The organism is Pannonibacter sp. (genome assembly GCF_051860505.1).
Lineage (GTDB): Bacteria > Pseudomonadota > Alphaproteobacteria > Rhizobiales > Stappiaceae > Pannonibacter.
In genome coordinates this window covers 113175-170845 of record NZ_JBHYDX010000006.1, presented here as the reverse complement: position 1 = coordinate 170845, position 57671 = coordinate 113175, and the positions used below count along the sequence as shown (strand labels likewise).

Here is a 57671-nt window from a genome sequence, read left to right as displayed (position 1 = left end):
AGGTTGGTCAGGCTCTCGGCCCAGGCTTCGGCATACCGCTCCCAGCCCGGCGCGGCGGTCTTGATGTCCTCATGCACCGGGATGCTCTCGACCACGGCCCAGGTCAGGCCGGCAGCCTCGATCTTGGCCTTGCGCTCGAGGATCCGCTCCACCGGCCAGACCACGCCATTGGGCAGGTCATGCAGCGCGGTGACGATACCGGTCGCGCCGGCCTGCCGGATATCGGCGAGGGAAACGGGATCGGCAGGGCCGAACCAGCGCCAGGTCTGTTGCATCTTGGTCTGTCCTCAGTTGGAGGCGGTCTTGTTGTTCAGGTGGTGATGGGGCACCGGTCAGGACACGGCAGCGGCAACAAGGCCGCTGTCGAACAGGTAGCCGTCGAATTCCGGATCATCGACATCAGACAGTTCCATCAGGGTCTGGCGCACGTTTTCCAGGTGCTGCCACATGGCCTGACGCGCCGCGCGTGGATCCTTGCACTGCAGCGCCGTCAGGATCGCCTGATGGTCCTCCAACCAGCGGCCGCGGTAGCTGACATCGAAGATGCGGGCATGCAGGCGCGCCCACATCGGGCTCTGCTCGCGCTTGCCCCACAGCTCGTCGATCATGTCGACCAGCACGCTGTTTTGCGTCGCCTCGGCGATGAGATGATGGAACAGTTCGTCGCCGGAATAGTCGCCGCTGCCCTCCTCGATGGCGCGGCGCTCCATGTCCAGCGCCTCGCGCATGCGCAGGATGTCGGCCTTGGTCACGGTCGTGGCGGCAAAGGCAGCGATGGAGCTTTCCAGCACCTGCCGCGCCTGCAGCAGTTCAAACGGGCCGATGTCGCCGCGCGGATCTTCCGTATCGCCGGCCGGCAGGCGCACCACATAGGTGCCCGAGCCCTTGCGCACGTCGACAAGGCCCTCGATTTCCAGCCGGATGATCGCTTCGCGCACCAGCGAGCGCGACACGCCCATCTCGTCTGAGATCTGGCGTTCCGGCTTCATCCGGTCGCCGACCTTGTAGTGGCCCTCGGCCAGTTCCTTGCGAAGCGCCTCGGCCACCTCTTCGTAGCGCCGCTTGCCCGCCGCTTCGATCATGCTTCTCCCCCGCCGCCGCGCGCCTGGTCCTCGTCCCGGCGCTCGGCGTAATAGGCCGAGAGCACCGCGAAGGCCTCCTTCTTGGTCGCCTTGTCGCCGGCGATCAGGCCCTTCTTGTTGAAGCCCTTCTGGAACACATTCTGCCGCCGCTCGACCCGGAAGTCATAGAGGATCCAGGGCGACATCCCCTTCACGTAGTCAAGCGGACGCAGCGTCGCAATCTGCTTTTCATAGACCTCGGTCTGGTAGGCCTCGCTGAACAGGGCCCGGCGCGGGCCGGTGGCGCTGATGTCGGCATCGGCCCCGGTCTCGGAGATCACCACCGGCTTCCCCGGGTTGGAATTCCGGCCGATGGCGGCGAGATCCTCGAAATTCTCCTCGTACCAGCCGTAATACTCGTTGATGCCGATGACATCGATGTGGTCGGCCAGCCGATCCTCGATGCAGGTCTTGGCGTGATTGACGAGACAGGCCGCCGAGGTCAGCCGGGTCGGGTCATAGGCCTTCGCCGTCTCGGCAAGCCCGCGCATGAAGGCAAGCCGCGCATCGGTGTCCGGGTTCTCGTTGCCGACCGACCAGATGATGACGGAGGCGCGGTTGCGGTCGCGCTTGATCAGCTCGATCAGTTGGTTCTCCGCATCGCGATAGGTGGCCGGATTGGCAAAGTCGATCGCCCAGTAGACCGGGATCTCTTCCCAGAGCAGGAACCCGAGCTCATCCGCCATCTCGGCGGCGCGCTCGTGGTGCGGATAATGGGCCAGGCGCAGGTAGTTGCAGTTCAGCTCCCGCGCATGGGCAAAGCGGCGGGCGAGGTCTTCCTCGCGCATCACCTTGCCGAGCGTCCGGTCATCCTCATGCACGGAAATGCCGCGCAGGAACAGCGGCTTGCCGTTGAGGTGGATCTCGTCGCCGACCGTGCGGATCTCGCGGAAGCCGACCCGGTCGCGCACGCTGTCCTCGCCCGCCGTCAGGCGCACGTCATAGAGCACGGGGCTCTCCGGCGACCACAGCGCCGGCTGCGCCGCAATCTCGATGACGCCGCGCCCGGCGGCGTCCAGCGCAAGGACCGTGTCGATGCCGAGCGCCGGGATTTCCAGCCGCGCCGTGTCCGCGCCCTCGACCTCCACCTCCGCGCGGATCGTGCCGAAGCGGCCGTCGGGCACCAGATGCACGAAGAGATCGCGGATCAGGGTCTTCGGCGTCTCGAACAACTCCACCTCGCGGTAGACGCCGCCGTAGTTGAACCAGTCGGTGTTGCGCATCGGCACGCGGTCCAGCGTGCGGGTGTTGTTGACCATCAGCATCAGCCAGTTGCGGCCGGGCTTCAGGTGCTCGGTCAGTTCCACCATGAAGGGCGTCGAGCCGCCGTAGTGGTTGCCGAGAAATTCGCCGTTGAGGAAGACCTTGCAGTCATATTGCGCTGCGCCCACGCGCAGGAACTTGCGCGTCTCCGGGTTGATCGCGGCCATGTCGAGCGGCCGGGTGTACCAGGCGCTGCCTTCAAAGAAGTACCATTTCTCTTTCAGCATCTGCCAGTTGGACGGCACCGGCACGGTCTCGCCCTCATAGGGGTCGTAGTCCCAGGGCTCCGGCCGCTCCTCGGCCGCCATCGGCAGCATCGCGAACCATTTCTGCCGCAGCCCCGTGTCGAGCAGGTCAACGCAGAAATTCCAGTCGCCATTGAGGCTGACGCGCGGACGGCCACGGGTGAAGACCAGCGTCGAATGGTTCAGCGCCTGGGTATTGAACGGGCGGTCATAGTCCTCGTCATGCAGTGCCTGCAGGGCGTTTTCGGCGAGGGCGGAACGTTCGAGCACGGCAGGTCTCCGGATGGCACAAGCAACAGGACGTCGAAGCAGAAGACGCAGACCCCGGGCCGCCACCGGCCCGGGGTCTGACTTGGGTCTTAGTTGGCAGCAGCCTGGATGCGCTTGATCAGGTCGGCAACGCGCGGCGACTTGGCAGCGGCTTCGTCATACATCGGCTTCACGGCTTCGACGAACGGGGCCTTCTCGACGGCCACGAACTTCACGCCCATTTCCTTCTCAGCCTGTTCCTTGCCGGCGGCAACCTGCTTGTTCCAGCCATCGCGGTGGAAGTCCATGGATTCGCGCGCGGCCTGCTTCAGCGCCTTCTGCTGGTCTTCGGTCAGGCCGTCCCAGGTCTGGGTCGAGATCATGACCACGGAGGGGATCATGGTGTGCTCGTTCTCGGAATAGACCTTGGCGATCTCGCCATGCCGGTTGACGGTCAGCGCCAACGGGTTGTTCTCCGCACCGTCGACCACGCCCTGCTGCAGGGCGCTGTAGAGTTCACCGAAGGCAATCGGCGTCGGAGCCGCACCCAGCAGTTCGACCATGCGGATGGCCGACGGGCTCGGCTGCACGCGGATCTTCATGCCCTTCAGGTCGGCCGGGGTCTTGATTTCCTTGTTGGAATAGAAGGAGCGCGCGCCTTCGACGTAATAGGCAAGGCCCATGAAGCCCTTGTCCTTCGAGGCGGCCAGGATGTCATCACCGACTTCCCCGGTCAGGACCTTGTAGTAGTGGTCGTCATTGGCAAAAATGAACGGCAGGTTCAGAGCCGAATAGGACTCCTCAAAGGCTTCCAGTTCGCTGGCATTGGAGCGGGCCATGTCAAGCGTGCCGTTCTGCATCAGCTCCATGGACTCGCGCTGGTTGCCCAGCTGCGCATTGGCATAGACGCGGATCTTGATGTCGCCGTTGGTCAGTTCATCGACGCGCTTGCCCATGAATTCCATCGACTTGTGCAGCGGATGGTCTTCCGGGTTGTTGTGGTTCAGCTTCAGCGTCTTGGCGTCGGCAGCAGTGGCAAAGGCCATGAGGGCAACACCCGCCAGAACGGCGAGACGGTTCATCATACGCATGTCAAAATTCCTCCCGATGATCCCGTCCGGTTCGTCGGGCGCCTGCCCTCCCCGCGCATGCTCTGGCGGGTCGGCGGATCACCGGTCCGGACGACTTGGCCGATCAGTCAAGGCTCGGCTCGCGATCAGAGACTTGGCCAATCCCGCGCCAGTGTCAACCAGTTTTGAAAATTGGTTGACCAATTTCTGAAAATGCGCATTCTCTGGGGAGCTGGCGGGAAAGCTCTTCGCCGGCGATGTACGCGTTGCGCGCCCAAGGGTCGCCCTGCTTCACCAGCAAGCGCCTCATGTCGCGCCTCTTGCATGCGATCAAGGTCAGACCTCATGTTTCGGGGAGGCTGACCAGCCAACAGACGGACTGGCCGCGGAAGCGGCGGATCTGGTCGACCAATCCGAAGCGGGACCGGACCAGTTGGTCCGGGGAGGAAACAGGGGCCGTCGTCCAGACGAAGGGCCCCGAAAAGGAGGACATGCAGCCATGCATGCACTGAAAACCCGCGTCGACCACGCGCTGGGTGTTTTCATCGCCGCCGTGTTTGCGGTGCTCGTTGCCTGCGTGGTCTGGCAGGTCTTCTCCCGCTATGTTCTCGGCGCTCCCAGCACCGTCACCGACGAGATGGCGCGGTTCCTCTTCATGTGGGTCGGCCTCATCGGCGCGGCCTATACGCTCGGCCAGCGCAAGCATCTGGCCATCGACCTGCTGATGCAGATGGCCGGCCCGTCGAACGGACGCTGGCTCGCATTGCTGGCCACTGTCATCGTCGGGGCCTTTGCTGCCGTCGTCATGGTCTATGGCGGCTACAACCTGGTGCAGAAGACCTTGGCCAGCGGCCAGCTCTCCCCGGCCCTGCGCCTGCCGATGGGCTATGTCTACGGCGCCATTCCCTTCGCCGGCATCATGATGGTGCTCTACTGCCTCGAATTCGCTGCAGGGGTCATTTCCGGCCGCATCCAGCCGATCGAAAGCGACGCCGACATTCCGGCAAACGGCCCGCAGACCTGAAGGACAGGCCCATGGAACTCATCAGCGCGTTCATTTTGTTCGGCAGCTTCGGCCTGCTCATGGTCCTTGGCGTGCCGATTGCCTTTGCCATCGGCATCGCTTCGGTTGTCACCTTCGCCCTGTTCATGACGGTCGACCAGTCGATCTTCATCACGGCGCAGCAGATCGCCTCCGGGCTCGACAGCTTCACCCTGCTCGCCATCCCGTTCTTCATCCTGGCCGGCAACATCATGAACCGAGGCGGCATTGCCCTGCGGCTCATCGAATTTGCCAAGGTGCTCGGCGGCCGCCTGCCGGGCTCGCTGGCTCACTGCAACGTGCTTGCCAACATGATGTTCGGTGCGATCTCGGGCTCGGCTGTTGCTGCCGCCGCCGCGGTTGGCGGCGTCATGGCCCCCTTGCAGAAGAAGGAAGGCTATGACCCGGCCTATTCCGCCGCCGTCAACATCGCCTCCTGTCCCACTGGCCTGCTGATCCCGCCGTCCACCACCTTCATCGTCTATTCGCTGATCTCCGGCGGCACCTCCATCGCCGCCCTGTTTGTTGCCGGCTATGTCCCGGGCATCCTCATGGGTCTCAGCATCATGATCGTCGCCGGCATCATCGCCAAGAAGCGCGGCTATCCGATTGCTCCCCGCCCGAGCATCAGCACGGTCGTGGCCAAGACGGCCGATGCCCTGCTGCCTCTCAGCCTCATTTTCGTGATCATGGGTGGCATCATCGGCGGCGTCTTCACGGCCACAGAAGCTTCGGCCGTTGCAGTCGTCTATACCCTGTTCCTGGCTTTGGTGGTGTACCGCGAGATCCGGGTCCGTGACCTGCCGGGCATTTTCCTGGATTCGGCCGTTACCACCTCCATCGTGCTGCTGATGATCGGCTGTTCCATCGCCATGTCCAAGGCGATGGCCTTTGCCGACATCCCCTATGCGGTTTCGGACGCCCTGCTGGCCCTGTCGGACAATCCGCTGGTGCTGCTGCTCATCATCAACATCGCTCTGCTTGTCGTCGGCATGTTCATGGACATGACCCCGGCGCTTTTGATCTTCACCCCGATCTTCCTGCCAGTGGTGAAGGATCTCGGCATGGATCCGGTGCATTTCGGCGTGATGATGACTTTCAACCTGTGCATCGGCATCTGTACGCCACCGGTCGGCTCGGCCCTCTTCGTTGGCTGCTCGGTCGGCAAGGTGTCGATTGCCAAGGTCATCAAGCCGCTCCTGCCGATGATCGCGATGCAATACGCGGTGCTGATGCTCATCACCTATGTTCCGGACCTCAGCCTCGCCCTGCCGCGCTGGCTGCTCGGCTACGGCGGCTGACCTCAATGACAGCAGGCGCGCTGCTGCGCAGCCTGCTGTCATCCGCCTCCTGACCCTTTCCGATCCTGCAACGCCACAAGCCTGGCGCTGCCACGCTTCGCGGAGTTCCCATGAAGACGCTGCACTCCTTCCGCCTCGCCCGCACCTTCGACACCGGCATCGAACTCCTGGTCGAGAACCGTCACCTCCTGACCGTCTTTGTGCTGGAGCCGCAGCTTTTCCGCGTCGTCCTGCGCAAGGATGGAAAGTTCCGTCTTGGCCGCTCCTGGTCCGTGGCGCCCAAGCCTGAAGGCACCGCCGCCCCCGCAGACGTTGCCTGGGAAGGTCGCTCGCGTCTGGACCTGTCGGGCTTTTCCTGCCCGTCCTTTACCGTGGACGACCACGGCGACGCTGGCCTGACCCTCTCGACCTCCGACCTGCGACTGACCATTACGCAGCCGCTGACCTTTGTCTGGGAAGCCCGGCAAGCCGATGGCCGGTTCCTGGTCTTCGCCGAGGACCGCCCGACGGGTGCCTACATGCTGGACGTCAAGTCGCATGCCCACGCCCATTACCTCAACCGCCGCAAGGGCGAGAAGGTCTATGGCCTCGGCGAGAAATCCGGCGATCTGGAACGCTCCGGCCGCCGCTACGAGATGCGCAATCTCGATGCCATGGGCTATGACGCGCGCTCGACCGATCCGCTTTACAAGCATATCCCGGTCACCATCACCCGCACGCCCGATGCCGGGACCTTCTCGGTCTTCTACGACAATTTGGCCGGCTGCTGGTTCGATCTCGGCAACGAGCTGGACAACTACCACAAGCCTTACCGCACCTATCGCGCCGAGGATGGTGATCTCGACTATTACATGCGCTGGTCGCCCACGGTTTTGGACGCGGTCAAACATCATGTCCGTCTGACCGGCGGCACCGCCTTCCCGCCGCTGTGGAGCCTCGGCTACTCCGGCTCGACCATGCATTACACCGATGCACCCAATGCCCAGGAGCAGCTCGAAGGCTTCGTCCGGCTGGTCGAAGAACACGACATCCCTTGCGACAGTTTCCAGCTGTCCTCCGGCTATTCGTCCATCGGTGCCAAGCGCTACGTGTTCACCTGGAACAGCGCCAAGGTGCCCGATCCGGCGGGCCTTGCCGCCACCTTCACCAATGCTGGCCTGCATCTGGCTGCCAACATCAAGCCCTGCCTGCTGCAGGACCATCCGATGTACCAGGATGTCGCTGCGCGTGACCTGTTCATCAAGGACAGCGAGAGCGATGCCCCGTCCCGCTCCGTCTTCTGGGATGACGAAGGCTCGAACCTCGATTTCACCAATCCGGCGACCATCGCCTGGTGGCAGGGCAACATCGCCGACAAGCTGCTGCGCTACGGCATCAACTCCACCTGGAACGACAACAACGAGTTCGAGGTCTGGGACAATTATGCCCGCTGCCACGGCTTCGGCGAGGAGATCGACGTCGGCCTGATCCGGCCGCTGTTGCCGGTGCTGATGACCCGCGCCAGCCATGAGGTGCAGGTGGCGCACCAGCCCGACACCCGCCCTTATCTCATTTCGCGCTCCGGCGCGCCCGGCCTGCAGCGCTACGCCCAGACCTGGACCGGCGACAACTACACCGCCTGGGAAACGATCCGCTACAACATCCGGATGGGCCTCGGCATGTCCCTGTCAGGCCTCTACAACGTCGGCCACGACGTTGGCGGTTTTGCCGGCCCCAAACCGGATCCGGAACTGTTCGTCCGCTGGGTGCAGAACGGCATCTTCCATCCGCGCTTCACCATCCATTCCTGGAACGACGATCACACGGTCAACGAGCCCTGGATGTATTCGAACATGACGCCGCTCATCCGCGAGGCGATCAAGTTCCGCTACCGGCTGCTGCCCTATCTCTACACCGCGCTGCATCAGGCCGTGACCGCCGACGAGCCGATGCTGCGGCCGACCTTCCTCGACCATGAACACGACCCGCGCACCTTCGAGGAATGCGATGAGTTCCTCATCGGCCGCGATCTTCTGGTCGCCAACGTGGTCGATCCGGGCGTCACCGAGCGTACCGTCTATCTGCCGCAGAACGACACCGGCTGGTGGGACTTCTGGGCCGGCAGCTGGCATGCGGGCGGCACCACCGTTACCCTGCCGGTGACGCTGGCCTCCATGCCGCTCTTCGTTCGTGGAGGCACGGTGCTGCCGCTGGCCCAGGATCTCACCCGCGCTCAGGCCGCACGGGACACCTCCCGCACCTACGCCCTCTTCCCGGCTCCCGGGGCCGCCGCCGGCATCAGCCTCGAATATGCCGATGACGGCTTTGCCGTCGATGCGCTCGACGGCAACCATGCCCTCATTCGCCTGGCGCTATCTTCGACATCGGCCAGCATCAGCCTCGACGTTTCGCGCAGCGGCCGTCATGATCCGGCCTGGAGTGAAGCACGCTTCGTTCTGCCGGCCAGCGAGCAGCGTCCGCTGACCGTCAATGGCAATCCGGCGAGTTCCGGTGCTGTCCACCCTGTTCCCCGTGCCTGAGGCAAAGGAAAGCCAATGAACGCCCCTTCTCCCTCCGCCCCGGACACCACACAGGTCGTTCAGGTCAAGACCGCAGCCTATGACCGGCGGATGCTGAAACCGCGCATCCTGCATTTCGGCTTCGGCGCTTTCGCACGCGCCTTCCTCTGCTCGATCCTCGACGAGACGCTTGATCAAGCCGGCCCTGGCGAGGCCGCCGACTGGGGCCTCGTCGCCGTCCGCCTCAATTCCGGAGCGGACGAACTCTCTGCTCTCGACGCCACCGACCGCCGCTTCTGGGTCGCGGCCGCCGACGATGGCGGGATTGCCGCCCGCCGCATCGATTGCCTCGTTGCCACCTGCCATCCGGCCCGTGACGGACTGCCGGCCCTCTTCAGCCACTTCGTTCATCCGGACCTGTCGATCATCAGCCTGACCATCACCGAGAAGGGCTATTGCTCGCGCGGCGGCGATCTCGACACAGCCCACCCCGGCATCATCGCCGACCTCGCATCGCCCCGGCAGCCTGGTACCGCCATCGGCGTCATCGTCGAAGGTCTCCGGCTGCGCCGCGACAGCGGCCTGGCCGGCGTCACGGTGCTGCCGCTCGACAACCTGCCGCACAACGGCGCCGTGACCCGGGCGACGATCATCGGCTATGCGAAGGCGCTGGACGAAGATCTGGCCGAGTGGATTGCCGGACACTGTTCCTTCCCCTCGACCATGGTCGACCGGATCGTTCCAGCTCTCGACGAGCCGTCGAAACAGCTGCTGCGCGAGATCGGATCGGACGACATCAATGGCATCGTCTGCGAGCCCTTCCGCCAGTGGGTGATCGAGGATGATTTTGTCGCACAAAGACCTGACTTTGTCCGCGCAGGGGCGCAATTTGTCGCAAATGTCGCCCCCTTCGAAGCGATGAAATTGCGCATGCTGAATGGCGCCCATTCCTTCCTCGCCTATCTCGGCGCGCTGGCCGGAAAGGAGACGATCTCGGACTGCATGGCCGATCCGTTGTTCGCCAAGGCCGCAGGCCAGTTGATGATGAGAGAACAGGCCCCGACGCTGGAAGGCCTGCAAGGCCTTGATCTAAAAGCCTATTCTGACGATCTTCTGACACGCTTCGGCAACAGTCGCCTCAAGCATCGCACCACCCAGATTGCGATGGACGGCTCGCAGAAGCTGCCGCAGCGCCTGCTGGCCTCGATCCGCCAGCACCGAACCGCCGGCACGCCCTTTCCGCTGCTCGCCCTCGCTGTCGCCGGCTGGATGGCTTATGTCAGGGGCACGGACGAGGCCGGCAATCCGGTTCCGGTCAAGGACCCGATGGCAGATCGCTTTAGCGAGATCGTGGCGACCGTTCCGGACGGTCCTGGCTATGTTGCTGCAATGCTTGAGCTTTCGGAGATTTTCCCGGACGATCTCGCCCATGATGCGCTGGTCCGCGCGGCCATCACGGACAGCTATCGCAGCCTGCGTGAGAACGGTGCCCGCACCGCCCTGACCGCCCTCCTCTCCTGACAGTTTTCCGGAAGCCTCCTGACATGCAGCCCTTCCTCGGCCCAGACTTCCTGCTCGCCACCGCCACCGCCCGCCGCCTCTTCCACGAGGTCGCGAGCGATCTGCCGATCATCGACTATCACAACCACCTGCCCCCGGATCAGATCGCCGCCGACACCACCTGGGACAGTCTCGGACGCATCTGGTTGGAAGGAGATCACTACAAGTGGCGCGCGATGCGGTGGGCGGGAATTGACGAAAGGCGCATCACCGGCGAGGCAGACTTCCGCGAGAAGTATGACGCCTTCGCCTCTATCATGCCGAAATTACTGGGGAATCCACTCTATCACTGGTCCCATCTGGAACTGGCCCGCTACTTCGGACTGTCAGGAGCCGTGCTCAATTCCGGGTCCGCTGCCGCGATCTGGGACGCCGCCAACGCCGAACTTGGCAAGCCCAGCCACTCCGCCCGCGGCCTCCTCAGGCAGATGAAGGTCGAGCTAGTCGGCACCACCGATGACCCCTGCGACAGCCTCGAGCATCACATCGCCCTCAAGGACGACCCGAGCCTCGGCTTCCGCATGGTTCCGAGTTTCCGGCCGGACAAGGCCTTCAAGATCGAGCTGGACGGTTTCCCGAGCTACATCAATCGCTTGGCATCCGTCGTCGGCCATCCGATCCGCAGCTTCGAGGACCTGACCGGCGCGCTTATCGCCCGCCTCGACCATTTCATAGACGCCGGCTGCATCGCCACCGATCATGGTATCGAGATCCTGCGTGCCGGCAGCGACTGCGGCGCGGCCCGGCTCGATGGCATCCTGGCAAAACGGCTTGCAAATCAGGGCCTTGACGAGGCCGAGATTGCCGATTTCCACGGCGCTGTGCTGGTCGCCCTCGGCCGTGCCTATGCCGCGCGTGGACTGGTCATGCAGCTTCATATTGGCGCCACGCGCAACAATCGCACCGCCTTGTTCCGCCAGCTCGGCCCCGATGCCGGCGGAGATTCCATCGCCGACCGCTCGATTGCCGCAGAGCTGAATGCGCTGCTCGACCGGCTCGACAAAACCGGCTCGTTGCCACGCACCATCCTCTATGCCCTTGATCCGACACGCAATGAAGTGGTCGTGACGACCGCCGGCAACTTCCAGGACGGCAGCATTCCGGGCAAGGTCCAGGCCGGGTCCGGCTGGTGGTTCAACGATCAGCTCGACGGCATGGAGCGCCAGATGACCCAGCTTGCCCAGATGGGTCTCATCTCCACCTTCGTCGGCATGCTGACCGACAGCCGCTCGTTCCTCTCCTTCCCCCGGCACGAGTATTTCCGCCGTCTTTTCTGCAACATGGTCGGCACTTGGGTTGAACAAGGACACATGCCGAACGACCGGGATCTCGCTGACGACCTCGTCAGGGACGTTTGCTACAACAATGCCCGGCGCTGGTTTCTCGGTTGAGGATCCTCGATACCTTGCTTGAACAAGGCTCGTTCCCTGCAGAAACTGACAGGGCCATACACCTGTCATTAACCATAAAAGTGGAAACTTTTCCCATCGGCAACTCAGGAGATTTGCCATGGTCGAATTGCAGAAGCGCATTGATACACTTGAGGGATTCTATCGTGCGACGGAAGGCTATGCGCATCTTCCGGCCCAAAGCCTCATCCGCTATCTGATCAGCAACTATGCCGTTGACCTGGATCTCATCCAGGAATTTGTCCGTGATCTGGCACGAGAAGCCGGCAAACCAAGCGAACCGCATCGTCCGTTCGCGGCCCTCGCAGCCTGACCTCAACAGGACGTTTAACCGATGGCAAGCGTTTCGCTCTCGTCGCCATTGTCCGCCGGGGGCGTCGAAGCGCCCGGTTTGCGCGGTTCCGGCGGGCGAACCCCGCCCTGCCAGATCTTCTGGCGATTGCGGATCTCGCGCGGCGCAGGGCCGAAGTAGCTGGGCGTCTTGACGAAATCACGAGGGTTCATGATCACGTTCGATACCCGCTGATACAGCGCCTTGGCGGAAATCGGCTTGGAAAGCAGTTCATGTACGCCCAGACGCCGCGCTTCGATGATGCGACTGCGCTCGGTATGGCCGGTCACCATGATGATCGGGATATAGGCGAACGGATTGTTCGAGGTGCGGATCATGCGCACCATGTCCGCACCATCCAGAATAGGCATGACCCAATCCAGAATAAGGACATCCGGGTTCGCCCGGTCCATGGCTTCCAGACCGGATGCCCCGTCTTCGGCCTCGACGATCCTGCGGGCGCCAAACCCCTGCAGCATCGTACGCAGGATCGTGCGCATGTACGCGCTATCCTCCACGAGCAAAAATGTCAGCGAAGCCAGATCTACGCTCACCAGGACCTCCAGTTCAGAGCCAGAGTCTTACCGGCAAACCGTGAAAAGAGGGTTAGTGCCTGGTTTCGCCCGGACCGCGTGTTTTCCCGCGGTTCTGATCAGCTTGTTCACGTTGCCACGAGGTCGATCAATGTCGTCCCGAACGTCGGCCCCAAGCATTTGCTGGCGAGGAAATCCAAGTGTTAACCCACAAGCCGGATCCATTAAGGGATGGACCGTTTGCCGGGGCTCAAACTCGCTCAAGAGCCCCCTCCGCGCTTCCAATTGCAATTCCGGCCGGATCCCGCGTCTTGTTGCCGGCATGACAAAATCCGATATAAGCTTTGAATCTCAATCAGATACAAAAGTCACCATCACTTGGCATTAATTTGCTTGGAAAGAATTTAACAGTCAGTAAAGTTTACGGGGATTAACACATTACAGCGATATGACTTAACTGCCCCTTCAAAAATCCGGCCTACAACGGTGCTCACACGAACAGCAAAAATACGGATGTTCAAGGTACCACCATGTCGGAGCAAGCCATGCGCACCATCGGCCGCCAGAGCAAGACGCAGGCAGCGAATTTCGGCACTCCCTTCGAGGTGCGCCCGTCGTCGTCCGCTCAGTTTCCCACGCGCGAGAACACGCTACTGCTGTCGGGCGTCGCTTTGATTGTCGTCTCGGCCAGCATGATGCTGTCCACTTTGATCGGCTGACACCAGGCCGCCAAGGGTCGACTGGCGGTGTTATGCGTCCGGCAATTTCACCGGTCGCTGGGCCTCCGGCAAATCATCATCCGACAAAACCCGCCACTTGGCCCCTTCCAGATCATCATACTGACCCGATTTCAAAGACCAGAGAAAGCCGAACAGGCCGAGCGCACCCAGGCTGACGGCGACGGGAATGAGATAGAGCAGCACTTCCACGGTTCTTACTCCACAGGCTCCAGGCCTTCAGCGTCTTGTCTCGCCCATATCCTGACTGCAGCCCCCTCTCCACGCGTTCCATTCTGCATCACAAGTGCTTGCTTCACCAGACAATCCTTGGCGGCGGAGCTTTCGCGGGGCTTGCGCATTCCGGATTTTACCCATCTATGCGGGCTCCGCTGTGCAGGAGGCGGAGCCGCAAGGCGTTTGCCGTCACGATCAGGGAAGACCCGGACATGGCGGCTGCCGCGACCAGCGGCGTGACAAAGCCTGCGACGGCAATCGGCACCGCAATCAGGTTGTAGATCACCGAGATCCAGAGGTTCTGCATCATGACCGCCTTGGCCCGCCGCGAAATCAACAGCGCGTCAGCGACCGGGGCTAGCGCATCGCCAAGGAAGACCGCATCTGCCGCCGCCTGGCTCAGGTGTACGGCTGTAACCGGCGAGAGCGACACATGTGCGCCAGCCAAGGCCGGGGCATCATTGAGACCGTCCCCCACCATCAGAACCGTGGCGCCCTCTGCCTGTAGTTGATCGAGGCGGGCAATCTTGTCCGCTGGTGTCATGCTGGCACGCCAGTGAACGACGCCCAATGCCGCAGCTGCCGCCTCGACGGCCCCCGAACGGTCACCGGAGAGGATTTCAATCCGGTAACCGCGCGACAGCAGCAGGGAGATCACCTGCCTCGCATCAGGACGCAGGCTCTGGCGCATCGGGATCAGACGAGCCGGGTCCGAGCCAACCCGAAGAGCCAGCAGAGACGCATCGCCATGGCGCTCCAGCACCTCAGCCACCCGGGTCTCCGGCACCCCACAAAATCCGGGACTGCCGAGGCGAACAATCTGTCCATCCTGCGACACCTCGACGCCCGCCCCGGTGGTTTCCAGGACACCGCTCAGCGGATGGGTCGCGCCGGTGGCCCGTGCCAGCGCCAACGCCAGCGGATGGCGACTGGAAAGAGCCAACCGGCCGGCCATGGCCAGGTCCTGATCGGCCTCGTCAACAGGCTCGAGCAACTCGGGCTGCGCCAGGGTCAAGGTGCCGGTCTTGTCAAAAACGATGGTATCGGCAGCGGCTAGCCGCTCGATGGCATCCCCGGAATGGATCAGCACACCAGCGCGGAACAAAAGCCCCGACGCCACGACCTGCACGGCTGGTATGGCAAGCCCGAGAGCACAAGGGCACGTGATGATCAGAACCGAAATCGCAATGATCAGCGAAGGTTGCCAGCCAAGACCGTAGAGCGTCCAGCCGAGAAAGGTCATCAGGGCCGCCGCATGGACAATCGGTGAATACATCGAGGCGGCGCGGTCGGCCAGCACGACATATCGGGACTTTGCCTGTCCGGCCGCTTCCAGGAGCCGGTTGACTTCATCGAGAAGCGTCGCGCCGGAGGCCACGGAGACCCTGACTTCCAGCACACCGTCCGCATTGAGCGTACCAGCATAGACGCGGGTGCCGGGACCAACGGCGGCCAGCGCCGTTTCGCCGGTCACAAGGCTCTGGTCAATTTCAGACTGGCCGGTCTCGATGACGCCATCCACCGGAATCCGTTCACCGGCGGTGACCAGAACCCGGTCACCGGGCTCGATCTTTGACAAGGGAACTTCGCGCACGCTGCCGTCCGGCCCGATCCGGGCGGCGACTTCCGCCTTCAAAGCGGCGATGTTCTCGGCCAGCGAGCGGGTCCGCCCGCGCATGTTGTGATCGAGATAGCGGCCAACCAGAAGGAAGAACAGCAGCATGGTCGCCGATTCAAAATAGGCGTGATGCTGGCTCTGCAGGGTCTGGATGACGGAGAGGCCGACCGCCAGCGACACGCCAATGCAGATCGGAACGTCCATGTTCAACCGGCGCCCCCTGATGGCAGCAAGGGCGCTGCGCAGGAACGGGCGAATGGAATAGGCAACGGCCGGCAGCGCAATCAGCGCCGAGACCCAATGGAACAGGTCGCGCGTCTCGTCCGTGATGTCGGTAACGTTGCCGGACCACACCGACACGGACATCAGCATGATGTTCATCGAGGCAAAGCCGGATACGCCGATGGCGCGCAACAACTCGCGGCCGGTACGATCTTCGCGTGCCTTCTGGGCGGCAGGGTCGAACGGATGGGCGCGGTAGCCCATGTGGTCGAGTGTGGAGACGATCAGATCGGCAGGCGTTTGTTCCGCGTCCCAATCGACAGCCAGCCGGTGGCTGGTCAGGTTTACGCGGGCGCGGGTAACGCCAGGCAATTGGGAAAGCCCGCGTTCGATCTCGCCCATGCAGGCGGCGCAGGTGATGCCCTCCACCGCCAGATCCATGTGGACGCCGCCATCCGCCGCTGGCGTAACAAAGGCATCCCAGTCTCGCATATGCACCGTCATAGCCGTCCTCTTGCCGTGCAAATTGAGCTCAGTCCCGGATCAACACGTCAGTCCTTGAGAAAGACGCGGTTCTCCGAGCGGAACATGCGTCCTTCAGCCCCCTCGGCTTCGATGACCATGTTCCAGTTGCCCGGCGCAAGCGGCTGGGCTGTTACTCCGGTGTAGCGGCCATCTTCCAGCGGAGCGAGCGCGACCATCTGGTCGAGACCGGCTGCAGTCGGATGTGCCAGCTTTGCCGTAAAGACAAGGCCACCCAGCGCGACACCCGCCGCATCACTGGCGTTCACTGTGATGCGTGCGGTCCCGCCGTTGCTGCGATCGAGATGCGCTCCCACCTGCCAGCCCCGGTCAGCCTGGGCCTTGGCCGCCGCCACTTCGCTGTTGAATGCAAGGCCGGCCTTGTAGGAACTATCGACCACCGTGCCCGGGAAGGTCCCGATGGCGTAGTAGAGAAAGACTGCATTGGCCGCGAAGATCACGCCGAAGAAGCCGAGTATCCAGAAGAGAATGGTCCGTCCGGTGAAGGGCTTGCCGCCTTTGCCGGAATTCGGTGCCGAGCCCAGTGCTGCGGCGGTACCTGTGCTGTTGATGGTCATTACTCCCTCCCTTCAGGGTGCCTTGAAGAAGTCTTTGGTGGTGACCACCTCACCCATGACCGTATCGGTCAGACGGAAGGTGATCGGGGTCGAAGATCCCAGTTTCACGTCTTTCGGCGAATAGACCAGAACGCGGATTTCGCGGGTCTGGTCCGGGCCGACCACGACATAGGGCCGCCCCTCGAAGTAGTGGTCGATGCCGACGGCCTCGATACGCGAACCGGCGGGCATGCCTTCGACATTGAGCAGGAAGCTGCGGTCATGGGTCCGCTTGTTCATCAGGCGCACGGTGAAGCCATTGCGGATGCTGCCGTCATTCTGGGTGACGAAGATCGGATTGCGGTCATGCAGGGTGCTGATCCCGGCGAAGTCGCGGGTCAGCAGCGCGTAGAGCATGATGGCGCCGGCAATGGCGATCACAGCCGCATAGATGACCGTGCGGGGACGGACGATCTCATAGATCGGATCCTTGCCGTCCAGGCGCCGCTGGATGTTTTCATCCGTGTCATAGCCGATCAGGCCCGTGGGCTTGCCAACCTTGGTCATGACATTGTCGCAGGCATCGATGCACAGACCGCACTGGATGCAGTCGAGTTGCAGGCCGCCGCGGATGTCAACGCCGGTCGGGCAGACATGGTAGCACTGTGCGCAATCGATGCAGTCACCGGCAGGAAGCCCCTGCTCCGCCAGTTCCTTGTTGCGCTTCAGCGGGCCACGCGGCTCGCCGCGATCCCAACGGTAGGTGACGTTGAGCGCCTTCTCGTCGGTCAGGGCGGCCTGGATGCGCGGCCAGGGGCACATGTAGATGCAGACCTGCTCCCGCATGAAACCCGCCAGCAGGTAAGTCGTGGCGGTCAGGATGGCAATCCAGATATAGGCTGCCCAGGGTGCCTGAAAGGTCGCAAGGTCATAGACGAGTGTCGGTGCGTCGGAAAAGTAGAGCACCCAGGCGCCGCCCGTCCACCAGGCAATCATCAGCCAGGACGTGTGCTTTGCGGCGCGCTTGGCCAGCTTGGACAGGCTCATGGGCGCCTTGTCGAGCGCAATCCGCTCGCGGCGATCACCCTCGATCTTGCGTTCGACCCACATGAACAGGTCCGTCCAGACCGTCTGCGGGCAAAGATAGCCACACCAGATACGTCCGGCGACGGCATTCATCAGGAACAATGCGAGCGCGGCAATGATCAGGAGACCCGTGAGGTAGTAGACCTCCTGCGGCCAGATCTCGATGAAGAAGAAATAGGCACGCCGACCCTCCAGATCGACAAGAATGGCCTGGTCGGGCGCATTGGGCCCGCGGTCCCAGCGGATGAATGGCAGGAAATAGTAAAGGCCGAGCGTTATGAAAAGCAGCGCCCACTTGATCCGCCGGAAGGTCCCATTGGTTGCCATGGGATAGATCTTCTTCGCGGAGGCAAACCACTCTTCTGGCTCGTTGCCGCCTGATGCGGCGTCTGGCTCGACACGCATTGTTCCGTCCTTTTCCTGTCCAGGGCCGGCCCCAACGAACCCCGGGTAGGTTCCCGGGTCGGCGGCAGGCCGACCCGGCTCTTGCTCGTAGCTGTCACTCTAGCCCGGTGCCGGTTGGCCGGCCTTGAGGCCGATCAACCTGCGACACCGTGTCAAGTGACAGGCTTTTCCTTACTCGCCGCCCCCGAAGGAATGGACATAGACGGCAAGGGACTTCACCGTGGCCGGATCAAGACGGCCTTCCCAGGCCGGCATGACCCCCACGCGCGGGTTGTTGATCTGCGCCTTGATGGCTGCCAGGGACTTCCCGTAAAGGTAGGTGGTGCCCACCAGGTTCGGCGCACCGAACTCACGCAAGCCCTTCAGGTCTTCACCATGGCAGGCAGCGCAGTTTTCCTGATAGACGACTTCGCCAGCTGCCAGATCAACGCCGGCTTCGGTTTCAAGACCAGCTTTCGAGGCAACGAAATTCGCCACCTGGGTGATCTGGTCCTTCTCGAGCAGTTCATCGCGGCCGTAAGCCGGCATTTCGCCGATACGGGCTTCGTCGTGACCCGAGCGAATGCCGTATTTCAGCGTCGTGTGGATATCATCCAGGGTTCCGCCCCAGATCCAGCCATCGTCCTGCAGGTTTGGATAGCCAACAAACCCGGTACCGCCCGAACCGTGACAAGCCGAACAGTTGTCGCCGAAGGCGGCCCTGCCGTTCGCCATGGCAAAGTCCAGGAGGGCCGGCGTGGAGGAAATATCCTCCAGCGTGGCGTCCACCAGCTTCGTGCCGAGTTCAGCTCGTGCTGCCCGCCCGGCCTCCACAGCCGCCAATGCATCAGCGCGCTGGCTGTTGCCCATGACGCCCGTGGTATAGCTGGATAGCAGCGGCCAGGACGGATAGACGATCCAGTAGCCAATCGCCCAGACAATGCAGGCGTAGAAGACGTTGAGCCACCATTTCGGCAGAGGATTGTTCAGTTCCCTCAGGCCATCCCATTCGTGGCCCGTCGTCTCCACGCCCGAGAGCGCGTCGACTTCCTTCTTGTGCGTGTCAGTCATGGATCAATCCTCCCGAAACGGGATTTGGGCGGCGTCTTCGAACTGTTTCCGGTTCTTCGGCCAGACCACATAGGCAACCACCAGTGCAAACATGAGCACGAAGTAGAGGAGCCCCCAGGTCTGGGCGAAGGCGGCCAGCGAGGTGTAAGTCTCGTTCATCGTCGTCTCCTCAGCGCAGGTCGGCCTTGTTGTCGTAGATCGAGAAGTCCACCAGCGTGCCGAGCATCTGCAGGTAGGCGACCAGCGCATCCATCTCGGTGACGGCCTTCGGATTGCCATCGAAATCACGCACCTGAGCATTGGGATAACGCTCGAGGAACCCATCAACGCCGTCGCTGTCCGGATTGGCCTGGGCCGCCAAGTCAGCTGCCGCGCTTTCAACCATCGCATCCGTGTAAGGAACGCCGACGATAACGTTGGCCTTGAGATGGTCCGCGATACCCCGCGTCTCGACCTTGGCCTCGAGCAGGAACGGATAGCCCGGCATGATGGATTCCGGCACGACCGAGCGCGGGTCGACCAGGTGATCGCGATGCCATTCGTCGGAGTATTTGCCACCGACGCGGGCCAGATCCGGGCCCGTGCGCTTGGAGCCCCACTGGAACGGATGGTCGTACATAGACTCCGCTGCCAGGGAGTAGTGGCCGTAGCGTTCAAGCTCGTCCCGCATCGGGCGGATCATCTGCGAATGGCAGAGGTAGCAGCCTTCGCGGATGTAGATGTTGCGCCCGGCAAGCTCGAGCGGGGTGTAGGGCCGCATGCCCGTCACCTTTTCAATGGTGCTCTTCAGATAGAAGAGCGGGACGATCTCGACCAGACCGCCGATGGCAACCATCACCAGGATGCCAACCAGCAGGATCATCGAGTTCTTCTCGAAGACTTCGTGTTTTTTCCAAGCAGACATGTCTCGCCTCCCCTTATTCGGCCGGGGCCAGGGCGCCGCCCGACTGGCGTTCGGCAACTTCTGCCTCGCCATGACGCACGGTCATCCAGAGATTGTAGGCCATGATGAGAGCGCCGAGCACGAACAGGGCACCGCCAAGAGCACGGATGACGTAGAAGGGGAACATCGCATCGACAGTCTCGATGAACGAGTATTCGAGGAAGCCCATCTTGTCGTAGGCACGCCACATCAGGCCCTGCATGATGCCGGACACCCACATGGCGCAGATGTAGAGCACGATGCCCATTGTGGAGAGCCAGAAATGCCAGTTCACCAGCTTCAGCGAATACAGACCCTTCTTTTGCCACAGCCACGGAATGAGGCAGTAGAGCGCACCGAAGGAAATGTAGCCCACCCAGCCGAGCGCACCCGAGTGCACATGGCCAATGGTCCAGTCGGTGTAGTGCGACAGCGAGTTGACCGAGCGCAGCGACATCAACGGACCTTCGAAGGTCGACATGCCGTAGAAGGCGATTGACACCACCATCATGCGCAGGACCGGGTCCGTACGCAGCTTGTCCCAGGCGCCCGAGAGCGTCATCAGACCGTTGATCATGCCACCCCAGGACGGCATCCAGAGGATGATGGAGAAGGTCGCACCCAAGGTCGAGGCCCACTGCGGCAGCGCCGTGTAATGCAGGTGGTGGGGACCAGCCCAGATGTAGATGAAGATCAGGGCCCAGAAGTGTACGATCGACAGACGGTAGGAGTAGACCGGCCGCTCGGCGCGCTTCGGGACGAAGTAGTACATGATGGCCAGGAAGCCGGCGGTCAGGAAGAAGCCCACCGCGTTATGGCCATACCACCACTGCACCATCGCATCCTGAACGCCAGCCCACACGATGTAGGACTTGGTCCCGAACACCGACACCGGAATGGTGGCGTTGTTGACCAGGTGCAGCATGGCAATGGTGACGATGAAGGCGAGGTAGAACCAGTTGGCGACGTAGATGTGCGGTTCCTTGCGCTTCCACAGCGTGCCGAGGAACAGCATCAGATACGCGACCCAGACGATGGTCAGCCAGAGATCGGCATACCATTCCGGCTCGGCGTATTCCTTGCTCTGCGTGACACCGAGCAGATAGCCCGTGCCGGCAATGACAATGAAGGCGTTGTAGCCAAGGATCACGAACCAGGGCAGGATCCGGCCAGGCATGCGCGCGCGTGACGTGCGCTGGACCACATACATCGAAGTGGCGATGAGCACGTTGCCGCCGAAGGCAAAGATCACGGCAGAGGTGTGCAGCGGGCGCAGGCGGCCAAAATTGGTCCACGGCAGGTCGAAGTTCAGCGCCGGCCAGGCCAGCTGAAGCGCGATGATCAGACCGACGGTGAAGCCAGCGATGCCCCAGAACATGGCAGCGATGGAGCCAAACTTGACCGGCCCCATGTTGTAGTTCGGCTTGCCGTCGATCTCTTGCGGGATCGGCTCACCACCGTCAGTGAAATAGTTCTTGAAGATGACGAACGCACCAACGGCCGCGCAGAGCGCACCGAAGGACGTGTGGAACGCCATCACCTGGTCATATGTCTTCCCCGCCACAATCAGGCAGGCGAAGGCCAGCAGCACGAGGAAAAGCGCAAAGCCGCCTTCCTCGAGCGTAATCAGCTTGGCTTTTGAATTTGCCATTCTTCCGCCCCAGTCTTCTGTGTCGCAGGCCGAGTGCCAGCGAACCAAGGTCGACCATGCGCATGGGGACGGGCAGTTTGCGTTGATTCAAATCAACCGCTGCGAGATGCCGCAGCCACTTGGGCGAAGGCCCTGTGAAGTGCGCCGGATATGTCGCACATTGGGCCACCGGCGCACCGGCTTCCGGTGTGTTTCGTCTGTGCGGACACCGGCTTTGCGTGAAGTCAGTTCCGGTCGGTGGGGCCGTCCTGCGACTCGCGGGCAGGCCGGCCCAAAACAACCAGCGTGACCAGAGGCAGAACCAGCACCAGCGCGATATAGCGCGCAAGCTGATGTGCCGCGACATAGGCAGGGTCGAGGTCCAGCAGGAAAGCAATCAGCATCATCACCTCAAGGCCACCGGGCGCATAGGCCAGGAGCACCTGGCCGAAGGGCAACCCAAGCGCCCAGGCCACCAGAAGAGCGCCGGACACCGACACGAAGAGCCCGACAAGAAAGGCACCAACCGATGCAACGAGCAACCGGAGCAAGGCCATTGGCGTGGTGTCAGCAAACCGGGTGCCAATCATCGCGCCAAGGGCAATGAAGCAGGGAATCATCAGGGGTTCCGGCACGTGCGTGTTGAGGAGGCCACTGCCATTCAGCGCCGCACTGACAAAAAAGGCACCGGTCAGCCAGCCACCCGGAAACCGGAGGCGAACGGCTGCAAGGCTGCCGAGGACGCAAAGGGCCAGCGCCAACGCGAACTGCGGCAGCGGCGCGATTGCCGGCTGCACCAGAGCCGGGATCTGGTCCGCCGGGGTCGCGCCGACAATCACCCCTGGAAGAATGGCAACCAGAAAGAACAGGCGGATCGTCTGCGAGGCGGCGACCCGGGCAACATCGGCCTCGCGATCCGACGCCAGGGCGATGACAAACGACAGGGCCCCCGGAATTGCCGCGAAGTAGGATGTTTCCCGCGACCAGCCGGCGAAACCGCGAAGAAAGGCAAAAGTCGAAACCATCACCGCCGTGACGACCACAAACAGGCCCAGCATCGACAACGGCCAATCGCCAACCCTGTCCACCACCTCCGGCGTGACCCCGCTGCCCATCGCGACGCCAAGGAGCATAAACAGACCATCCCGCAACCCGTTGGGCACGTGGCTCGGCATGCCGATGAGCACGGCGGCTGCAACCGCAATCATCGCCCCCGACAACCAGGCAGCAGGAAGACCCGCGAGCGCAAACAGCCCACCTCCGAGTGTTCCGACGAAAAGGGTGATCAACAACGTCCGCAAGCGGACGGCAAGACTGTCTGATTTTGGCATGAGTCCGGAAACACGGCGCGAGGGGAAGGCGAAGCTATAGCGACCCTATCGCCTTTTCGCACGGGCTAAAACAAGAGCAGACGCGTCTGCCGTTGAGACAGATCAAGGCGCGCCATGCTGCCTGCTGCCATCACAGTCGCATGAGCGACAGACTTGCCCCCTATGGCACGCGCAACGTGCCACGTTACACCAGCTACCCGACCGCACCGCATTTCAATGACGGGGTTGACGGGACACTCTATGCCGCCTGGCTGCGGGACCTGCCGGCGGACACGCCGTTGTCCCTCTATCTGCATGTCCCGTTCTGCCGCGAGATCTGTCACTATTGCGGATGCCACACCAAGGCCAGCCGCAAGGATGCGCCGCTTGACGCCTATGCACACACGCTGGCCAGCGAGATCGAACTGGTGGCCCGGCACCTGGGGGGGAACCGGCCGGTCAACCATATCCACTGGGGGGGCGGCACGCCGAGCCTCCTGCCGGCAAAGCGTCTCATCGATCTTGCCGGCCTCATGCGTGTCGTCTTCAATCTGGTTCCAGGCCTTGAACATGCGATGGAACTGGACCCGCGTCATGTGACCGCCGATCTCGCCGTCACGCTGGCGGCCATCGGCATCAACCGGACCAGTCTCGGCGTGCAGGACTTTGATCCCGGCGTGCAACTGGCCATCGGGCGCGTGCAGCCCCTCGAGGTGGTGCGGACAGCGGTGGAGAACCTGCGCCGGGCCGGGCTCGATGCGATCAATTTCGACCTGATGTATGGTCTGCCACATCAGAACCGCCAGACGATCCTCAACACGGTCGCCCATACACTGGACCTGCGACCGTCGCGCATCGCGCTGTTCGGCTATGCCCATGTGCCCTGGATGAAAAAGCACCAGCGGCTGATCGACGAAGCCGCGCTGCCGACGCCGCCGGAGCGGCTGGACATGGCCAACATCGCAAGGGAGGCGCTGCTGGCCGGCGGCTATGTGGCTGTTGGTCTTGATCATTTTGCCCTGCCTGACGACAGCATGGCCGTTGCACTCGCCGCCGGCACACTGAAACGCAACTTCCAGGGCTACACGACCGACACGGGCGAAGCCCTGATTGGTCTTGGCGTGTCGTCCATCGGCCGCCTGCCGCAGGGTTATGTCCAGAATGCGCCGGATGTTGGCGCCTGGGAAAGACTGCTCGGTGCCAACCGGCTTCCTGTCCAGCGCGGCTTTGCCATGAGCGCCGAGGACAGGGCACGCGGAGAAATCATCGAACGGCTGATGACCGACTACCAGGTGGACCTCGCCGACGTGCTGGCCAGGCACCGGGTGTGCAAGGCGCGGCTTAGCGAAAGCCTCTCGAAACTGCCGCCCCTGGTGGAGGATGGCCTGGCCCTCATCGAGGGAGACATCATCAAGGTGCCGGAAGAGGCGCAGCCCTATGTCCGCGTCGTCGCTGCTGTCTTCGACGCCTATTTGGGCAAGGCTGCTGCCTCGGTCGTGCCGCCGCGCCATTCCATGGCAGTCTGACTGGGGCAGTCTACTGGAGGCAAATGATCCAGTCCCTGAACGGTTGCGAGCCGCGCCCCTGCATGGAGGGCTTGCTCACCTGCCGGCTTGCGGCCGGATCCGAGCGATGCCAGATGGCTTCACCCGCTCCGGACGGCCACACAAAAAGCCAGCCCTCGTAAGGACTGGCTCTTCTCCTGACCGATGGGGCTTTGTGTTTTGGAGGTCAGTGTCTGCCGGTGAGTTGGCACACGGCACAGACTTTGTTGAGGCGGATCTCGTCGTTGCGTTCAACGTTGATCAGGCCACGACGCTTCATATCGGAAATGACACGGCTGACGGTCTCGATTGTCAGTCCGAGATAGTCGGCAATTTCCTGGCGTGTCATGTGCAGCTTGACCTGGCGGCTGTCATTGGCCTCATCAACAGGTCCGACGCAGGAATTGGTTCCACGCTCGGGGACGAGATGCATCAGGAAGCTCGCAACGCGCTCAGTTGCCGACTTGCGACCGAGCAGGACCGCATGCTCATGCAGCGACCGCATCTGCGCGATCAGGCATTTGGTCAGCTGCCGCTGCACGGCTGCCGAGGCCTCGACCTGGTTGAGATCAAGCGAGTTGACCTTGGCATCGGTCAAGGTCTCTGCGGTGCAATCCTGCTCGCTGCCATTGGGAATGCCGAAAATATCGCCCGTGCGCAGAATCTCGACCACCTGACGGCGGCCGTCCGGCAGGAGCTTGAACAGCATGATGGTTCCACGCGCGACCTCAAAGATCCGGTCGGCAGGATCACCTTCGAAATAAACCACTTCGTGCGGGCGAAACTGCACGGACTTGGCGCCAAAGCTGCACAGTGTTGCAGAGGCTTCTCCAGTGCGGTGAACGCTCAGCTGTCCACGATAGGACACGTCCATGTCGGGAGCGCGATCAAGATAAGCCATTTTTCCCTCCTATGGCTGCCAGTCGAGGCTCGGAACTGGCGCAGAGGGTCCGTCCACCCTTTTTCCTGCGTCCCGGCTCCCCACACCCCGTCCGGTGTCCGGAACCTTCCCGATTGCTGACCGTGCCACCCTAGACCGACGATCGAAGCCCGAAAATCCGGTCGAGTGCGTAAGGTATTTTACATAACGGGAAAGAAACGAAGCCCGGATTCATTGCTTCAGCGAGAAAAGAGAGGTAGAATTTTAGAGCCAAACTAAAGAATTTGGCATCACACCCTCAGAAAAATGCGGCAACTTATCACAGATGAGGAACAATAAGCTCCTCAGACAATGGCTTTCTCAAGAACACGACTGGGCGAAGCTCTGAGATTATATTTCTGATATTCGCATTTGACTGGCCGGAAATGACGATGACGCGCGGAGGATTTCTCATTTCATCCAGCCATCGCACCACCTGGACACCGCTCAATCCCGGCAAACCCAGATCGACGATAACGACATCTCCGGCAGCTGGCGGAGCTGCCTCAAAAAACGACTCTGCATCCGGATAGCAGACGGTGTCATGCCCCACGCCGCTCAACAACGTTGCGAGCGCATCTGCAACCCCATAATCATCTTCGATGATATGCACCGTCACGAGGATCTAACTCCAGGGCGCCCGCTTCGGGCTCGCTCTCTGAGTTATACGGCTTTCTTTGCCAGAGTAACCTACGCACTACTACGAAAGTCGCCGCGCCCCAGGGCCCGGCGAGTAGTTTCCGTGCGTTGCCGGTCGCCGGTCTCAGTGTCCCAGGACGATGCGGACGAGGTCGGCGGCGTTGCGCGCACCAAGCTTTTCCATGATGCGGGCCCGGTGCACTTCCACGGTGCGCGGGCTGATCCCAAGTTCACGACCGGCTTCCTTGTTCGACGCGCCGGCTGTAATCCGGCCCAGGACCTCGCGCTCGCGCTGCGTCAGGAGCTCGGCGCCCTGGAACCCGGAATGGGCCTCAGCGGCAGCGTTTCGGGTCGCCAAAGCCGCAATCCCTTCCCGCACCCGCTCGACAACCGTGTCAGCATTGAAGGGCTTCTCAATGAAATCGAACGCTCCGCTGCGGATTGCCTCGACAGCCATTGGAATATCGCCCTGCCCGGAGATGATGAAGACCGGGGCATCATAGTGGTCAGCGCTCAGTGTCTTCAGCACATCGATACCGGAACGCCCCGGCATATGTACATCGAGAATGACGCTGGCCGGAACCTGGGACTTGACCGCTTCAATGAAGGCATCGCCGTCTGCAAAGCTGCGGACCGTGAACCCCTCCATTTCGAAGACCACCGAGAGCGCGTCGCGGACTGCCGGATCATCATCGACCACATAGATGGTCTGGCTTGCGTCCGTGTTGACGTTGCTCATGGCCATTCAGTCCTTTCACTTACGAATCAGAATACTGCGCACTTACCCTTATTGATCCGGGGCCCGCGCACTATCAATGCCGCATTCAACAGGAAGCCGAAGCACGAAGGTCGCACCCTGCCCTGTACCTTGTCGAAGCACGAGGTCGCCCCCGTGATTCTGCGCAATGGTCCTGGAAATCGCGAGGCCGAGCCCCAGCCCCTTGCGCTTGTGGCTTGAAAACGCGCGAAACAATTCCGGCACGACTTCCTTCGGCACACCCGGGCCGCTGTCGGACACGCGGAACTCGACAAACCCGTCGTCAATCGTGACCTCAAGGCGGACCTGCTTGACCTCCGAAGCCGCTACAGCTTCGCGGGCATTGCGCAGCAGGTTCACCAGAACCTGCCGGATCTGCACCGGGTCCATCGATACCGGAGGCATCCGGGGATCGATTACGGTCTGGAAGAGTGTCTCGCTGTCGATGCTGCCCAGTTCGACAAGCTCGACACAGGATTGGGCAAACGGTCCGATGTCCGTCTCTGAGCGTTCCGGCTCGCGCTTTTCAACGAGTTGCCGCATCCGCTGGATAATCTCGCCGGCACGCTCGGCCTCGCGCATGGCCTTTTCGATCACGCCAAGCATCTGTGCGTCGAGCAACTCACGGTCACGGGCCTTGCGCACAACGGCCTGCAGATAAAGCAGGACCGCCGTCAGCGGCTGATTGAGTTCATGGGCGATGGCAGCGCCCATCTCGTCGATGGCACTGATGCGGGTCATGTGCAGGAGCTGTGCCTGCGCCTGGGCAAGACTGCGCTCGATCTGCTTGCGCGGACGCAGGTCGCGCAAGATGCCGATAAACTGACGCCCGTCCGGCGTCACGGTCTCGCCGACCGACAGTTCGACCGCAAATTCAGTGCCATCCTTGTGGCGTGCCGCCACCTCGCGGCCGATGCCGATGATGCGCTTTTCACCGGTTTCGAGATAGTGCTTTACATAGCCATCATGCGCTTCAGCATAGTGGCGCGGCATGATCATGGACACATTCTGCCCAAGTGTTTCCGATGCGGTATAGCCGAACAAACGTTCACAGGCCTTGTTATAGGCCAGTACCCGCATGTGATCATCGATCACCACGATGCCGTCGACGGCTGTGTCCAGCACACCTTCGAGCCGCGCCCCTGAAACCGTCCACACTGGCTCGTCCTCTACTGGTTCCTTGCGTGGAGTTGGTCCCTCAACCATGCCCCTCGCCGCCTGCGGTTGCAGCCAATACGCCACTTGTGACGCATGAATTATAAATCTTACGGGAAATTGCGTAACTTGCCAGTGCCGTTTTCATCAATCCGCAAGCCACCTGGACAGTCTCAGCGTGCCTTCGACCAGATGGTCCTGGCGCCGGGCATAGCACAAGCGCAGGAACCCTTCGCCCGCTGCCCCGAACGCCGACCCGGGCGCCAGACCAAGCCCCACCTCGCGCACGAGATCCATCGCGAGCCGCCGGCTGTCCGGATGCGCATCCAGCCCAAAGAACAGATAGAAAGCCCCCTCCGGCTCTGCAAAGCGGCACCCGGGCAAGCCGGAAATGGCATCGCAAACGATCCTGCGACCGGCCTCGGCCCGGGCAATCTGCTCGGCCAGGAAAGCATCGCCTTGCGGCGAGAGCGCGGCGAGAGCTGCACGCTGCATAAAGGCCGCGACACCGGAGGTGGAGTATTGCACCATGTTTTCAATCACCTGCCCCAGCTCTGCCGGGGCTGACATCCAGCCGATGCGCCATCCGGTCATGGCCCAGTTCTTGGAGAACGTGTTCACATAAAGAATGCGATCGCCATCATCGGCAATGTCGTGAAGCGATGGGGCACGCCCCCTTTCGCCATAGTAGAAGCGGCCATAGACCTCATCCGAGATGATCCACAGCCCGTGTTTGCGGGCAAGTGCCAGAATGGCCAAGAGGGTCGAATGGTCAGCAACCCAACCGGTCGGATTGCTGGGCGAATTCAGAAAGATCGCCCGGGTGTGCGGCGTCACGCTGGCGGCCAGAAGGTCAAGATCGAGGGTCCAGCCAAGGGTTCCGAAATGCATGGGCACGGACACCGGGTTCCCACCGCAGATGCCCACCGCAGCGGCGATGTTGGGCCAGGCCGGCGTCGGAACAAGCACCTCGTCGCCGGCGCCGACAATCATCTGGACGGCAATCTGGATCGACTGCATGCCGGACCCGGTCACAAAGAACCGTTCGGCATCAAAGGGACGCTCATAGACGCGGGCGTGGTAATCCGCCAGCGCCTGGCGCAGCTCCGGCAAGCCACGCTGATAGGTGTAAAAAGTCTCGCCTGCCTTCAGCGCGCCTGCCGCAGCTTCACAGATGAATTCCGGCGTCGGCAGGTCACCTTCGCCGACCCAGAGCGGGATCAGGTCGGCGCGCCCGCGGGCGGCATTGACGACCTCGACAATCCCGCTTTCCGGGGCTTGTCTGGCGGCGGCGCGCAATGCGTTCAAGAGCGACTGGGTCACGAAACTGCCTTCTGCAAATCTCTGAGATGAAACCGGAGCGAAAGCCGGGCCGGCAAAGACCGGCCCGGAAAGCGACATGCGACCCCTTTGCCCGCACCACCCGGGACCGCGTCAGGCAAACACACCGCCAGTCAAGAACCAGCGATGCCACCGACCCTCACTTCTTCAGCAGGTCGCGGATTTCACCGAGGAGGACTTCCTCGCGGCTTGGAGCCGCCGGGGCGGCAGGCTTGCCCTCGTCTTCGCGGCGCAGGCGGTTGACACCCTTGACCACGATAAAGAGCGCGAAGGCCACGATGGTGAACTTCACCACGGCGTTGATGAAGAGCCCCAGGTTCCAGGTCACCGCACCGGCAGACTTGGCCGCATCAACCGTTGCGTAAGGCCCCTGGACCGCGCCTTCCTTGAGCACAAGGAAAAGCTCGGAAAAATCCACATTTCCGAGGATCAGGCCAATCGGCGGCATGATGATGTCATCGACCATGGACGAGACAATCGCACTGAAGGCCGCGCCAATGACGATACCGATAGCCATGTCGAGCATGTTGCCCTTGATGGCGAATTCCTTGAATTCCTTCAGCATGTTTTGCTCCCCATGCAGTCCAGGCGCGGCAATGCGCTGTGTGCCGCAGCCCCTCAGGTGGAAGGCTTAACACATTCTGAATGCGATCCAGAAGAGGGCCCCGCCTGAAGGCGAATAGACAGTGCCCCCGAGCTGTGGTCCGATCACCCTGGGAGGCGGCATTCGATCGGTTTGCCGTATGTGAACAACCAAAAGCGGCACTACCGCGCCCGGATCTGGACGCCAGATCGGGACAGGACACCGGGCAGACCATGCTGGATGGCTGGATCGTCACACTGACGGCGCTGGGATACATTCTGCTGCTGTTCGCCATCGCTAGCTACGGCGACAGGGCTGCGCGGCTGTGGCGCGGCGGCAAGGGGCGCCCGCTGATCTATGCGCTCTCCCTGTCGGTCTATTGCACATCCTGGACATTTTACGGATCGGTCGGAGGGGCGACGCGAAACGGCTTCGAGTTCCTGACGATCTACATCGGCCCGGTTCTGCTCTTCGCCTTCGGCTTCCCGATCCTGCGGCGGATCGTCCAGTTGTCAAAGGCTGAGAAGATCACGTCGATCGCGGACTTCATCGGCGCGCGCTATGGCAAGCACCAGACGGTGGCAGCCGTGGCGAGCGTCATCGCCGTCATTGGCATCATTCCCTACATAGCGCTGCAACTCAAAGCGATCTCACTCTCGGTCGCAACCATGATCGGCCCCTTCGGCCCTCCCGATGGTACGTCGCTGGTCACATCCTTCGGCGACATAACCCTGCTGATTGCCATCGGACTTGCTGGCTTCGCCTGGCTGTTCGGAACACGCCACATCGATGCAACCGAGCACCAGGAAGGCCTGATGCTGGCGATTGCCCTGGAGGCCATCGTCAAGCTGATTGCTTTTCTGGCCGTCGGCATCTGGGTTACCTACGGGCTTTTCGAGGGACCGCTCGACCTCGTCGCCGCCATTGCGACGCATCCGGAGACCGCAAAGGTCTTTGCCCAGCCGATTGATACCGGCAACTGGATTGCGATGACGACCCTGTCGACCATCGCTGTTCTCATGCTGCCGCGCCAGTTCCATGTGATCGTCACGGAAAACAACTCGGAGGCTGAGTTGCGCCGGGCGACATGGCTGTTTCCGCTGTATCTCGTCCTGATCAACCTGTTCGTCATTCCCATCGCCGCTGCCGGTTTGCTCACCCTGCCGGCGTCCGTCAATGCCGATACCTATGTGCTGGCGCTGCCCATTTCCGAAGGGCAAGGCCTGCTGGCCCTGTTTGCCTTCATTGGCGGCCTGTCTGCAGCCACGGCCATGGTCATCGTGGCGACGGTTGCCCTGTCGATCATGATCTCGAATGACATCGTCGTCCCCCTGATCCTCAGGCGCAGGGCGCAGGAAGAGGCGGCCGGGGCCCCGGCGCGCGACATGAGCCGGCTGTTGCTGCGGACCCGGCGCACCGCGATCCTGTTCATCCTGCTGCTGTCCTATGCCTACTACCGCGCGGCCGGCGATACGGCGGCACTGTCCTCCATCGGCCTGTTGTCATTCGCGGCCATCGCCCAGTTCGCCCCCTCCTTCGTTGGAGCGCTGGTCTGGCGCCGGGCGACCGCGCGCGGGGCGATTGCCGGCATGGCCAGTGGCTTCGGCCTCTGGCTCTACACCCTGTTGCTGCCGACATTCGCCCGGTCCGGGCTGTTCCCGGAGAGCTTTCTCGATACCGGCCCGTTCGGACTGGAGCTGTTGCGGCCGCAGGCCCTGTTCGGCATCGAAGCGGATCCGTTCCTGCATGGGGTCGCTTTCAGCCTGCTGGTCAATATCGCCTGCTATATCGGCTTTTCGCTGAGCCGGACGCCGGAGCCGGCGGAACGACTGCAGGCCAACATCTTCGTGCCGCCGGACATCCTGCCAACCCCTTCGCTGCGGCTGTGGCGCACCAATGTGACCATTGGCGATCTGAAGTCGACCGTCGCCCGCTATCTCGGTGTCGAACGCACCGAGCGATCCTTCGAACGCTACGCCCGGGAACGCGGTCTGACGCTGGACCAGAACGCCACCGCAGACGCGCAGATGCTGCGCTACTCCGAACAGCTTCTGGCCTCGGCCATCGGCGCGGCCTCCTCGCGACTGGTGCTGTCGCTGATGCTGAAGCGACGGGATTCCAACATCAAGGGCGCGATGAAGCTGCTGGACGACGCCTCCGAGGCGATCCAGTACAACCGCGACCTGCTGCAGACCGCGCTCGATCAGGTCCGGCAGGGCATCGGCGTGTTTGACGTGAACCTGCGTCTGATCTGCTGGAACCGGCATTTCCGGGACCTGCTGGGACTACCTCCGGAATTTGGCCAGGTCGGCACCCAGCTCGATGCCATCATCCGCTTCAATGCGGAACGGGGAGAACTGGCCGGGGGGGCCACGGAAGCGGTGATTTCCGATCGGCTCGACAAGCTGGTGATCCGGCAGGAGACCTTCCAGGAGCGACTGCTCCTGTCCGGCACCGTGCTGGAAGTGCGTATCAGCCCGATGCCCGATGGGGGCATCGTCACCACTTTCACGGATATCACCGAGCGGGTGCTGGCCGAGGAGGCGCTGGCACGGGCGAATGAAACGCTCGAACGGCGGGTGCGGGAACGGACGGAAGAACTGACGCGCGTCAACCACCAGCTCGTGACGGCGACCCATGCGGCCGAAGAGGCAAACATCGGCAAGACACGGTTTCTGGCCGCTGCCGGCCATGACATCCTGCAACCGCTCAACGCCGCCCGGCTCTATGCGTCCGTTCTGGTAAACCGGTATCAGGAGGGGGACGTCGGCGACCTGGTGCGCAATGTCGAAGCGTCGCTGGAATCGGTCGAGGATATCATCGGCGCCGTGCTCGATATTTCCCGGCTCGACACCGGCGCCTTGAAACCCGAACACACGATCTTCCGGCTCGATGAAATGCTGCAGAGCCTGCGGCTGGAGTTCGAGCCGGTGGCGCAGGAAAAGGGTCTCGAACTGACCTTTGTCGCCCCGTCCCTGTCGGTGCGCTCTGACAGGCGGCTGCTGCGGCGGCTGTTGCAGAACCTCATCTCGAACGCCGTCAAATACACCAGTCGGGGCAAGGTGCTTGTTGGCTGTCGCCGGCATGCGGGCCGGGTGGTGGTGGAGGTGCATGACACCGGGCTCGGGATTCCGGCCTCGAAGCAGAAGGCGATCTTCCTCGAGTTTCACCGTCTCGACGAAGGCATGCGTGCGGCCAAGGGCCTCGGGCTCGGCCTGTCCATTGTCGAGCGGATCAGCCGCGTCCTCGATCATCCGGTAACCCTGCGCTCCCGCAGTGGCAAGGGATCGTGTTTCGCAGTGGAACTGCCGACGGCCGCTGCGCTGCCACAAACCATCCTGCCCCCGGAACCTACCGCCATTCCCGGCCAGTTGGACGGGCTGCTTGTGTTGGCCATCGACAACGAGCCCAACATTCTCGACGGCATGCGGCGCCTGCTAGAGAGCTGGAACTGCACGGCGATGACGGCTGCGAATGACGTAGAGGCCATTGAACGCATTGCAGAAGCCGGGCGGGCGCCGGATATCATGCTGGTGGACTATCACCTCGATCAGGGCAACGGCATCGACTGTGTTGTGCGGTTGCGCTGGAAGTTCGGCGCAGATATCCCGGCGATCCTCATCACCGCCGATCGCAGCCGTCCGGTGCGCGCCGAGGCGCAGGACCGGGACATCGCACTGATCAACAAGCCGGTGAAGCCGGCAGCGCTGCGCGCGCATCTGGCCCGTTGCCGGGCCGAACTCCTGCCCGCTGAATAGGCCAGATCAGGCCGAAGCCTGGCGGGCGGGCGTTGAGGGCAGCATTTGCGGAAAGTCAGCAGCGGGGCGGCCAAAGTAGTAGCCCTGAAGGGTGTCGCATCCCATCAGGCGCAGCATTTCGGCCTGGGCCTCGGATTCAACGCCTTCAGCGGTCACTTCCATGTCGAGGCTGCGCGCGAGAATGATGACCGCTGAAATGATGGCAATGCTCTCGCCGCCGCGCCCGATCTCGGCGACGAAGGACTTGTCAATCTTGATGCGGTCAAATTTGTACTGGCGCAGATAGGACAGGGACGAATAGCCGGTGCCGAAGTCGTCCAGTGCAATGCGCACCCCAAGGGCTGCAAGCTCTGCCAGCGTAGTGGCCGTCGAGCCGAAGTCCTGGATAAGGACCGATTCCGTGATTTCGAGAATCAGGCGCTGCGGCGGCAGGCCGGAAGTGTCCAGAGCCTGGCGCACCGTATCGACCAGGCCGGGCGCTGCGAACTGGAGGGGAGAGAGATTGACGGCAATGTCGATCTGAGGATCGGCCGCCATGGCGCGACGGCAGGCCTCCTGCAGGACCCAGGCGCCGATCGGCACGATCAGACCCGCTTCTTCAGCCACCGGTACGAACAGGGAGGGCGGAACGGTGCCGAAGCCTGGATCCTCCCAGCGCAGAAGCGCTTCACAGGAAACCACTTCGCCGGAACGGGCCGAGACGATCGGCTGGAACGCCAGCGACAAGCCACCGCGCTCGAGGGTATAACGGAGCGCATTTTCCAGCTCGCGCCGTTCCCGAACCTCGCGCTCCATCTCCACTTCGAAATACAGCGCCCGGCCACGGCCAGCGCGCTTGGCCCGGTACAGGGCAATATCTGCAACCCGCATCAGGTCTTCGATGGTCTCGGCGTGCCCCGGAGTGGAGGCAATGCCAATGGTGGCCCCGATTGCGTGCCCGCCATGTTCTGTCGTGATCGGCTGGTCAAGGATCTCGATCAGTTGCGTCGCGAGGCGTTCGGTTTCCTCCCGGCAGGAACTGACATGAAGCACGGCAAACTCATCACCACCGATGCGGGCCAGATCCGCCCGGCCATCGCAGACCGTCTTGAACCGTTGCGCGACCCGGTTGAGGATCTCGTCGCCGACCGGATGGCCCCGCGTGTCATTGATTGCCTTGAAGTTGTCGAGATCAACCATCAGCAGGCTCAGCGTGGTTCCCTCGGCATACGCTTCCGCCATGGCGTCCTGGGCGCGCGAGAGCAACCAGTTGCGATTGCCAACGCCGGTCAGGGCATCATGTTCGGCCATGTAGGTGACGAGATCCTGCGCCCGGCGGGATTCGGTGATATCCGACCCGACGCCGCGATACCCCTTGAAGCGTCCGCGTTCGTCAAAGGCAGGACGCCCGGTCAGGGCCCACCACCTTGCCTCACCCCGGATCTTGACCGGAACCGGATGCTCGCGGAACGCCTGACGGTGCTCCATCAACTCCGCCAATATACCCCAGCCATTGGCCGGATCCTTGGCTCCGGCAAGCATCTCGCTCAGCCGCCGCCCCTGCAGGGCTTCCGGCGGCAAGCCGCAGACTTCACTGAACCGGCTGGAAGCGCGTTGCAGAACCCCGGCCGAATTGGTCTCCCACAACCAATCGCTGGACGACTGCTCAAAGTCATTCAGCAGCAGATGAATGACTTCACCGCGTCGATGCAGTTCTGCCTCGACCATGAAACGGGTCACGAACAACCGGGACGTGGAGATCACCGAGCCTATGACGATCATGCAGTAGGTCGCGAGCAGGACCAGGATCGACAGGGTCACCGGCGTGTCCTCGACCACCAGCGTGCAGGCCGCAGAGATTGCGATGACCGCAACCCAGGTAATTGCGGCGGCCGGAACGGTTGCCAGAACAAACCCGCCCGCGCAGATCATCCCGGTGGTGATGCAGGCAATAACCAGAAACTTCGACGGATCATCCGTCATCATGACGCCCAGCGGCCCACAGGCCCACAGGGCCGCCAGAATACCCGAATGGTATGTCGCCGCCCGTAACGCGCGCGGCGAGGCCGCGATAATCGGCCTTTTCAGATTGCTCCACCAGGATCGCAGCCCGAACGAGAGGACCACGAGAACAGCCGCGGCCCAGGTCAGTGCGAGCCAGAACGGGAATGTTCCCGCCAGCGCCAGGAACAGGATCACGAGATTGAACAGGTTGGCAAAAAAAGTGTAGGGCGCCAGCCGGAGGATTGCCCCGACCTGCGCCGCATGGACACGGCGCGTCAGGGCCTCGTCACCTGCCGAGCCGCCGAAGGCGACAGCAAGGGCTTGCCGCTCGACCATACTCTCCTGATGGCCCGGTAAAGCCGGGTCGGGAAAGATGTTGCGCAACCGGGTCAACACCCCGGTACCGCCCTTGAACCAGTTGACCATTCCACCCCGACCACGCCTTTGCGCATGGACCCTTGTTCTGTTTCCCCAAGGTCAGGTGTACCGCACCTGTCATGAATGGCGGGTAAAGTGGATTGGCAAATGCGGATTAATGGTACCGGCCTTGCAGCGGCAACGAGTTGCTCTCAGTCCGATCGCTCACCCGAGCAAGAGATCAAACAGTGTCATTATCGGTAATCTGCCATTGGCCGGCCTCGATCTTCGAGGCGGCGATCACGGCCTGGGTTCGGCTTTCCACGCCCAGCTTCTGCAATATGGCCGAGACATGTGCCTTGACGGTCGCCTCCGACACCGACAGTTCGTAGGCAATCTGCTTGTTGAGCAGACCTTCCGACAACATCATCAGGACCCGGACCTGTTGCGGCGTCAAGGTCGCCAGACGGCGAACCACATCGGCACCTTCGTCGGGGGTCGTGACATCCACATCGGCCGGTGTCCAGACATTGCCCTGCATGACAGCGGCGATCGCCTCGCGAATGACCTCGATGCCGCGCGACTTCGGGATGAAGCCCGAGGCGCCAAATTCGATGCTGCGGCGGATCGCGCCGGCTTCCTCGTTGGCCGACACGATCACGACCGGCACCGATGGAAACTGCGCCCGCAAATACATCAAGCCGGAGAACCCGCGCATCCCGGGCATGGTCAGGTCCAGTAAGACGAGATCAACATCGTCCTCGCCATCAAGCTGGCCGGTCACATCCTCCAGGGCACCGGCTTCAACAATCTGTGCGCCGGGATATTGCATCTCGAGGGTCTGGCGCAGCGCACCACGGAAAAGCGGATGGTCATCCGCAATAATGAACTGGTAGCTGGTATCTGCCAAAACCCTCTGCCCCCCTTGTGGCCTGCTTTTCTTCCAACCGGGCGCTTGCTGCGCAAGGCACTTGCACATTGCCCCTGCACAGTGCCCCAGCTCCGATCATGGCCGACCTTTGCATGCACCTCTGCTCAAGGTGGATGCATATCTAAAAAAGGCCACCGCATCGCTTCGCGGACCGGCCTCCTCCCGCAACCGCAAAGCGCGGCAGATTATGTTGCCAGCGCGCCACATGCGCAAGCCTCGCGGACAAGGTGCGCGCAGGCTTTCTGTCTGAAGCTCTTGGGATATCGGAGCGACCGGCTTGGCAGTTGGAAGGCCAAGCTCTAGCCTCGACATGCTGATGCCAGATTTGCGAGGCCGCATGTTCACACTCGACCCATCCGTATTTGATCCCGCAGCGGCAACGGAGGAGACACGCGCCTTCAATCATGATCTGTCGATCCGGCTCGCCGCCCTGCCCGATCAGTGGAGCTTTCCCCCGCAGGTCGTCCGCGAACGACGGGAACAGGGGCTTGGGCCATTCCCGCCACCTGAGAGAAGCCCAAGAGCCGTCGACCGGGTCATCGATGGCCTGCATGGTCCGGTAAAGCTGCGGATCCTGAAGCCGCTCGGCGAGATTTGCGGAGCCTTCCTGCATATCCATGGCGGCGGCTGGACCTTTGGCGGTGCCGACCTCCAGGACGCCCGGCTCATCGAACTCGCCGACCGCACCGGCCTGATCGTGATTTCTGTTGACTATCGCCTCGCCCCTGAACACCCGTATCCCTGCGGACCAGACGATTGTGAGAGTGCCGCGCTCTGGCTCGCAGGACCCGGCAGCGCCGAACTCGGAGTGTCGCGACTGGCCATTGGCGGCGACAGTGCAGGCGCGAACCTGGCCGCTGCAACGCTGCTGCGGCTGCGCGACCGTCACCAGATTTCGCCCTTTCGTGCAGCTGTTTTCATCGCGGGCTGCTTCGACCTGCGCCTGACGCCAAGCGCCCGCACCTGGGGGAGTGAGAAGCTCGTCCTGAACACCCGAGACCTCGACATGTTCGTGCGCCACTACCTGAGCCACGGGCATGATCCGGCCCAACCGGACATCTCGCCCCTGCTTGCAGACCTTAAAGGTATGCCGAGGGCACATTTTACGGTTGGCACTCGCGACCCCCTGCTGGACGATACGATGTTCATGGCAAGCCGGTGGATCAGCAGCGGCAACAAGGCAGAAATCCGCATTTTCCCCGGCGGATGCCATGTCTTTCAGAACTTTGGGCTCTCTATTTCACTAGAAAGCAACAATCTCATTGATAATTTCCTCAGGGTAAGTATGCAGTGATGCTGGTTGAGTCGTGTCCAGGTCTCGACCGCTTCGTATTTTCCTGCATAGAGAAATGGAACTGCCCGGACCATGCCAGCTCACGATACACTGCTGTCGCTCGTCAACGCTTGGGAGCTTGACGAGAACGCCCATCTCAATGTGCAGTTTTACTTTTCGCGCTTCGAGGAATCCGAACGTCAGTTTCGCCTTCTGACCGGTTTCAGCGAATCTCTTGTCGGGGCGCGGCGGGTCCGGCATGTCCGCTACCATCACGAAGCCCGATCCGGAACCTTGTTGCGTGTCAGCGCCTATGTCTGTTTCGATGGTCCGCATATTCTCACCGTCGTCCATGAAATGCGCGATGCCACCAGCGGCACGCTGATCGCCACCGCGATTGACGGCTATAATCCTGCTCTTGAAGCGGCCCGTACACTGCGAGCCCGGTTCAAGGACAGCCAGGGCCCCATGCCGGAAGCCGCCGCCCCGCGCGGGCTCTCGGCGACACCGGCAAGCCTGCGCTCAACGTTGGACGGTATCCTCGCAAGTGGAGCCGAGGTCAGTCACCGGGCCACAGTCCTGTCGCGACATCTGGGTGCGGACGGCAAGGCAGACGACGGCTTTGCACTGGGCTGCTTCACCGAAGCGGCACCTTTCGTGTGGGAACGTACACCGCTGAACCGGGCCACGCTGGCTTCGATGCAGGCCGGCCGGGTCGCCGTGGAAATGAAACTGTCCTGGGCAGGGCCGATCAAGGCCGGCGACAGCGTCATTGTGGCGAGTGGCATCACCGGTTGCCAGGCCAGTACCTTTTCAATGCGCCATCACCTGTTCGAAGCGCGGACCGCGCGTCTTGTTGCGCTGTGCGATGCCGTCGTGCTGCCCATGCACCAGGAAACGAGAAAGGCTATCCAGCTTGGCGCGGAACAACGGGAAGCGATCCTGCGCATCAAGATGGACTAGAATGTCTGCCTTCGGGGGAGAAGGCGGTCAGGGACGCGCGGTTCCGTCCAGATCCTGTTGGAACTCGCGCATCAGGCCGAAAAACCGGCGCATGGCCATTTCAGTGAAGCCGAGCACTTCCTCCAGTTCCTTCTCGTCCTTTTCGGACAAGCGCGGAGTGCGCAGGGGCTCATTTTTAGGTGTCTCGGCCTTCGGCGCGTCCTGTTCCGGTTTGCCGGTCAGGGGCATCGGGGTTGCGCCATCGCTCGGGGTCATGCCCAGACTGGCGAGCCGCGCCTTCAACTCCGTGACTTCCGCAGACAGGCGTTCGATCTCCGCGAGATAGGCAAGCTCGGCATCGGGCGCGGGTGAACAACGCCAGACATCGTTCAGCTTCTTGCAGGTGCTGATATCGCCCAGGCGTCGGTCGAGGCGCAGATACTCGCCCTCGACTTCAACCAGTGCAAAACGTTGCGGGTCGTCGCCAGTCACCAAGGCAGGCGCTTTCAGGGCCTGTCCCTCCGCCGAGACGGCTGTGAGACTGACGAGGACGAGCAGCAGAGCCACGCCGCTGGCGCGCGCAACTCGTTTTCCCTGAGATGCCAAAGGGCTGATCCGTGCCATTGCAACACTCTCCAAACGCGCTTGCCACTCACTGCATCGAGAGCGCGAGATTGAGCATAGCTGTAACGCATGTCTATGTCGAAAGGACGGCGGGAATTACACAGGCTTGTAGGGCGCGCGCATGCTGACCAGCGCATCGGCCAGCAGATCGAGACGATCCTGTCCCCAGAACGGCTCGCCGTCGAGCACGTAACAAGGCGATCCGATCACCCCGAGTTCGACAGCGCGGGCCTGGTTTTCCGCATAGACCGCCTTGATTTCTGCGCTGTCCGCCAGGTCCAGCATCTGCTCGCCATCGGCTCCGACAGCATCCGCCAGCGCCTTCAGGCTGGCGCGGTCGTTGAGATCGCCGTCCTCAGCCCAGATATGGCGGAAGGCCTTGTCCGAAAAGGCTGCGACCGGCCCACCCTGCTCAATAAGGGCGAGCGCGCAGCAATCCGCGAGGGTCGGATCAGCGGGAAAGTGGCTCGGGTGAATGTTCAGCGGCAGATTGCGCTTGTCGCGCCAGCGCTGCAACTCGATCAACCGGTAAGCCTGACGAACCGGGTGACGCTTGGCCAGCGGCATGCCGCCCGAGGCATCAAAGACCCCGCCGAGATTGACCGGCCGAAACACGACGGTTGCCCCATGCAAGGTCGCCAGATCCAGAAAAGCTGCATGGCCGAAATAGGCCCAAGGAGAAACGTGCGTATAAAAATACTCAATCGTCACCGACATACAGATTCTCCCAGGGCTAAGGCGCCAGTCCTACGGCGGCGACAGTGTCGGGATTGCGCGATCAAAAGCAAGTCACGCTCGCGTGGCGGACAAGAGCGCCTCCAGCGCTTCGATATGGTCGGCTTCGGCAGGCAACTTGTCCCAGCGCAGGCGCGACACGCGCGGAAAGCGCATGGCAAGGCCGGATTTGTGCCGACTTGACCGGTTCAGCCCTTCAAACGCCACTTCCAGCACCAACCCCTTGTCCGGCTGACGCAAGACCTCCCGGACCGGACCAAAGCGGCCGATCGTGTTGGTCCGAACGAACTTGTCGATCTGCAGCAGTTCCTCATCCGTGAAGCCGAAATAGGCCTTGCCGACGGGCACCAGTTCAGCCCCGCGCCAGACGCCGAAGGTGTAGTCGGAGTAGTACGATGATCGCTTGCCGTGACCGCGCTGTGCATACATCAGCACCGCATCGATCAGGAACGGATCACGCTTCCACTTGAACCACTCGCCTTTCGGGCGACCTTGCACATAAGGCGCCAGCGCGCGTTTCAGCATTACACCTTCGACCGCCGCCGCATCGGCGGGAGACAGGCGGGACGACGGCTCGGCCCTGACTGCAGCCAATTCGGTCCAGTCGCGAAAGGGGATCAGCGGCGAAAGATCGGTTCGCGGTGACTGCAGCCGCTGCAACAGCGCCTCCAGCCGCGCGCGGCGTTGCAAGAAGCCGAGGGGCCGCAGATCCTCGCCATTCTCCGACAGGAGATCATAGGCCCGGATCGCGACGGGCAATGACTGCATGAGCTTTGCATCTGCAGTCTTGCGGTTCAGGCGACGCTGCAACTCGGAGAAGGGCTGCACCTCGCCATCGCGAACCACCAGCAACTCGCCGTCGATGGCGCCATCAAAGCACAAATGCTCAAGCAAATCGGGAAAGGCCGCAGTGATATCGTCACCGGAACGCGAATAGAGCCGGCGATGCCAGACCCCGCCCTCCTGCCCGGCGGCAGCTTGAATGCGGATGCCGTCCCATTTCCATTCTGCGACGAAATCCGACGGCGGGAGCAGATCGAAGTCCTTCGCTTCATCAAGGGGATGGGCCAGCATCGGCGGTCGGAATGGAGCCGGATCGCGGCTCTCCGGCTTTCCGGCACGGCCTTCGATCCAATCGAAAAGCGAGGCAAATGGCGGCTTCAGCGTGTTCCAGACATCCTCGATCTCGTCGACGGATACAGTGCCAAGTTTGGACAGGGCCGTCTTGGCAAGACGGGCCGATACACCAACCCGCAAGCCGCCGGTCACCAGCTTCAGCAAGGCCCAGCGGCCGGTATCATCCAGGCTGTCAAGCCATGCCGTGATCAGACGCGGGGCATCGGCGCGACCGGCCGCGCTCAATTGCTCCACCACCTCCGACAACCGGACAGCGGCCGAACCGGCCGTGCCAGGCGCGGGCCACATCAGGGCAATTGTCTCGGACAGATCGCCGACAAAATCATAGGACAGGGCAAAAAGCACCGGATCCGAACGTTCGCTGACCAGGGCCTTCAGCAGCGCCGGCTTGGCCGTGCGAAAGGACAACGTCCCGGTGAGCGCAGCGAGGGCATAGCCGCGATCAGGATCCGGCGTGCGCCGGAAATAGTCCACCAGCAAGGCCTCACGGGCATTGCGGGAACTCTCGAAGGCGAGACTGTCGAGCAGGCGGGCAAAGGCTTCCATGGGCGCATCTTAGAGCGCTGGACCGGCGCGGAAAGGCCTCCGCGCGACAATCTCAACCAAAGACGCAGCTTTATCCGCTCTTTGGTGGACGGCAGGCGCAGTTTGAAGTATAGGAGCAATTGAAAAATCTGGCCGGCCCTTGCGGTAGTATTCCGCTCGCCCGCCCCCTTCACGAAAGACACGCATGATCGATACAAACGCCGTCTCTCCGGCGCTGGCCTCCGCTTTGGCGAAGCGCGGCTACTCCAGCCTCACCCCCGTGCAGGAGACCATTCTCTCCGAAGCTCCTGCCGAGGCTGACCTGCTGGTCTCCGCACAGACCGGCTCCGGCAAGACGGTTGCCTTCGGCCTCGCCCTCGCTCCGACGCTGCTGGGCGACAAGGACAAGCTGCCCCAGGCAGGCCTGCCGCTGGCTCTTGCCATCGCACCGACCCGCGAACTGGCGCTGCAGGTCAAGGCCGAACTGACCTGGCTCTACGAAGAAGCCGGAGCGCACACGGCCTCCTGCGTCGGCGGCATGGACCCGCGCGCAGAGCGCCGGACCCTGGAGCGCGGCGCGCATATCGTCGTTGGCACCCCGGGCCGCCTGCGTGACCACATCGAGCGCGGCGCGCTTGATCTGTCCGCGATCCGGGCCATCGTTCTCGACGAGGCCGACGAAATGCTGGACCTCGGCTTCCGTGAGGATCTCGAGTTCATTCTCGACGCCGCCCCGCAGGACCGCCGCACGCTGATGTTCTCGGCGACCGTGCCGAAGCCGATTGCCGACCTTGCGCAGCGCTACCAGCGCAACGCCGTGCGCCTGACCACCATCAACGCCCGCGAGCAGCATGTCGACATCGACTATGTCGCCATGCCCGTAGTACCGAACGAGCGCGAAAACGCCATCATCAACGTGCTGCGCTATCACGAAGCCCAGAAGGCCATCGTGTTCTGCGCCACCCGTGAAGCTGTCAACCGGCTGACCTCGCGTCTTGGCAACAGGGGCTTCTCCGTTGCCGCGCTCTCGGGTGAACTCAGCCAGGCCGAGCGCTCCCACGCGCTGCAGGCGATGCGCGACGGCCGGGCCAGGGTTTGTGTGGCCACCGACGTTGCCGCGCGCGGTATCGACCTGCCGAACCTGGATCTGGTCATTCACGCTGACATGCCGACCGGCAAGGCCGGCCTGCTGCACCGTTCGGGCCGCACGGGCCGCGCCGGGCGCAAGGGCACCAGCGTGGTGATCGTTCCCTTCACCCGCCGGCGCACCGCCGAGCGCCTGCTGCAGACGGCCGGCGTCAAGGCCGAGTGGCGGGAGGCCCCGTCGGCCAATGCCATCCGCGCCCAGGACAAGGCACGCCTGCTTGCCGATCCGGTGCTGGCCGAGGCTGCCGAGGAAGAAGATCTGGACATCGCACGCGAGCTGATGGAGGTGCATGGCGCCGAACGGATCGCAGCGGCGTTCGTCCGCCTCTACCAGTCCCGTCTGCCTGCTCCCGAAGAGCTGACCGAGGATTCCTTTGAGTCGCGCGGTGGTCGCGGCGAACGCGGGGAACGCGGTGAGCGGTTCCAGCGCGATGAGGATTTCGGCGGCGCACGGTCGCAGGAGTTGCGCAACAAGTTCGAGGACGGCATCTGGTTCCGCCTGTCGCTGGGTCACAAGCATCGCGCCGACCCGCGCTGGCTGCTGCCAATGATCTGCCGCGCCGGTCATGTCACCAAGAAGGAAGTCGGCGCCATCAAGATTGGCGGCACCGAAACCCTGTTCGAGATCGACGGCAGCCATGCCGAGAAATACGCCGAGGTTATCCGGCGTGATGGCTCGGGCGAACGTGGCGTGTCGATCGAAGTGACCGACATGCGCGCGGGTCAGGTCCCGGCCTTCCGCGAGAACAGCCGTGAACACGGCGACGGCCGCAGCCGCTACGAAAATGCCCGCGAACGCTCTGGTGGCCGTGGTGGCTTTGGCGGCGGAGCCGGTGGCCCGGCCAAGCGTCGCAGGTTTGAAGACGACGAGCCGCGTCCGACGCATCCCGCTTTCACGCCGATGGACGAGGCTCCGCTCGCCCGTGGTCCGAAGAAGGCCAAGTCCGGACCGGACGGTGACTTTGCTCCGCGCAAGAACAAGCCCGCGTTCAAGGAAGGCGGCTTCAAGAAGCCCGGCAAGGCTGGCCCCGGTGCTGCTGCCGGCCTGAAGAAGAAGCCGAAAAAGCGCGACGCCTGAGACCGCTTCCCAAGCATGACATCAAAATGCCCGGTCCTGGACCGGGCATTTTTCATTCAGACGAACGACAAAAGCCTGAGCGCGCTACTGCTCGTTGACGATCATGGCGATGCGCCAGTCGTCACCATCAAAGATCAGATGATAGTGGCAGGTGAATTCGAAAACGCTTTCGCCATCGGAACTTTCCTGGCGCCAGTCGAGCGTGACGAGCGCGGTCGTGCCGGAAATATGGGCGGAGACGACCGAGAACTCGGAGAAAGAGATGTTCTCCTTGTCGAGCGCTTCCAGGAGCGCTTCGATGTTCTCTGCAAGGTCCTCCTCGTCATCGAAGACATACCCCTTGTCCATCTGCCAGATGGTCGCCGGCAGGTAGAAGCAGTCGATGAGCGTGTCGGCATCTGCATCATTGAAGCCGGTGAGGTAGTCGTCAAACAGGCCGGCAATGCCATCTTCAAGGGCGGTGGGCGAGTCACCGGCTAGGGAGGGGTCTGGGGAGCGATCGTCAGCCATGTCTTCAGTCCTGGGCTCTGGTCCGGTGCTAGGTCTTGGCCTGGACTGGCTCGCCGGACAGGCGGGCAAGGGCCGGCAAGGCCAGGGGATGGACAGGTCCGGAGCCGGTCAGGCCCGCCTCTCACGCGGGCAGCAATGCCGGTACCGGAGAAGAATCAGCCTCTTCCTCCCCATAGCCGATCATATTGAGAGGTCGCGCTTCCCGTCCAACGGTTTTGCACCAGTGACAAAGGGCGTCCTCAGCCCCGTGGGTCACCCAGATCTGGCCTGCCCCGGTTTCCTCCACAGTCCGGCACAGGTCAGGCCAGTCGACGTGATCGGAGACAATCAGCGGCAACTGGGCGCCACGCTGGCGCGCACGGGCCCGCACCCGCATCCAGCCGGAGGCAACAGCTGTCACAGGATCGGCGAAACGCCGGACCCAGCGGCCGGCAAGATCTCCGGGAGGGCACAATACGATTTCACCCGCCAGTTCCTTGCCACGCGTTCCCACGGGTTCGACCGAACCTAAAGCGATGCCCTCGGCAATATAGTAGGCCGTCACCTTTTCCATCGCTCCATGCAGGTAGACCGGCCGCTCATAGCCGGCAGCCCTCAGTTCAGCCAGAAGCCGCTGCGCCTTGCCAAGCGAATAGGCCCCAACGAGATGCGTACGTCCTGGAAACAGGCTCAGGGAGGCCAGGAGCCGGGCGATTTCGCCCGCGATCGGCGGATGGCGGAACACTGGCAGGCCAAAGGTCGCCTCGGTGACGAATGTGTCGCAAGACACCAGTTCAAAGGGAGCGCAGGTCGGATCGGCCTGACGCTTGTAGTCGCCCGAGACCACCGCCCGTTCGCCAGCGGCCTCCAGCACTACCTGTGCGGACCCCAGAACGTGGCCAGCGGGAACGAGTTGCAGTTGAACACCATTGACGTTGACAGCTTCGCCATAGGCGAGGGCCTGCCGGGTTCCCGCAAAGCCCTCGCCAAGGCGTAAACCCATAATGTCCAGCGTCTGCCGCGTCGCAAGCACGGCACCATGGCCGGGCCGGGCGTGGTCGGAATGGGCATGGGTGATGACCGCGCGCGCCACAGGGCGGACCGGATCAATATGCAGGCCGGCTGCCGGGCAATACAGCCCTTCCGGCGTCAGGGTGAGCAAACTGGACATGGCTGGAGGATAGGCATCGGCTCGGGATTTACCAGTGCAACATGCCATCACAACGCGGACCGATTGCCCCCTACCCTTTCCCGCCGGCCCCGCCTACATTCGCCGGCCATGACCGCGACGCCTGATCCAACGTGCCTGCCTGACCGATTCCGTGCCTGGTTTGAGGCGCGGGGCTGGACGCCACGTGCGCATCAGCTCGCGCTGATCGACCAACTGGCGCAAGGGGCATCAACGCTGCTGATCGCCCCGACCGGTGCGGGCAAGACGCTGGCCGGTTTCCTGCCGAGCCTCATCGAACTGTCCAGTATGTCCCGGCGCAAACCCGGGGCGGCCAAGGACGACCGCGGCCCGGGGGTGCATACGCTCTACATCTCTCCGTTGAAGGCGCTGGCAGTCGACATCGCGCGCAACCTTGAAACGCCCGTCGCCGAGATGGAGCTGTCAGTTCGCATCGAAACGCGGACCGGCGACACCCCCACGCACAAGCGCCAGCGGCAAAAGCTGGTGCCGCCGGACATCCTGCTGACCACGCCGGAACAGATCGCCCTGCTGCTGTCTGACCCCGGCGGCATGGCAATGCTGGCCGATGTGCGGACCGTGATCCTCGACGAGCTGCATGCCCTTGTCACATCGAAGCGTGGGGATCTGCTGGCCCTCGGCCTTGCCCGGCTGCGCCAGCTTTCGCCCAAGGTGCGCATGGTCGGCCTGTCGGCGACGGTGGCAGAGCCGGATGACCTGCGCGCCTTCTTGATGGCACAGACGGAGCCGGGCAAGCGGCGGTTGAGCGAGATGGTCAGCGTCAAAGGCGGCGCGGCCCCTGATATCGCTATCCTGGAGTCTGCCGAACGGGTGCCCTGGTCGGGCCATTCGGCCCGCTATGCGCTGGCGGACATCTATGACCTGATCAAGGCGCATGGCGTCACGCTGGTTTTCGTCAACACCCGCTCCCAGGCCGAGATGGTTTTCCAGGACCTCTGGAAGATCAACGAGGATACACTTCCGATCGCCCTTCACCATGGCTCGCTGGACGTCGGCCAGCGCCGCAAGGTCGAGGCGGCAATGGCCTCGGGACAGTTGAAGGCCATCGTCGCAACGTCCTCCCTCGACATGGGCATTGACTGGGGCGATGTCGATCTGGTCATCAACATCGGTGCGCCAAAAGGGGCAAGCCGCCTGGCGCAACGCATCGGCCGCGCCAATCACCGCATGGACGAGCCCTCTAAAGCCGTGCTGGTACCTGCAAACCGGTTTGAAGTCCTGGAATGCCGTGCGGCGCTGGAGGCCTCTCTCTGTGGCGGGCAGGATACGCCGCCCCTGCGCAAGGGAGCGCTGGATGTGCTCGCACAGCACGTGCTCGGCGTTGCCTGTGCCGCGCCGTTCGATGCGGAGGCGCTGTTTGCCGAGGTCCGCGCCTGCCAAACCTATCGCCATCTCGACCGCTCCACCTTCGACAAGGTGATCGCCTTCGTTGCCACCGGCGGCTATGCGCTGAAGAGCTATGACCGCTATGCCAAGCTGAAACTGGGGCCGGACGGGCTGTGGCGCATCGCCAATCCGAAAATCGCACAGCAATACCGGCTGAATGTCGGCACCATTGTCGAGGCACCCATGCTCAAGGTGCGGATGGTGCGCAGCAAGGCCGAAGGTCGCAAGACACCATTGGGACGTGGCGGCCGGGTACTGGGCGAAATCGAGGAGTGGTTTGTCGAGCAACTGACACCAGGTGATACTTTCCTGTTTGCCGGCGAAATCCTGCGCTTCGAGACGATCCTCGAGAACGAGGCCTATGTGTCGCGGGCCCGCGCAACCAGCCCGATGATCCCGTCCTACCAGGGCGGCAAGTTCCCGCTGTCGACCTATCTCGCCGACGGGGTGCGCCGGCTGATTGCCGACCCGAAGCAATGGAGCCAGCTTCCCGGCCAGGTCCGGGATTGGCTGGAACTGCAGCGGATCAAGTCCGTGCTGCCGCGCCGCGACGGGATGCTGGTCGAGACGTTCCCCCGCTCCGACAAGCATTACATGGTCTGCTACCCCTTCGAGGGCCGGCTGGCGCACCAGACGCTCGGGATGCTTCTCACGCGCCGGCTGGAACGGCTGGGCGCAAAGCCGATGGGCTTCGTTGCCAATGACTACGCCTTGTCGATCTGGTGCCTCAGCGACCTGTCCTTGCTGATCGGCACGGGCAGGCTTTCGCTGGATGCCCTGTTCGAGGAAGACATTCTCGGCGATGACCTTGATGCCTGGCTGGCGGACTCCAGCCTCATGAAACGGACTTTCCGGACCTGTGCCGTGATCGCCGGCCTGATCGAGCGGCGGCATCCGGGCCAGGAAAAGAACGGTCGGCAGATCACCGTTTCTTCGGACCTCATCTACGATGTCCTGCGCCAGCACGAACCCGACCACATCCTTTTGACCGCAACCTGGAACGACGCGGCGGAAGGACTTCTGGATATCTCACGACTTGGCGAACTTCTGGCCAGGATCAAGGGTCGAATCACGCATACTCCGCTCGACCGCGTTTCCCCGCTTGCTGTTCCCGTTCTGCTGGAAATCGGGCGTGAACCGGTCTATGGCGAGGCGCAGGATGCAATCCTGGCCGAGGCGGCGGATGACCTGATCGGGGAGGCCCTGGCATGACGGCGCTGAGGAATGCAGGACAATTCCGACGGGTGGCTCCCGTCTGCCATGACATCGCCGTTGGCGGGACCCAACTGGGCTTGCATGACAGCGGTGTGGCCTGGTGGGCCGACGAACAAACCCTGATTGTTGCCGACCTACATCTGGAGAAAGGCTCGTCCTATGCCCGGCGCGGCGTGATGCTGCCGCCCTATGACACGGCCGCAACGCTCGAACGGCTGGCGATGGTTATCGACGCTTTCGATCCGGCGCGGGTCATTGCCCTTGGCGACAGTTTCCATGACGCGGAAGGCTCCGATCGGCTGCCTGCCCCCTATCGCGCCTTTCTGACGACCTTGCAGTTGAACCGGGAATGGATCTGGGTGACCGGCAACCACGATCCTGTCGCACCTGTTCGCCTGTGCGGCGAATGCGTGGACGAAATGACGCTTGGTGACCTTACCTTCCGCCATGAGCCACGCAGCGGGCCGCAATCCGGTGAGGTTTGTGGCCATCTGCATCCAGCCGCGAAAGTCCGGCGCTATGGCCGGTCGATCCGGCGCCCCTGTTTTGCCACTGACGGTAACCGGCTGGTCTTGCCGGCATTTGGCGCGCTGACCGGTGGCCTCAACGTCATGGACAGCGCCTTCGCCAGCGTGTTCCCCCCTCGCCGGTTCTCAGCCTTCATGCTTGGCGCAGACCGGCTTTACCCCTTTACCGCCGCGAAGCTGATCGCCGACTAACGGCATAGAACGCCCCTCAATCCTTGCGGAAAATGACACCGGCAAGCCAGCCGGTGAACACCGCAATTATCACCGCCAGGATGCCGTAGAGCGCAGGCCTCTGGTGCGCCAGGTCAAAGGCCACCTGCTCGAAGCCAGTCTTGGCAACCGTGAGTTCCTTTGTCTGGCTTGCCAGCATGGCTCCCTCGTGCAGGAGAAAGGTATTCACGGAATAAACTCCGACCGGTGTAGCTGCAGGAAGGGAGATCGTGGTGCGAAACAGGCTTTCGGTCAGGAACTCGACCTTTCCGGCCTGTTCCGAGTAAACTCCCTGCTTCCGCCGCAGGCGCAGGAAAGCATCGCGGAAATCGTCGCGCTCGGACACCTGAACTTCGGACTGAGGGCTGATCGGCAGATTGAGGTAATTGATGCCGATGCCATATTTCTCCAGCATGTTGCGATGTCCCATCTCGGTGGGCGGCCGGGTCGAAGACATCACATAGAAGGACGGGACCTCATAGAACGTCTCGGCCTCGCGGTTGACCCACAGACCCAGCAAACGATCTTTTCTGCGTGTGGTGACAACCTGATCCGGGCCGCGCAACACGACGGCAATATCATAATTCCCGGGTCGCGAAACCGTTTGCCTGTCCCGGTCAACCTGGCCGAAGATAACGATCTGCGCGCCGGTGAAATTGGACTCGATCAGCACTTCGCTCGACGACAGGGATGTTACCAATTCCTCGGCGGTCGCCGGAACCGGACGCAAGGCGAGGGCCAGCATCGCGACCAGAAGGAACCGGCAGCCACTCATGCGCCCGCGCCTCCTTTCACCGCAATCGAGAAGAACTCGTCAGGGGTGACCAGCAGATCGACAGCAAAGCGGACACCAACCGAAAGAACCAGCAGCGCCAACAGGAGGCGCAGCTGATCACCGCGCAGCTTCTGTCCCATGCGGGCACCAAACTGGGCACCGATCACCCCCCCAACCATCAGGAGCAACGCGAGGACAATATCGATTGTCTGCGTTGTCATGGCATGCAGGATGGTTGCAGCCGCCATTGTGAACAGGATTTGCATCAGCGAAGTGCCGACGACGATGCTGGTCGGCATACGCAACAGATAGATCAGCGCCGGCACCATCATGAAGCCGCCGCCGATGCCCAGAACTGTTCCCAGGAAACCGATGCCGGAGCCAAGCGCCAGGATCGGTATCACACTGACATAGAGCTTTGACTGCCGAAACCGCATCTTGAATGGCAGACCATGGATCCAGTTGTGCTGTCCGGGAAGACGGGCCACTCGGCCGGAGCCCGTGCGCCGGCGACGAATAGCGCCAACGGATTCAACCAGCATCAGGCTACCGATGGCACCGAGAAAGGTCACGTAGGACAGTGAGATGACAACGTCGAGCTGACCAAGGCTCTGCAGGATCTCGAACAGCCACGCGCCGATGGCAGAGCCGAAAATGCCGGCGATCAGCAGCACCGTCGCCATTTTGGTGTCGATGGCACCACGCCGCCAATAGGCCAACACCCCAGACGAGGAAGAGGCCACGATCTGCGTCGTCACAGTTGCAACGGCGACTGCGGGCGGAATGCCGGAGAAAATCAGGAGGGGTGTCAGCAGAAAGCCGCCACCAATGCCGAACAGGCCCGACAGGAAGCCCACGGCACCGCCCATGCCGAAGATGACGAACATGTTCACCGATATCTCGGCGATGGGCAGGTAGATCTGCACGGGCTTATACCGGCGTTATGGCGGCGACACCCGTCGCCACCCGTGAAATGCTGCTAAAAGAGCTGCTTTCGCCGCCCTGTCAACCATCGACTGCCCCATTCGATCAAATTGACCGCCCGAGCAGCGCCTTGACGAGATCCGGTGTCACCACGCCAGTCACCGGCATCTTGGCACTGCGCTGGAAATCCTCAATCGCCTGGCGCGTCTTCGGCCCCATCTGGCCATCCACCGAACCTGGATCAAAGCCGAGTGTCTTCAGCAGTCCCTGGGCTTGCTGGACCATGTCCGCGCCCTGCAACACTGATGCGTTGGTGGCAGGCATGGCAGCGGCCATGTCCCAGGCCGGATCCAGCACCACCGTGTTTGCCTCCGGCTTCGGCTCCTGCAAGGCGAACGTATCCACCGCCAGACGTCCGGCTGCAAGCTGGGTCTGGTCCATCATGTTGGCGATGTCGTCGCGTTTCTTGGCCGCTTCGCCGTCGCCTTGCTTCGCAGCGATAGCAAACCACTTGTAGCTCTCGGGCAGGTCCTTGGGCACACCCAGGCCCCGCGCGTGGAGAATGCCGAGGTTGAAGAGGCTGTCCGGAACGCCGTGCTCTGCGGCAGACTTGAACCAGCGGGCTGCTTCCGTGAAGTTGGGCGCGCCTTCGGCACCTTCTGCGTAGAGGACTGCAAGATTGTGCATCGCCTTGGCGTTGCCCGCCTCGGCCGCCTTGACGTACCATTCGCGCGCCTTCGCCAAATCCTTGGGAATGCCACGCCCCTTTTCATAAAGGCTTGCGAGCCGGTACTGAGCCGGTGCCAGACCCTTGGCTGCGGCCTTTTCGTACCATTTGGCCGCCTCAGCGAGATCAGAGGCCACGCCCTTGCCTTCGGTGTAATTCACACCAATCTGGAATTCTGCGGCCGCATTGCCAGCAGCGGCAGCACTGCGCAACGCCATCGGCCCGATGGCTTCCGGCGGCAGGTTTTCAAGCGTCGCACCCGGTGCAACGGGAGCAACCGGGTTGGGCTGCAACGACGACGGTACAGAAGCGAGTGTCGTCGGGCTGGAAGGCAACGCCGGCGCTGCACCGTTGACAAAAGGCGTGTCACCAAACTTGCCGGAAATCGCCGGGGGCGAAAATGCCAGAGCCGGCGGCAAGGCATCGGGTGAGTTCGGTGTGACAAGTGGAGATTGACTGGCCAGGGGACCCGGCATCAGCGGAACATCCGGCCCCTGCCCGGCGGCTTCCGGTTCCCGTGCATTGGTGTCAGCCACGACCGTCTGCGGCGCGGAGATATCCCCCGACAGGCCGATTGCCGGGCCTTCGACGACGTCCGTTTCCTGGAGTTCAAGCACAGGCTGGGTCGCAGCGCCATCGACGGGGGTCTCGGCAACCTGCGGCGCCTCGATGTCCGCGCCATCCAGTGCAGCGGTCGTATCACCGCCGCTGGCCAGACGGAAGATTTGCAAGGTGCCGATCGCCAGCACGACAGCTGCGGCCGCAAACAGGATCGCGCGCTTGCGCCCGCCGCTCAGCAGGCCGCCGCCAGCGCTTTCGGGAGCCGGACGATCATCCCGGCTGATCGCCGAGATTTCTTCCGGAGCAATGCGGGACCGCTTGGCAGGTTTGATTTCCTGATCCGTGCCGAGTTCCAGGGCATCGTCTGTCCCGGTCGGCTTTGAACGGGTAAAGGCCCGACGCAACCAACTGGCTGAGGACGCGTCCTCGTCCGCGTCCCGAAGTTCTTCGGCCCGCGCCTGCTGGACCTCAGCGGAGGCGGCCTGCGCGGCGCGGCGGGCTGCTGCGATGAAATCCGCCTTGCGGTCGCGGGCACGTTCCTTCGGCCGCTCACGGCCTTCGGCGCTCAAGGGAAGTCCCGGCAAGGGGCTGCGGCTGCGCGGCTCGTCCGCAGCCCGCGTCGACGGGCGGGTCACGCCACTGCGTTCGATGGAATCAAGCCGGTCAGTGATCCCGGACAGGATCGATTGCACGCCTTCGAACGTGTTGCGCGTCCGGCTTTCGCTGCCCTGCGCGGCATCCAGAAGCCGCTTTAGGTCATCGCGCAGGTCGCCAATCGCATCGTCATACTCCCGGACGTCCGGCACGTGATCCCTTACGGCGCGGCGGGCGGCCTCGCTGGCCACATCCGCGACTTCGGCGCGGGTCGCCCGCAGGCCGTCCTCGATACGCAGCAGCGCCTTTTCGATCCCGTCGACGCCCGCCAAGCGGCTCTCGGCCGATTCAATCTGTCCTGCCAAGGCTCCGATCTTGTCGGTGATCAGGTCAAGGCGGCGGTCGTCCATGGTCTCGCTGCCGCGATTGACCGCCTCGGCAAGATCGCTGATACGCCGTTCCAGCGCCATAACGGCAGGGGCCGGTGTCTGCACGGCCGTGCGCATGTCGACGATCTCGCGGCGCAGTGCCTCGATATCCTGGTTGGTGACATGATCACGCGGTTCGGCAAGCCGGCGCGACAGGTCGCCGACCTGGCGTTCGAGCTGCGCAAGCAACTCCGCCTCGACGCCGGCACCTTCGCCCAGCTCAACCGAGATCGGGCGCGTCGCGCGCTCCTCAAGGGATTCGATCTTGCTGTGAATGCCCTGAAGCCGCGTTTCGAGCCCGGCAAAAGCTGCATCCATCGCCGGATGTTGCTGGCTCTTGCCCCGCTCCATGGAGGCAAGCCGGTCCATGATTTCGTCAAGCCGGTTGTCGACCTTACCGAACCGGGCCTCGTCCTCGCCGGACCCGCACTCACCGCGCGAGAGCATCCCGAAGATCTCTTCCAGACGCCCGTTCAGCCGGTCCAGGCTGTCCGCATCAGGAAGACGTTCCTCCATCGCGCTGAGGCGGCTGTCGAGACCGCGCTGCTCGCGCGCTAACAGTTCCAGTTCATCCAGCCGGTCGGCGACAAAGCGCATCCGGTCGTCAAGCCCGCCGATGACACGGCCGATGTCGACCTGTTCGACAAGACGGCGGACATCCTTCAACTCCTGGCGCAGCGGCTCCATGTCGAGGCGGCTGTGTGCCCGCAGCAAGGTGTCGACCCGTTCGGAGATATCCCCGATACGCCCTTCGAGAACCAGCAGATGTTCAGACCGGGGCAGCGCAGACAGGCCGTCCTCGATCTCCATCAGTCGCACTGCAAGGCTCTTGACCGCGCGCGGATCAACAGACGACCGTGACAACTCATCAAGCCGCTGAACGATATGAGCATAGCCCATTTCGAGCGTCTTCAGCGTGCCGTCAACATTGGTGGTGCTAACGAGATTGCGCAGGTCCGCGATCTCGGCGCGCAATTCGCGTGCCTGGCGGTCATCGGTGCGATCTACCCGCAAGCGCTCGACAACCTCCGACAGACGGCGCATTTCCTGGCGGTCGCGCTCCTCGCGGCCGCGATCCCGGTCGGGCCAGGCCTGGAGGGTTTCCCGCAAGGCACCGATTTCCCGACGCACGACATCAAGCGTTTCCTGATGCGGCTTGCGCAGCGCATCGATCCGGCGCGACAGGTCATTGTAGATCTGGCGGGATGGAGCTTCGACCTCGCGGTTACGACGCGGGCGCGGGCGCTCCATCGGATAGTCATCGAGGGCCTCCAGATCCGGCTCGGCGATCCGGTCGAGGGCATCACGGCGGGACCGCAGATCTGCGGCGGCGCGGCTTACCTCTTCATTGAGTTCGGTCCGGCGACGGGGCCGGCGGAGCGGCTGCCGACCGGCATCAAAGTCCTCCTCGTCGACAGGGCGGCGGCGGCTGGAGCGGGAGGCAGGGCGAGGCTCGGTCGCCCGCATTTCGGGCGACCGGCGGCGCGGTGCATCATAGACATCCAGTTCCTCGTCATGGTCGTCATCATATCCGTAAGCATCTTCGCCAAGTGACCGGCCCTGGCCACGACGCGGCTCAGCCGCCGCGCGCGGCGCCATCGTGCGCTCGGACAGATCCCCTACCCGCTGGTCCAGGCGCTCCAGCGCTTCCATGACAGCGCCAATGCGCCGACCACGCGGGGCGGGCTCGCGCTCGGTTTCCAGGTCCTGGCGGCGATCCATGCGACGCTCCTGGCGGGCGTCCATGTCCGAGCGATCCCGGCGACGGGTGCGATGGCGATCCCCCATCAGCCGATCCAGTTCGTCGGCCACTGCATCCAGTTCGTGTTCGGTATCCTGGCGGCTTTCCCCGCGCCGATAATCGCCGGCCGCTGTTGACGTGCGGGTCAGGCGTTCGACCCGCTCGCGCGGCGGTTCGCGGCGGAGCGCGCGCGCGGACACCGGCAAGTCGTCCTCATACTCGTCATCATAGGAATCGTCGTCGTCGCGCTGTCCGGCGTAACCCCGGCCACGCCCGCCACGCGACATCTCATCGCCGCCGCTTCCTGCTCTGCGGATATTCCAAGACGACATGGGCTGGACCTGGCCTTGCGGTCGTTCTGACCTATGACAACAAACTTGCGAGCTGCGCGGTCCCGGAACTGGAAAAACAATGGCACCGAAGCAATGGGTGAATCTTTGTCGCGGTAGGGTAAACAGCGCGTTAATTCCGGTCGCAGCTTGCGAATTTGTCTTAACCGCTCCTTTGCCAATCGGCCAAAAGCGCCGATTCTGGAAAAAAGGCGCCTGCCAGGAGTGGACCGTTCCCTTAGCGTAAGGTATGGCGTTCCATTAGAAACACGGCGTCCCCTCACCCCTCCCGGTGTTGCGGCCCCGCGCAAGCCGCCCGTTGCCCCCGCCCGAGCCTCTCGGATCTTGGGACGGCGCGGGAGATGCGAGCAGGAACAGGACATGAGCGAAGCACTATCCCTCCGGAACAACACCGAGATCGTCGATGTCGTTGCCGCCGCCGACGACAGCACCAAGAAGACCCATTTCACCATTGGCGACCTCGCCAAGGAGTTTGGCTGCACCCTGCGCACGCTGCGCTTCTATGAGGACCGGGGTCTGCTCAATCCGAAACGCGATGGCCTCAACCGGGTCTACACGCGGCGGGATCGCGCGCGGCTGAAGCTGGTTGTCATGGGCAAGCGCGTCGGCTTCTCGCTGAGCGAGATCCGAGACATGCTCGACCTCTATGACCTGCGCGACGGACAGGTGACGCAACTTCGGGTCGCCCTGTCGCGGTTCAGCGAGCAGATTGCCGTTCTGGTCAACCAGCGCAAGGATATCGACCAGGCAATCGAGGAGCTTTCCCGCACCGTCGAGATCGTCTCCGGCATGCTGAAACACAAGGAAGCCGAGGGCGAATAAGCCTGACGCGCGCGGCACGGCCGCAAACTGATCGAAAATCACGCAAAACCGGGGCACGCGCTCCGGTTTTGTGCGTTTGAGCCTGCGACTTTTGTTCATTTTATAAAGAATCAGGCGTACCTTCCCCAAGGACACGGCTTGTCCGCCCCGGAATGGCGCGTATATAAAGGCGGCAGTTGACGTTTACGGAAACGTCAAGTCGTGATTATGCGGTTTCGTTCTGGGAGGAATTTATGCCGACCTACCGTGCCCCCGTCGAGGACACACTGTTTCTACTCAAGGATGTGTTCGGCTACGAACGCTACAGCAACCTGCCGGGCTTTGCCGATGCATCGCCCGATCTGGTTGAAGCCATCCTGCGGGAAGGCGCCAAGTTCTGCGAGGAGGTGATCCAGCCTCTGAACCAGAGCGGTGACCAGGAAGGCTGCGTCCGTCACGACGACGGCAGCGTCACCCCTCCGAAAGGCTTCAAGGCGGCCTATGACGCCTATTGCGAAGGCGGCTGGGGCGGCCTGTCGGTTCATCCCGATCACGGCGGCCAGGGCCTGCCGCACACACTGGCCATGGTCATGGCCGAGTATCTGTCCTCCGCCAACATGGCCTTTGCCATGTATCCGGGCCTGACAGCCGGCGCGGTGGCCGCGCTGACACTGCATGGCACCGACGCGCTGAAGGCAACCTATCTGCCCAACATGGTTTCCGGCACCTGGACCGGCACGATGAACCTGACCGAACCGCATTGCGGCACCGATCTGGGCCTCATCCGCACCAAGGCCGCACCACAGGCCGATGGAAGCTACAAGATTTCCGGCACCAAGATCTTCATCTCGGCCGGCGAACACGACATGGCGGAGAACATCATCCATCTGGTGCTGGCCCGGATCGAGGGCGCACCGGAGGGCGTGAAGGGCATCTCGCTGTTTGTCGTGCCGAAATTCATGGTCAATGGCGACGGCTCGCTCGGGGCCCGCAACGGCGTCTCCTGCGGCTCGATCGAGCACAAGATGGGCATCCACGCCAACGCGACCTGCGTCATGAACTATGACGGGGCGACCGGCTGGCTCGTCGGCGAGGAGAACAAAGGCCTGCGCGCCATGTTCACCATGATGAACGAGGCCCGTCTTGGCGTTGCCGTGCAGGGCCTCGCCCAGTCGGAAGTCGCCTATCAGAACGCGGTCGTCTACGCCAAGGACCGCATCCAGGGCCGCGCCCTGACCGGTCCGAAGGCCGCAGACAAGGCCGCCGATCCGATCATCGTGCATCCGGACGTGCGCCGCGTGCTGATGTCGATCCGCTCGTTCAACGAGGCGGCCCGCGCGCTGGTGCTGTGGACCGCGCTGCAGGGCGACGTGTCGCATCGCTCGGACGACGAGGCAGACCGGACCCGC

General features: G+C 62.8%; 46 protein-coding genes (2 of these 46 cut by a window edge). 16 read left to right on the top strand and 30 right to left on the bottom strand.

The genetic code is table 11. The features are described from left to right. The 4 genes from uxuA to ACTIFE_RS06375 form a co-directional block, all read right to left on the bottom strand. Positions 1-275 carry the 5' portion of a mannonate dehydratase gene (gene uxuA / locus ACTIFE_RS06390; RefSeq protein WP_439528327.1) on the bottom strand. It extends 886 nt beyond the left edge of the window, so only the first 275 of its 1161 coding nucleotides appear in the window; it begins with the start codon at positions 273-275; the stop codon falls past the left edge of the window. 57 nt (positions 276-332) lie between these two features. Continuing rightward, the gene (locus ACTIFE_RS06385; protein WP_439528326.1) at positions 333-1082 is read right to left on the bottom strand and encodes an FCD domain-containing protein; all 750 of its coding nucleotides are present in this window, start codon (positions 1080-1082) and stop codon (positions 333-335) included. Further along, positions 1079-2899 (bottom strand): glycoside hydrolase family 2 protein, encoded by a 1821-nt coding sequence (locus ACTIFE_RS06380; protein ID WP_439528325.1) that lies wholly within the window; start codon positions 2897-2899, stop codon positions 1079-1081. Before ACTIFE_RS06380 ends, ACTIFE_RS06385 begins: the two co-directional genes overlap by 4 nt. A gap of 89 nt (positions 2900-2988) precedes the next feature. Next, complete coding sequence (locus tag ACTIFE_RS06375; protein WP_439528324.1) at positions 2989-3969, bottom strand: TRAP transporter substrate-binding protein; 981 nt, start codon at positions 3967-3969, stop codon at positions 2989-2991. A 478-nt stretch (positions 3970-4447) separates the two neighbouring features. On the opposite strand from ACTIFE_RS06375, the gene ACTIFE_RS06370 reads away from it, so the two are divergent. The 6 genes from ACTIFE_RS06370 to ACTIFE_RS06345 all read left to right on the top strand — a co-directional run bounded on the left by ACTIFE_RS06370 (position 4448) and on the right by ACTIFE_RS06345 (position 12071). Beyond that, complete coding sequence (locus tag ACTIFE_RS06370; protein WP_439528323.1) at positions 4448-4972, top strand: TRAP transporter small permease; 525 nt, start codon at positions 4448-4450, stop codon at positions 4970-4972. 11 nt (positions 4973-4983) lie between these two features. After that, positions 4984-6291 (top strand): TRAP transporter large permease, encoded by a 1308-nt coding sequence (locus tag ACTIFE_RS06365; protein ID WP_439528322.1) that lies wholly within the window; start codon positions 4984-4986, stop codon positions 6289-6291. Between the two features lie 110 nt (positions 6292-6401). Continuing rightward, on the top strand, positions 6402-8810 hold the full coding sequence (locus ACTIFE_RS06360) for a TIM-barrel domain-containing protein (RefSeq protein WP_439528321.1): 2409 nt from the start codon (positions 6402-6404) through the stop codon (positions 8808-8810). A gap of 15 nt (positions 8811-8825) precedes the next feature. Continuing rightward, the gene (locus ACTIFE_RS06355) at positions 8826-10310 is read left to right on the top strand and encodes a mannitol dehydrogenase family protein (protein ID WP_439528320.1); all 1485 of its coding nucleotides are present in this window, start codon (positions 8826-8828) and stop codon (positions 10308-10310) included. Between the two features lie 23 nt (positions 10311-10333). Beyond that, the gene (uxaC, locus tag ACTIFE_RS06350) at positions 10334-11740 is read left to right on the top strand and encodes a glucuronate isomerase (RefSeq protein ID WP_439528319.1); all 1407 of its coding nucleotides are present in this window, start codon (positions 10334-10336) and stop codon (positions 11738-11740) included. 118 nt (positions 11741-11858) lie between these two features. Beyond that, a complete protein-coding gene (locus ACTIFE_RS06345; RefSeq protein WP_439528318.1) occupies positions 11859-12071 on the top strand; it encodes a hypothetical protein in 213 nt (70 codons plus the stop codon). Between the two features lie 14 nt (positions 12072-12085). Here ACTIFE_RS06345 and ACTIFE_RS06340 read toward each other — a convergent pair whose 3' ends face one another. Then, positions 12086-12622 carry a response regulator gene (locus tag ACTIFE_RS06340; protein WP_439528338.1) on the bottom strand — a complete coding sequence of 179 codons (537 nt, stop codon included), beginning with the start codon at positions 12620-12622 and terminating at the stop codon, positions 12086-12088. A gap of 545 nt (positions 12623-13167) precedes the next feature. Here ACTIFE_RS06340 and ACTIFE_RS06335 point away from each other — a divergent pair. After that, positions 13168-13341 carry a hypothetical protein gene (locus ACTIFE_RS06335; protein WP_439528317.1) on the top strand — a complete coding sequence of 58 codons (174 nt, stop codon included), beginning with the start codon at positions 13168-13170 and terminating at the stop codon, positions 13339-13341. Positions 13342-13371: 30 nt separating this feature from the next. Here ACTIFE_RS06335 and ccoS read toward each other — a convergent pair whose 3' ends face one another. The 9 genes from ccoS to ACTIFE_RS06290 all read right to left on the bottom strand — a co-directional run bounded on the left by ccoS (position 13372) and on the right by ACTIFE_RS06290 (position 22918). Next, positions 13372-13551 carry a cbb3-type cytochrome oxidase assembly protein CcoS gene (gene ccoS, locus ACTIFE_RS06330; protein WP_439528316.1) on the bottom strand — a complete coding sequence of 60 codons (180 nt, stop codon included), beginning with the start codon at positions 13549-13551 and terminating at the stop codon, positions 13372-13374. 157 nt (positions 13552-13708) lie between these two features. Beyond that, on the bottom strand, positions 13709-15919 hold the full coding sequence (locus tag ACTIFE_RS06325; protein WP_439528315.1) for a heavy metal translocating P-type ATPase: 2211 nt from the start codon (positions 15917-15919) through the stop codon (positions 13709-13711). A gap of 47 nt (positions 15920-15966) precedes the next feature. Then, positions 15967-16515, bottom strand: a complete 549-nt coding sequence (locus ACTIFE_RS06320; RefSeq protein WP_439528314.1) for a FixH family protein — start codon at positions 16513-16515, stop codon at positions 15967-15969. Positions 16516-16527: 12 nt separating this feature from the next. After that, complete coding sequence (gene ccoG, locus ACTIFE_RS06315) at positions 16528-17985, bottom strand: cytochrome c oxidase accessory protein CcoG (protein ID WP_439528313.1); 1458 nt, start codon at positions 17983-17985, stop codon at positions 16528-16530. 171 nt (positions 17986-18156) lie between these two features. Beyond that, complete coding sequence (ccoP, locus tag ACTIFE_RS06310; protein ID WP_439528312.1) at positions 18157-19035, bottom strand: cytochrome-c oxidase, cbb3-type subunit III; 879 nt, start codon at positions 19033-19035, stop codon at positions 18157-18159. A 3-nt stretch (positions 19036-19038) separates the two neighbouring features. After that, the gene (locus ACTIFE_RS06305; RefSeq protein ID WP_439528311.1) at positions 19039-19194 is read right to left on the bottom strand and encodes a cbb3-type cytochrome c oxidase subunit 3; all 156 of its coding nucleotides are present in this window, start codon (positions 19192-19194) and stop codon (positions 19039-19041) included. A 10-nt stretch (positions 19195-19204) separates the two neighbouring features. Next, positions 19205-19939, bottom strand: a complete 735-nt coding sequence (gene ccoO / locus ACTIFE_RS06300) for a cytochrome-c oxidase, cbb3-type subunit II (RefSeq protein ID WP_439528310.1) — start codon at positions 19937-19939, stop codon at positions 19205-19207. Between the two features lie 13 nt (positions 19940-19952). After that, positions 19953-21608: a cytochrome-c oxidase, cbb3-type subunit I gene (gene ccoN, locus ACTIFE_RS06295; RefSeq protein WP_439528309.1), complete on the bottom strand. Its 1656-nt coding sequence runs from the start codon at positions 21606-21608 to the stop codon at positions 19953-19955. Positions 21609-21832: 224 nt separating this feature from the next. After that, entirely contained in the window at positions 21833-22918 is a 1086-nt protein-coding gene (locus ACTIFE_RS06290; RefSeq protein ID WP_439528308.1) for an AbrB family transcriptional regulator, read from the bottom strand. A 140-nt stretch (positions 22919-23058) separates the two neighbouring features. Between ACTIFE_RS06290 and hemN the strand changes: the two genes are divergently transcribed. After that, positions 23059-24423 (top strand): oxygen-independent coproporphyrinogen III oxidase, encoded by a 1365-nt coding sequence (gene hemN, locus ACTIFE_RS06285; RefSeq protein WP_439528307.1) that lies wholly within the window; start codon positions 23059-23061, stop codon positions 24421-24423. Between the two features lie 205 nt (positions 24424-24628). On the opposite strand, the gene ACTIFE_RS06280 is transcribed toward hemN, so the two are convergent. From ACTIFE_RS06280 to mscL, 6 genes are all read right to left on the bottom strand, one after another. Beyond that, positions 24629-25342 carry a Crp/Fnr family transcriptional regulator gene (locus ACTIFE_RS06280; RefSeq protein ID WP_439528306.1) on the bottom strand — a complete coding sequence of 238 codons (714 nt, stop codon included), beginning with the start codon at positions 25340-25342 and terminating at the stop codon, positions 24629-24631. Positions 25343-25640: 298 nt separating this feature from the next. Continuing rightward, a complete protein-coding gene (locus ACTIFE_RS06275) occupies positions 25641-25979 on the bottom strand; it encodes a response regulator (RefSeq protein WP_439528305.1) in 339 nt (112 codons plus the stop codon). 144 nt (positions 25980-26123) lie between these two features. Beyond that, positions 26124-26738 (bottom strand): response regulator transcription factor, encoded by a 615-nt coding sequence (locus ACTIFE_RS06270; protein WP_439528304.1) that lies wholly within the window; start codon positions 26736-26738, stop codon positions 26124-26126. A 48-nt stretch (positions 26739-26786) separates the two neighbouring features. Further along, positions 26787-27914 (bottom strand): two-component system sensor histidine kinase NtrB, encoded by a 1128-nt coding sequence (locus ACTIFE_RS06265; protein ID WP_439528303.1) that lies wholly within the window; start codon positions 27912-27914, stop codon positions 26787-26789. Between the two features lie 144 nt (positions 27915-28058). Beyond that, the gene (locus ACTIFE_RS06260; protein ID WP_439528302.1) at positions 28059-29234 is read right to left on the bottom strand and encodes a pyridoxal phosphate-dependent aminotransferase; all 1176 of its coding nucleotides are present in this window, start codon (positions 29232-29234) and stop codon (positions 28059-28061) included. Between the two features lie 157 nt (positions 29235-29391). After that, positions 29392-29817, bottom strand: a complete 426-nt coding sequence (gene mscL / locus ACTIFE_RS06255) for a large-conductance mechanosensitive channel protein MscL (protein ID WP_439528301.1) — start codon at positions 29815-29817, stop codon at positions 29392-29394. A 251-nt stretch (positions 29818-30068) separates the two neighbouring features. On the opposite strand from mscL, the gene ACTIFE_RS06250 reads away from it, so the two are divergent. Continuing rightward, positions 30069-33593 (top strand): NahK/ErcS family hybrid sensor histidine kinase/response regulator, encoded by a 3525-nt coding sequence (locus ACTIFE_RS06250; RefSeq protein WP_439528300.1) that lies wholly within the window; start codon positions 30069-30071, stop codon positions 33591-33593. Between the two features lie 6 nt (positions 33594-33599). Here ACTIFE_RS06250 and ACTIFE_RS06245 read toward each other — a convergent pair whose 3' ends face one another. Together ACTIFE_RS06245 and ACTIFE_RS06240 are read right to left on the bottom strand one after the other, a co-directional pair. Further along, positions 33600-36002, bottom strand: a complete 2403-nt coding sequence (locus ACTIFE_RS06245; RefSeq protein ID WP_439528299.1) for a putative bifunctional diguanylate cyclase/phosphodiesterase — start codon at positions 36000-36002, stop codon at positions 33600-33602. Positions 36003-36174: 172 nt separating this feature from the next. Then, the gene (locus tag ACTIFE_RS06240) at positions 36175-36843 is read right to left on the bottom strand and encodes a response regulator (RefSeq protein ID WP_439528298.1); all 669 of its coding nucleotides are present in this window, start codon (positions 36841-36843) and stop codon (positions 36175-36177) included. Positions 36844-37201: 358 nt separating this feature from the next. Here ACTIFE_RS06240 and ACTIFE_RS06235 point away from each other — a divergent pair, with 358 nt between their 5' ends. Together ACTIFE_RS06235 and ACTIFE_RS06230 are read left to right on the top strand one after the other, a co-directional pair. Next, positions 37202-38158, top strand: coding sequence for an alpha/beta hydrolase (locus ACTIFE_RS06235; RefSeq protein WP_439528297.1), 957 nt, complete (start codon positions 37202-37204; stop codon positions 38156-38158). A gap of 72 nt (positions 38159-38230) precedes the next feature. After that, positions 38231-39100 carry an acyl-CoA thioesterase gene (locus ACTIFE_RS06230; RefSeq protein WP_439528296.1) on the top strand — a complete coding sequence of 290 codons (870 nt, stop codon included), beginning with the start codon at positions 38231-38233 and terminating at the stop codon, positions 39098-39100. Positions 39101-39127: 27 nt separating this feature from the next. Here ACTIFE_RS06230 and ACTIFE_RS06225 read toward each other — a convergent pair whose 3' ends face one another. From ACTIFE_RS06225 to ACTIFE_RS06215, 3 genes are all read right to left on the bottom strand, one after another. Further along, complete coding sequence (locus ACTIFE_RS06225; protein ID WP_439528295.1) at positions 39128-39703, bottom strand: hypothetical protein; 576 nt, start codon at positions 39701-39703, stop codon at positions 39128-39130. 96 nt (positions 39704-39799) lie between these two features. After that, complete coding sequence (locus ACTIFE_RS06220; protein WP_439528294.1) at positions 39800-40420, bottom strand: 2-hydroxychromene-2-carboxylate isomerase; 621 nt, start codon at positions 40418-40420, stop codon at positions 39800-39802. A 72-nt stretch (positions 40421-40492) separates the two neighbouring features. Further along, positions 40493-42121: a cisplatin damage response ATP-dependent DNA ligase gene (locus ACTIFE_RS06215; protein ID WP_439528293.1), complete on the bottom strand. Its 1629-nt coding sequence runs from the start codon at positions 42119-42121 to the stop codon at positions 40493-40495. Positions 42122-42305: 184 nt separating this feature from the next. On the opposite strand from ACTIFE_RS06215, the gene ACTIFE_RS06210 reads away from it, so the two are divergent. Then, positions 42306-44324, top strand: a complete 2019-nt coding sequence (locus tag ACTIFE_RS06210) for a DEAD/DEAH box helicase (protein ID WP_439528292.1) — start codon at positions 42306-42308, stop codon at positions 44322-44324. 84 nt (positions 44325-44408) lie between these two features. Here ACTIFE_RS06210 and ACTIFE_RS06205 read toward each other — a convergent pair whose 3' ends face one another. Continuing rightward, positions 44409-44834, bottom strand: coding sequence for a DUF4440 domain-containing protein (locus ACTIFE_RS06205; protein ID WP_439528291.1), 426 nt, complete (start codon positions 44832-44834; stop codon positions 44409-44411). A gap of 121 nt (positions 44835-44955) precedes the next feature. Then, entirely contained in the window at positions 44956-45984 is a 1029-nt protein-coding gene (locus ACTIFE_RS06200; protein ID WP_439528290.1) for a ligase-associated DNA damage response exonuclease, read from the bottom strand. Between the two features lie 108 nt (positions 45985-46092). Here ACTIFE_RS06200 and ACTIFE_RS06195 point away from each other — a divergent pair, with 108 nt between their 5' ends. Further along, complete coding sequence (locus ACTIFE_RS06195; RefSeq protein WP_439528289.1) at positions 46093-48621, top strand: ligase-associated DNA damage response DEXH box helicase; 2529 nt, start codon at positions 46093-46095, stop codon at positions 48619-48621. Then, positions 48618-49343, top strand: coding sequence for a ligase-associated DNA damage response endonuclease PdeM (gene pdeM, locus ACTIFE_RS06190; protein ID WP_439528288.1), 726 nt, complete (start codon positions 48618-48620; stop codon positions 49341-49343). Before ACTIFE_RS06195 ends, pdeM begins: the two co-directional genes overlap by 4 nt. 16 nt (positions 49344-49359) lie before the next feature. On the opposite strand, the gene ACTIFE_RS06185 is transcribed toward pdeM, so the two are convergent. The 3 genes from ACTIFE_RS06185 to ACTIFE_RS06175 all read right to left on the bottom strand — a co-directional run bounded on the left by ACTIFE_RS06185 (position 49360) and on the right by ACTIFE_RS06175 (position 55398). Beyond that, entirely contained in the window at positions 49360-50136 is a 777-nt protein-coding gene (locus ACTIFE_RS06185; protein WP_439528287.1) for a TIGR02186 family protein, read from the bottom strand. Further along, positions 50133-51062, bottom strand: coding sequence for a sulfite exporter TauE/SafE family protein (locus ACTIFE_RS06180; RefSeq protein ID WP_439528286.1), 930 nt, complete (start codon positions 51060-51062; stop codon positions 50133-50135). The genes ACTIFE_RS06185 and ACTIFE_RS06180 overlap by 4 nt, the downstream gene beginning before the upstream one ends. Before the next feature lie 103 nt (positions 51063-51165). Continuing rightward, entirely contained in the window at positions 51166-55398 is a 4233-nt protein-coding gene (locus tag ACTIFE_RS06175) for a peptidoglycan-binding protein (RefSeq protein WP_439528285.1), read from the bottom strand. Between the two features lie 423 nt (positions 55399-55821). Here ACTIFE_RS06175 and ACTIFE_RS06170 point away from each other — a divergent pair, with 423 nt between their 5' ends. Together ACTIFE_RS06170 and ACTIFE_RS06165 are read left to right on the top strand one after the other, a co-directional pair. Then, entirely contained in the window at positions 55822-56283 is a 462-nt protein-coding gene (locus tag ACTIFE_RS06170; protein ID WP_106751720.1) for a MerR family transcriptional regulator, read from the top strand. 233 nt (positions 56284-56516) lie between these two features. Beyond that, positions 56517-57671, top strand: partial view of an acyl-CoA dehydrogenase C-terminal domain-containing protein gene (locus ACTIFE_RS06165; protein WP_439528284.1) — the 5' portion only. The gene runs 636 nt beyond the window's last position; 1155 of the gene's 1791 nt are visible here — the first part of the coding sequence; it begins with the start codon at positions 56517-56519; its stop codon lies beyond the right edge, outside the window.

What these genes read in the sequence shown, in the direction of transcription:
- ACTIFE_RS06385 (WP_439528326.1), bottom strand. Translation starts at nt 1,082, where the DNA reads ATGATCGAAGCGGCGGGCAAGCGGCGCTACGAAGAGGTGGCCGAGGCG.
- ACTIFE_RS06375 (WP_439528324.1), bottom strand. Translation starts at nt 3,969, where the DNA reads ATGCGTATGATGAACCGTCTCGCCGTTCTGGCGGGTGTTGCCCTCATG.
- ACTIFE_RS06370 (WP_439528323.1), top strand. Translation starts at nt 4,448, where the DNA reads ATGCATGCACTGAAAACCCGCGTCGACCACGCGCTGGGTGTTTTCATC.
- ACTIFE_RS06365 (WP_439528322.1), top strand. Translation starts at nt 4,984, where the DNA reads ATGGAACTCATCAGCGCGTTCATTTTGTTCGGCAGCTTCGGCCTGCTC.
- ACTIFE_RS06360 (WP_439528321.1), top strand. Translation starts at nt 6,402, where the DNA reads ATGAAGACGCTGCACTCCTTCCGCCTCGCCCGCACCTTCGACACCGGC.
- ACTIFE_RS06355 (WP_439528320.1), top strand. Translation starts at nt 8,826, where the DNA reads ATGAACGCCCCTTCTCCCTCCGCCCCGGACACCACACAGGTCGTTCAG.
- uxaC (WP_439528319.1), top strand. Translation starts at nt 10,334, where the DNA reads ATGCAGCCCTTCCTCGGCCCAGACTTCCTGCTCGCCACCGCCACCGCC.
- ACTIFE_RS06345 (WP_439528318.1), top strand. Translation starts at nt 11,859, where the DNA reads ATGGTCGAATTGCAGAAGCGCATTGATACACTTGAGGGATTCTATCGT.
- ACTIFE_RS06335 (WP_439528317.1), top strand. Translation starts at nt 13,168, where the DNA reads ATGCGCACCATCGGCCGCCAGAGCAAGACGCAGGCAGCGAATTTCGGC.
- ACTIFE_RS06325 (WP_439528315.1), bottom strand. Translation starts at nt 15,919, where the DNA reads ATGACGGTGCATATGCGAGACTGGGATGCCTTTGTTACGCCAGCGGCG.
- ACTIFE_RS06320 (WP_439528314.1), bottom strand. Translation starts at nt 16,515, where the DNA reads ATGACCATCAACAGCACAGGTACCGCCGCAGCACTGGGCTCGGCACCG.
- ccoG (WP_439528313.1), bottom strand. Translation starts at nt 17,985, where the DNA reads ATGCGTGTCGAGCCAGACGCCGCATCAGGCGGCAACGAGCCAGAAGAG.
- ccoP (WP_439528312.1), bottom strand. Translation starts at nt 19,035, where the DNA reads ATGACTGACACGCACAAGAAGGAAGTCGACGCGCTCTCGGGCGTGGAG.
- ACTIFE_RS06305 (WP_439528311.1), bottom strand. Translation starts at nt 19,194, where the DNA reads ATGAACGAGACTTACACCTCGCTGGCCGCCTTCGCCCAGACCTGGGGG.
- ccoO (WP_439528310.1), bottom strand. Translation starts at nt 19,939, where the DNA reads ATGTCTGCTTGGAAAAAACACGAAGTCTTCGAGAAGAACTCGATGATC.
- ccoN (WP_439528309.1), bottom strand. Translation starts at nt 21,608, where the DNA reads ATGGCAAATTCAAAAGCCAAGCTGATTACGCTCGAGGAAGGCGGCTTT.
- ACTIFE_RS06290 (WP_439528308.1), bottom strand. Translation starts at nt 22,918, where the DNA reads ATGCCAAAATCAGACAGTCTTGCCGTCCGCTTGCGGACGTTGTTGATC.
- hemN (WP_439528307.1), top strand. Translation starts at nt 23,059, where the DNA reads ATGAGCGACAGACTTGCCCCCTATGGCACGCGCAACGTGCCACGTTAC.
- ACTIFE_RS06280 (WP_439528306.1), bottom strand. Translation starts at nt 25,342, where the DNA reads ATGGCTTATCTTGATCGCGCTCCCGACATGGACGTGTCCTATCGTGGA.
- ACTIFE_RS06270 (WP_439528304.1), bottom strand. Translation starts at nt 26,738, where the DNA reads ATGAGCAACGTCAACACGGACGCAAGCCAGACCATCTATGTGGTCGAT.
- mscL (WP_439528301.1), bottom strand. Translation starts at nt 29,817, where the DNA reads ATGCTGAAGGAATTCAAGGAATTCGCCATCAAGGGCAACATGCTCGAC.
- ACTIFE_RS06250 (WP_439528300.1), top strand. Translation starts at nt 30,069, where the DNA reads ATGCTGGATGGCTGGATCGTCACACTGACGGCGCTGGGATACATTCTG.
- ACTIFE_RS06245 (WP_439528299.1), bottom strand. Translation starts at nt 36,002, where the DNA reads ATGGTCAACTGGTTCAAGGGCGGTACCGGGGTGTTGACCCGGTTGCGC.
- ACTIFE_RS06235 (WP_439528297.1), top strand. Translation starts at nt 37,202, where the DNA reads ATGTTCACACTCGACCCATCCGTATTTGATCCCGCAGCGGCAACGGAG.
- ACTIFE_RS06230 (WP_439528296.1), top strand. Translation starts at nt 38,231, where the DNA reads ATGCCAGCTCACGATACACTGCTGTCGCTCGTCAACGCTTGGGAGCTT.
- ACTIFE_RS06225 (WP_439528295.1), bottom strand. Translation starts at nt 39,703, where the DNA reads ATGGCACGGATCAGCCCTTTGGCATCTCAGGGAAAACGAGTTGCGCGC.
- ACTIFE_RS06220 (WP_439528294.1), bottom strand. Translation starts at nt 40,420, where the DNA reads ATGTCGGTGACGATTGAGTATTTTTATACGCACGTTTCTCCTTGGGCC.
- ACTIFE_RS06215 (WP_439528293.1), bottom strand. Translation starts at nt 42,121, where the DNA reads ATGGAAGCCTTTGCCCGCCTGCTCGACAGTCTCGCCTTCGAGAGTTCC.
- ACTIFE_RS06210 (WP_439528292.1), top strand. Translation starts at nt 42,306, where the DNA reads ATGATCGATACAAACGCCGTCTCTCCGGCGCTGGCCTCCGCTTTGGCG.
- ACTIFE_RS06205 (WP_439528291.1), bottom strand. Translation starts at nt 44,834, where the DNA reads ATGGCTGACGATCGCTCCCCAGACCCCTCCCTAGCCGGTGACTCGCCC.
- ACTIFE_RS06200 (WP_439528290.1), bottom strand. Translation starts at nt 45,984, where the DNA reads ATGTCCAGTTTGCTCACCCTGACGCCGGAAGGGCTGTATTGCCCGGCA.
- ACTIFE_RS06195 (WP_439528289.1), top strand. Translation starts at nt 46,093, where the DNA reads ATGACCGCGACGCCTGATCCAACGTGCCTGCCTGACCGATTCCGTGCC.
- pdeM (WP_439528288.1), top strand. Translation starts at nt 48,618, where the DNA reads ATGACGGCGCTGAGGAATGCAGGACAATTCCGACGGGTGGCTCCCGTC.
- ACTIFE_RS06185 (WP_439528287.1), bottom strand. Translation starts at nt 50,136, where the DNA reads ATGAGTGGCTGCCGGTTCCTTCTGGTCGCGATGCTGGCCCTCGCCTTG.
- ACTIFE_RS06175 (WP_439528285.1), bottom strand. Translation starts at nt 55,398, where the DNA reads ATGTCGCGTGGCGGGCGTGGCCGGGGTTACGCCGGACAGCGCGACGAC.
- ACTIFE_RS06170 (WP_106751720.1), top strand. Translation starts at nt 55,822, where the DNA reads ATGAGCGAAGCACTATCCCTCCGGAACAACACCGAGATCGTCGATGTC.